At 40.4% G+C, this 43,853-nt stretch carries 38 protein-coding genes, 1 tRNA gene and 2 pseudogenes; 21 read left to right on the forward strand and 20 right to left on the reverse strand.

What is annotated here, in order from left to right; all coding sequences use genetic code 11:
- Positions 1–798 precede the first annotated feature (798 nt).
- Both BA1DRAFT_RS14415 and BA1DRAFT_RS14420 read left to right on the forward strand, forming a co-directional pair.
- Positions 799–3,546 (forward strand): RHS repeat protein, encoded by a 2,748-nt coding sequence (locus BA1DRAFT_RS14415; RefSeq protein WP_036780437.1) that lies wholly within the window; start codon positions 799–801, stop codon positions 3,544–3,546.
- Between the two features lie 317 nt (positions 3,547–3,863).
- Entirely contained in the window at positions 3,864–4,091 is a 228-nt protein-coding gene (locus tag BA1DRAFT_RS14420) for a type II toxin -antitoxin system TacA 1-like antitoxin (protein ID WP_051560802.1), read from the forward strand.
- A 67-nt stretch (positions 4,092–4,158) separates the two neighbouring features.
- Here the strand turns inward: BA1DRAFT_RS14420 and fbaA are convergent, their stop codons facing one another.
- The 3 genes from fbaA to epd form a co-directional block, all read right to left on the reverse strand.
- Positions 4,159–5,235 carry a class II fructose-bisphosphate aldolase gene (fbaA, locus tag BA1DRAFT_RS14425; protein WP_036780442.1) on the reverse strand — a complete coding sequence of 359 codons (1,077 nt, stop codon included), beginning with the start codon at positions 5,233–5,235 and terminating at the stop codon, positions 4,159–4,161.
- A gap of 69 nt (positions 5,236–5,304) precedes the next feature.
- The gene (pgk, locus tag BA1DRAFT_RS14430) at positions 5,305–6,468 is read right to left on the reverse strand and encodes a phosphoglycerate kinase (protein ID WP_036780444.1); all 1,164 of its coding nucleotides are present in this window, start codon (positions 6,466–6,468) and stop codon (positions 5,305–5,307) included.
- A gap of 82 nt (positions 6,469–6,550) precedes the next feature.
- Positions 6,551–7,570: an erythrose-4-phosphate dehydrogenase gene (epd, locus tag BA1DRAFT_RS14435; protein ID WP_036780447.1), complete on the reverse strand. Its 1,020-nt coding sequence runs from the start codon at positions 7,568–7,570 to the stop codon at positions 6,551–6,553.
- 387 nt (positions 7,571–7,957) lie between these two features.
- Here epd and BA1DRAFT_RS21335 point away from each other — a divergent pair, with 387 nt between their 5' ends.
- Positions 7,958–8,479, forward strand: a complete 522-nt coding sequence (locus BA1DRAFT_RS21335; RefSeq protein ID WP_051560803.1) for a MarR family winged helix-turn-helix transcriptional regulator — start codon at positions 7,958–7,960, stop codon at positions 8,477–8,479.
- Between the two features lie 157 nt (positions 8,480–8,636).
- Complete coding sequence (locus BA1DRAFT_RS14445) at positions 8,637–9,008, forward strand: antibiotic biosynthesis monooxygenase family protein (RefSeq protein WP_036780450.1); 372 nt, start codon at positions 8,637–8,639, stop codon at positions 9,006–9,008.
- 105 nt (positions 9,009–9,113) lie between these two features.
- On the opposite strand, the gene tkt is transcribed toward BA1DRAFT_RS14445, so the two are convergent.
- On the reverse strand, positions 9,114–11,108 hold the full coding sequence (gene tkt / locus BA1DRAFT_RS14450; protein ID WP_036780451.1) for a transketolase: 1,995 nt from the start codon (positions 11,106–11,108) through the stop codon (positions 9,114–9,116).
- Between the two features lie 640 nt (positions 11,109–11,748).
- On the opposite strand from tkt, the gene BA1DRAFT_RS14455 reads away from it, so the two are divergent.
- The 4 genes from BA1DRAFT_RS14455 to BA1DRAFT_RS14470 all read left to right on the forward strand — a co-directional run bounded on the left by BA1DRAFT_RS14455 (position 11,749) and on the right by BA1DRAFT_RS14470 (position 14,619).
- Positions 11,749–12,438: a PAS domain-containing protein gene (locus BA1DRAFT_RS14455; RefSeq protein ID WP_036780454.1), complete on the forward strand. Its 690-nt coding sequence runs from the start codon at positions 11,749–11,751 to the stop codon at positions 12,436–12,438.
- Between the two features lie 60 nt (positions 12,439–12,498).
- Positions 12,499–13,182 (forward strand): helix-turn-helix transcriptional regulator, encoded by a 684-nt coding sequence (locus BA1DRAFT_RS14460; protein WP_036780456.1) that lies wholly within the window; start codon positions 12,499–12,501, stop codon positions 13,180–13,182.
- 17 nt (positions 13,183–13,199) lie between these two features.
- Entirely contained in the window at positions 13,200–13,868 is a 669-nt protein-coding gene (locus BA1DRAFT_RS14465) for a helix-turn-helix transcriptional regulator (RefSeq protein ID WP_036780458.1), read from the forward strand.
- A gap of 484 nt (positions 13,869–14,352) precedes the next feature.
- Positions 14,353–14,619 (forward strand): helix-turn-helix domain-containing protein, encoded by a 267-nt coding sequence (locus BA1DRAFT_RS14470; RefSeq protein ID WP_036780460.1) that lies wholly within the window; start codon positions 14,353–14,355, stop codon positions 14,617–14,619.
- A gap of 142 nt (positions 14,620–14,761) precedes the next feature.
- Here the strand turns inward: BA1DRAFT_RS14470 and BA1DRAFT_RS14475 are convergent.
- Positions 14,762–14,838, reverse strand: a tRNA-Asp gene (locus BA1DRAFT_RS14475).
- Between the two features lie 129 nt (positions 14,839–14,967).
- Positions 14,968–15,714: a DNA polymerase III subunit epsilon gene (gene dnaQ, locus BA1DRAFT_RS14480; protein ID WP_036780462.1), complete on the reverse strand. Its 747-nt coding sequence runs from the start codon at positions 15,712–15,714 to the stop codon at positions 14,968–14,970.
- Between the two features lie 57 nt (positions 15,715–15,771).
- Here dnaQ and rnhA point away from each other — a divergent pair, with 57 nt between their 5' ends.
- On the forward strand, positions 15,772–16,242 hold the full coding sequence (gene rnhA, locus BA1DRAFT_RS14485) for a ribonuclease HI (RefSeq protein WP_036780463.1): 471 nt from the start codon (positions 15,772–15,774) through the stop codon (positions 16,240–16,242).
- Here rnhA and BA1DRAFT_RS14490 read toward each other — a convergent pair.
- The gene (locus BA1DRAFT_RS14490; RefSeq protein ID WP_036780464.1) at positions 16,239–16,955 is read right to left on the reverse strand and encodes a class I SAM-dependent methyltransferase; all 717 of its coding nucleotides are present in this window, start codon (positions 16,953–16,955) and stop codon (positions 16,239–16,241) included. The two genes, rnhA and BA1DRAFT_RS14490, sit on opposite strands and share 4 nt — an antisense overlap.
- A 40-nt stretch (positions 16,956–16,995) precedes the next feature.
- Between BA1DRAFT_RS14490 and gloB the strand changes: the two genes are divergently transcribed.
- The 3 genes from gloB to BA1DRAFT_RS14505 all read left to right on the forward strand — a co-directional run bounded on the left by gloB (position 16,996) and on the right by BA1DRAFT_RS14505 (position 20,831).
- Positions 16,996–17,748 carry a hydroxyacylglutathione hydrolase gene (gene gloB, locus BA1DRAFT_RS14495; RefSeq protein ID WP_036780465.1) on the forward strand — a complete coding sequence of 251 codons (753 nt, stop codon included), beginning with the start codon at positions 16,996–16,998 and terminating at the stop codon, positions 17,746–17,748.
- 71 nt (positions 17,749–17,819) lie between these two features.
- Positions 17,820–19,184 carry a murein transglycosylase D gene (mltD, locus tag BA1DRAFT_RS14500; protein ID WP_036780467.1) on the forward strand — a complete coding sequence of 455 codons (1,365 nt, stop codon included), beginning with the start codon at positions 17,820–17,822 and terminating at the stop codon, positions 19,182–19,184.
- A gap of 711 nt (positions 19,185–19,895) precedes the next feature.
- Entirely contained in the window at positions 19,896–20,831 is a 936-nt protein-coding gene (locus tag BA1DRAFT_RS14505) for a 2OG-Fe(II) oxygenase family protein (RefSeq protein WP_036780469.1), read from the forward strand.
- A 207-nt stretch (positions 20,832–21,038) separates the two neighbouring features.
- On the opposite strand, the gene BA1DRAFT_RS14510 is transcribed toward BA1DRAFT_RS14505, so the two are convergent.
- The 5 genes and pseudogenes from BA1DRAFT_RS14510 to BA1DRAFT_RS14530 all read right to left on the reverse strand — a co-directional run bounded on the left by BA1DRAFT_RS14510 (position 21,039) and on the right by BA1DRAFT_RS14530 (position 24,693).
- Complete coding sequence (locus BA1DRAFT_RS14510) at positions 21,039–22,220, reverse strand: MFS transporter (protein ID WP_036780471.1); 1,182 nt, start codon at positions 22,218–22,220, stop codon at positions 21,039–21,041.
- Positions 22,221–22,265: 45 nt separating this feature from the next.
- Positions 22,266–22,955: a dTMP kinase gene (locus BA1DRAFT_RS14515; protein WP_235201118.1), complete on the reverse strand. Its 690-nt coding sequence runs from the start codon at positions 22,953–22,955 to the stop codon at positions 22,266–22,268.
- Positions 22,933–23,412: pseudogene (locus BA1DRAFT_RS14520) on the reverse strand (radical SAM protein); the annotation flags it as partial. The pseudogene BA1DRAFT_RS14520 and the gene BA1DRAFT_RS14515, both read right to left, overlap by 23 nt.
- A gap of 716 nt (positions 23,413–24,128) precedes the next feature.
- Entirely contained in the window at positions 24,129–24,482 is a 354-nt protein-coding gene (locus BA1DRAFT_RS14525) for a PIN domain-containing protein (RefSeq protein WP_036780474.1), read from the reverse strand.
- On the reverse strand, positions 24,460–24,693 hold the full coding sequence (locus BA1DRAFT_RS14530; protein ID WP_036780475.1) for an AbrB/MazE/SpoVT family DNA-binding domain-containing protein: 234 nt from the start codon (positions 24,691–24,693) through the stop codon (positions 24,460–24,462). Before BA1DRAFT_RS14530 ends, BA1DRAFT_RS14525 begins: the two co-directional genes overlap by 23 nt.
- Before the next feature lie 504 nt (positions 24,694–25,197).
- Between BA1DRAFT_RS14530 and BA1DRAFT_RS14535 the strand changes: the two genes are divergently transcribed.
- Positions 25,198–26,283 (forward strand): MFS transporter, encoded by a 1,086-nt coding sequence (locus BA1DRAFT_RS14535; RefSeq protein WP_235201120.1) that lies wholly within the window; start codon positions 25,198–25,200, stop codon positions 26,281–26,283.
- A 91-nt stretch (positions 26,284–26,374) separates the two neighbouring features.
- Here the strand turns inward: BA1DRAFT_RS14535 and BA1DRAFT_RS14540 are convergent, their stop codons facing one another.
- The gene (locus tag BA1DRAFT_RS14540) at positions 26,375–27,760 is read right to left on the reverse strand and encodes a DASS family sodium-coupled anion symporter (protein WP_036780478.1); all 1,386 of its coding nucleotides are present in this window, start codon (positions 27,758–27,760) and stop codon (positions 26,375–26,377) included.
- A gap of 1,140 nt (positions 27,761–28,900) precedes the next feature.
- Between BA1DRAFT_RS14540 and BA1DRAFT_RS14545 the strand changes: the two genes are divergently transcribed.
- The 5 genes from BA1DRAFT_RS14545 (at position 28,901) to BA1DRAFT_RS14565 (ending at position 33,612) form a co-directional block, all read left to right on the forward strand.
- On the forward strand, positions 28,901–29,623 hold the full coding sequence (locus tag BA1DRAFT_RS14545; protein ID WP_036780479.1) for a helix-turn-helix transcriptional regulator: 723 nt from the start codon (positions 28,901–28,903) through the stop codon (positions 29,621–29,623).
- Positions 29,624–29,934: 311 nt separating this feature from the next.
- Positions 29,935–30,657 (forward strand): helix-turn-helix transcriptional regulator, encoded by a 723-nt coding sequence (locus tag BA1DRAFT_RS14550; protein ID WP_036780482.1) that lies wholly within the window; start codon positions 29,935–29,937, stop codon positions 30,655–30,657.
- Positions 30,658–30,966: 309 nt separating this feature from the next.
- Complete coding sequence (locus tag BA1DRAFT_RS14555) at positions 30,967–31,689, forward strand: helix-turn-helix transcriptional regulator (protein ID WP_036780483.1); 723 nt, start codon at positions 30,967–30,969, stop codon at positions 31,687–31,689.
- Between the two features lie 317 nt (positions 31,690–32,006).
- A complete protein-coding gene (locus BA1DRAFT_RS14560; protein WP_036780485.1) occupies positions 32,007–32,729 on the forward strand; it encodes a helix-turn-helix transcriptional regulator in 723 nt (240 codons plus the stop codon).
- Positions 32,730–32,889: 160 nt separating this feature from the next.
- Positions 32,890–33,612: a helix-turn-helix transcriptional regulator gene (locus tag BA1DRAFT_RS14565; RefSeq protein ID WP_036780488.1), complete on the forward strand. Its 723-nt coding sequence runs from the start codon at positions 32,890–32,892 to the stop codon at positions 33,610–33,612.
- A gap of 330 nt (positions 33,613–33,942) precedes the next feature.
- Here BA1DRAFT_RS14565 and BA1DRAFT_RS14570 read toward each other — a convergent pair whose 3' ends face one another.
- From BA1DRAFT_RS14570 to pyrG, 7 genes are all read right to left on the reverse strand, one after another.
- Complete coding sequence (locus BA1DRAFT_RS14570; protein WP_036780506.1) at positions 33,943–34,152, reverse strand: helix-turn-helix domain-containing protein; 210 nt, start codon at positions 34,150–34,152, stop codon at positions 33,943–33,945.
- Between the two features lie 556 nt (positions 34,153–34,708).
- A complete protein-coding gene (locus tag BA1DRAFT_RS14575) occupies positions 34,709–35,902 on the reverse strand; it encodes an MFS transporter (protein WP_036780491.1) in 1,194 nt (397 codons plus the stop codon).
- A gap of 22 nt (positions 35,903–35,924) precedes the next feature.
- Entirely contained in the window at positions 35,925–37,106 is a 1,182-nt protein-coding gene (locus tag BA1DRAFT_RS14580) for a cysteine desulfurase family protein (RefSeq protein WP_036780493.1), read from the reverse strand.
- Between the two features lie 59 nt (positions 37,107–37,165).
- Positions 37,166–37,873 carry a hypothetical protein gene (locus tag BA1DRAFT_RS14585; RefSeq protein ID WP_036780508.1) on the reverse strand — a complete coding sequence of 236 codons (708 nt, stop codon included), beginning with the start codon at positions 37,871–37,873 and terminating at the stop codon, positions 37,166–37,168.
- A gap of 827 nt (positions 37,874–38,700) precedes the next feature.
- Positions 38,701–38,856 carry a type II toxin-antitoxin system RelB/DinJ family antitoxin gene (locus BA1DRAFT_RS14590; protein ID WP_082303691.1) on the reverse strand — a complete coding sequence of 52 codons (156 nt, stop codon included), beginning with the start codon at positions 38,854–38,856 and terminating at the stop codon, positions 38,701–38,703.
- Positions 38,857–39,002: 146 nt separating this feature from the next.
- Positions 39,003–40,304, reverse strand: a complete 1,302-nt coding sequence (eno, locus tag BA1DRAFT_RS14595) for a phosphopyruvate hydratase (RefSeq protein WP_036780494.1) — start codon at positions 40,302–40,304, stop codon at positions 39,003–39,005.
- Positions 40,305–40,376: 72 nt separating this feature from the next.
- A complete protein-coding gene (gene pyrG, locus BA1DRAFT_RS14600) occupies positions 40,377–42,014 on the reverse strand; it encodes a glutamine hydrolyzing CTP synthase (protein ID WP_036780496.1) in 1,638 nt (545 codons plus the stop codon).
- A gap of 408 nt (positions 42,015–42,422) precedes the next feature.
- Here pyrG and BA1DRAFT_RS14605 point away from each other — a divergent pair, with 408 nt between their 5' ends.
- The 3 genes and pseudogenes from BA1DRAFT_RS14605 to BA1DRAFT_RS14615 all read left to right on the forward strand — a co-directional run.
- A complete protein-coding gene (locus tag BA1DRAFT_RS14605) occupies positions 42,423–42,770 on the forward strand; it encodes a hypothetical protein (RefSeq protein WP_036780498.1) in 348 nt (115 codons plus the stop codon).
- A gap of 1 nt (position 42,771) precedes the next feature.
- Positions 42,772–43,380 carry a restriction endonuclease fold toxin 5 domain-containing protein gene (locus BA1DRAFT_RS14610; protein WP_036780500.1) on the forward strand — a complete coding sequence of 203 codons (609 nt, stop codon included), beginning with the start codon at positions 42,772–42,774 and terminating at the stop codon, positions 43,378–43,380.
- Positions 43,381–43,392: 12 nt separating this feature from the next.
- Positions 43,393–43,853 (forward strand): annotated as a pseudogene (locus BA1DRAFT_RS14615) (hypothetical protein); the annotation flags it as partial.

Below are 43,853 nucleotides of genomic sequence, written 5' to 3' on the forward strand. Positions count from 1 at the left end.
AAGTTATGATTATTAAATCATCACCAAATAGCAAGAAAAAATTTCCACTTTTTTCATTTACAAAAAGTAAACTTTGTAACAAAGTGTTACAAATTCAATAATGATTAAGTTATTGTAAATATAATGGCGGATGCAATGACAAAAATAACTCATCCCCAAAATAGCAGTCTACGATGTATGAAACCATTTGGCCTTTACTGATTTTCCACTCAATGATCATGACTCTAAACATTCAACATATTAATTTTTAATTAAAAATACCTTTATTACCATTTATCAAGCGACCAATAACATCATCTATTTGAAGGATTAGCCTCATCTGTGTTACATCACAGCCCGTTAGGTGTCTTATACCCAACAGGTGCAGAACCATGATAGAAGCGGTATGTTCTTATTATCATCTCCTGACTTCGCTGTATCGAATGTAGAACTCATAACATCCTCTGTTTTTAAAGTATTGTTTTTAAAGCATTGTTTTTAAAGCATTGTTTTTAAAGTATTGTGACTATCGCGGTTTAATAAATTTCTTTTATCTTTAACTATGATATACAAGTGATTGGTTATTAAGCATCATCGATATATCAAATCTGCCAACCACTTGTTTTTCTGATGGTTGATCAATCACACTCACTATCTGAAACTTTAATTCCTATTTATACAATCTCAAAAATTACCAAAGCGTTTGCATTAATAACATCACGATAAATCGCTTTCCTTGCCTGTTTAGTGATAAGGTCTTTTGGTTGTTGCCATAACTTAAATTTTCTTAACGATTAACACCATCTAAGGAGTTAAAATATGAGCAGTTACAATTCTGCAATTGACCAAAAGACCCCCTCGATTAGGGTATTAGATAACAGGAAATTAAATGTACGTACTTTAGAATATCTACGCACTAAAGCTGACGAAAACAGTGATGAATTAATTACGTTCTATGAGTTCAATATTCCGGGATTTCAGGTAAAAAGCACCGATCCTCGTAAGAATAAAAACCAGAGCGGCCCGAATTTCATTCGCGTCTTTAATCTTGCGGGTCAGATTTTACGTGAAGAAAGTGTTGATGCCGGTCGGACTATTACCCTCAATGATATTGAAGGTCGCCCGGTGTTGATCATCAATGCAACCGGTGTCCGCCAAAACCACATCTATGAAGATAACACCCTACTCGGTCGCCTACTCGCTATCACCGAACAGACGCAGGCAGAAGAGAAAACGACCGAGCGTCTTATCTGGGCCGGTAATACGCCGCAAGAAAAAGAGTACAACCTCGCCGGTCAGTGTGTCCGTCATTACGATACCGCAGGACTCACTCAACTCAACAGCCTTTCTCTGGCTGGCGTCGTGCTATCACAATCTCAGCAACTACTCGTCGATGATCAAAATGCTGACTGGACAAGTGAAGACCAAAGCCTCTGGCAGCAAAAACTGAGCAGTGATGTCTATACCACCCAAAATAGCACTGATGCCACCGGTGCTTTACTTACCCAGACCGACGCCAAAGGCAACATCCAGCGTCTAGCCTACGACGTAGCCGGGCAGCTAAAAGGCTGTTGGTTGACACTCAAAGGTCAGGCCGAACAAGCGATTATCAAATCACTGACCTACTCCGCCGCCGGACAAAAATTACGTGAAGAGCACGGTAACGGGGTTATCACTGAATACAGCTATGAACCAGAAACCCAACGGCTTATCGGTATTGCCACCCGCCGTCCGTCAGACTCCAAAGTGTTGCAAGACTTACGCTATCAATATGACCCGGTAGGCAATGTCATCAATATCCGTAATGATGCGGAAGCCACCCGCTTTTGGCGCAATCAGAAAGTGGTCCCGGAGAATAGCTATACCTACGACTCCCTGTATCAGCTTATCAGTGCCACCGGGCGGGAAATGGCTAATATAGGTCAGCAAAATAACCAACTGCCCTCCCCTGCGCTACCTTCTGACAACAATACCTACACTAACTATACTCGCAGCTACAGCTATGATCACAGCGGTAATCTGACGCAAATTCGGCACAGCTCGCCAGCTACCCAGAACAACTACACCGTAGCTATCACCCTCTCAAACCGCAGCAATCGAGGTGTTCTCAGTACGCTAACCACCGATCCTAATCAAGTGGATACGTTGTTTGATGCCGGTGGGCGCCAAACCAGTTTATTACCCGGACAGACACTTATCTGGACACCACGAGGAGAGTTAAAGCAGGTTAATAATGGCCCGGGAAATGAGTGGTACCGCTACGACAGCAACGGCATGAGACAACTGAAAGTAAGTGAACAGCAAACCCAGAATACTACGCAGCAACAGCGGGTAATCTATTTGCCGGGGCTGGAGCTACGCACAACCCAGAACAACACCACAACAACAGAAGAGTTACACGTTATCACACTCGGTGAAGCAGGTCGCGCACAGGTACGGGTGTTGCACTGGGAGAGCGGTAAGCCAGAAGATGTCAACAATAATCAACTACGCTACAGTTACGATAATCTGATCGGCTCCAGCCAACTTGAACTGGACAATCAAGGGCAGATTATTAGTGAGGAAGAGTATTATCCATTTGGCGGGACAGCGCTGTGGGCAGCAAACAGCCAAACAGAAGCCAGCTATAAAACGATTCGCTATTCCGGCAAAGAACGGGATGCCACCGGGCTATATTATTACGGTTATCGTTATTACCAACCGTGGGCGGGCAGATGGTTAAGCGCGGACCCGGCAGGAACCATTGATGGGTTGAATCTATACCGAATGGTAAGAAATAATCCTGTGAGTTTACAGGATGAAAATGGATTAGCGCCAGAAAGAGGAAAATATACCAAAGAGGTGAATTTCTTTGATGAATTAAAATTTAAATTGGCCGCTAAAAATTCACATGTTGTTAAATGGAACGAGAAAGAGAGCAGTTATACAAAGAATAAATCATTGAAAGTGGTCCGTGTCGGTGATTCCAATCCATCGGGTTATTTGTTAAGCCATGAAGAGTTCCTAAAAGGTATAGAAAAAAGCCAAATAATATATAGCCGGCTTGAAGAAAATAGAGCCCTTTCAGAAAAATCAAAAACAAATCTTTCTTTAGGATCTGAAATATCCGGTTATATGGCAAGAACCATACAAGATACGATATCAGAGTATGCCGAAGAGCATAGATATAGAAGCAATCACCCTGATTTCTATTCAGAAACCAACTTTTTTGCTTTAATGGATAAAAGTGAAAAAAATGATTATTCCGGTGAAAGAAAAATTTATGCGGCAATGGAGGTTAAGATATATCATGATTTAAAAAATAAACAATCAGAATTACATGTCAACTATGCACTCGCTCACCCCTATACTCAATTGAGTAATGAAGAAAGAACGCAGCTACAAGCAACAGAACCCGATGTTGCAATCAATAGAGAATACAATTTCAAAGGCGTTGGCAAGTTCCTGACAATGAAAGCAATTAAAAAATCATTGAAAGGACAGAAGATTAATAAGATATCAACAGAGGCTATTAATATTCGCTCTGCGGCTATCGCTGAAAATTTAGGAATGCGGAGAGCTTCATAAATTTGGTCATAGAACTTTAAATAAAAACTAACTGTACTAGCTCAGACCCGAGCTAGTACAACTCTACATACTCGGATTCACTTGCGCTCGAATCTTGATGATTTTTGTTCTATTTAATTATAGTTTATTTAGTCTCACAATATGGCGTCGTTTTGGCACACACATTGAATTTTGTTAAAACAACGTTAAACTAATCAATGAAGCAAACTTAGTGTTTCACCAAACTAATATGTTCCGCTAACTCCAAATAAATAATGCAAACGAGTAGTGGATATCTATAGTGAACTAATAACCGCAATACGGTAGGAACAGGGCCTATGGCCATATTAGCAAATGAAAGAATCACCACAAGGGTGAGTTCAGAGACCAAAAGACTCATTGAACAAAATATGCGTATTCAATTGTGTCAAGAAGATGCATTGGCGTTTGTTCATGCATTGGAAAAACCAATCAAGGTAAACGAACGTTTCCTTCGTGCTGCTCGTAGACATAAAGAAACAATGGCTGCTGCAATAGAAATGATAAAAAAAGTAGATGCGATGTAACATCTCATTTACTGAATGCGGCTAACGTTCCCTCTGAATGAAAACTCAGAGGGAACGCTTTCACTAATTACAATACATCAATCGCGTTCAATTCTTTGAATGCCTGTTCCAGACGGGCAATCATAGAAACCTGACCGGCACGCAGCCATACCCGTGGATCGTAGAATTTCTTATTAGGTTTATCCGCGCCTTCTGGATTACCTAACTGACCTTGCAGATAGCCTTCGTTCTTTTTGTAATAATTCAGGATACCTTCCCAAGTCGCCCATTGGGTGTCAGTATCGATATTCATTTTAACAACGCCATAGCTGACTGCTTCTTTGATCTCTTCCGCGGTAGAACCAGAACCGCCGTGGAAAACAAAATCCAGGCTGTTATGCGGCAGATTGAATTTCTCAGAAACATAGTCTTGAGAGTTACGCAAAATTTTTGGCGTCAGTTTAACGTTACCCGGCTTATAAACACCATGAACATTACCGAAAGAAGCCGCAATAGTGAAACGTGGGCTGATAGCATTCAGTTTCTCATAAGCATAAGCCACATCTTCCGGTTGCGTGTACAACGCGGAGCTATCCATATGGCTGTTATCAACGCCATCTTCTTCCCCACCAGTACAGCCCAACTCGATTTCCAGCGTCATATCGATTTTTGCCATGCGAGCCAAATATTTGCCGCAAATCTCAATATTCTCTTCCAGAGACTCTTCTGACAGATCGATCATATGAGAAGAGAATAACGGTTTACCCGTCGCTGCGTAATGCTTTTCTCCCGCATCTAACAAGCCATCAATCCACGGCAGCAATTTACGTGCGCAGTGGTCAGTATGCAGGATCACAGGAACACCATAATGTTCAGCCATCTGATGAACATGGTGAGCACCAGAAATTGAACCCAGAATAGCCGCTTGTTGACCTTCAACTTTCAAACCTTTACCGGCAATAAAAGCAGCACCGCCGTTAGAGAACTGAATGATCACGGGAGAACGAACTTTAGCCGCGGTTTCCAGTACGGCATTGATTGAATCAGTACCTACACAGTTGACCGCCGGCAAAGCAAAGTTGTTTTCTTTGGCTATAGCGAACACTTTTTGAACATCATCACCAGTGATGACACCCGGTTTTACGAAATCAAAAATTTTAGACATGTTACGTGGGTCCTGTTTAGAGCGGGTAGCTAACCAATCAGCAATCAGCCGCTACCCGTCATGACTTAATTACTGTTTTGCACGTTCTTCCAACATCACAACCGCAGGCAGTTTTTTCCCTTCCACGAACTCGAGGAAAGCGCCACCACCCGTAGAGATATAAGAAATTTTGTCAGCAATACCGAACAGGTCGATCGCTGCCAGCGTATCGCCGCCGCCGGCGATAGAGAAGGCATCACTATCAGCAATGGCGCGCGCGACAATTTCAGTCCCTTGACGGAAATTAGGGAATTCAAATACACCAACCGGGCCATTCCATAGGATCGTTTTAGCGTTTTTCAGGATATCAGCCAGCCGTTGAGCGGATTCATCTCCCAAATCGAGGATCTGCTCATCATCTTTAATATCACTGGAGGATTTCAAGGTTGCTTCGGCCGTTTCAGAGAATTCTGTTGCTACACGAACATCGGTTGGCACCGGAATATCACAGCTTATCAGCAATTTTTTCGCTTCCGGGATCAAATCATCTTCATAGAGAGAACGGCCAACATTGTGACCTTCCGCGGCAACAAACGTATTCGCAATACCACCACCAACAATCAGTTGGTCGGCAATTTTAGACAGCGTATCCAGAACGGTCAGCTTGGTTGAAACTTTAGAACCACCGACAATAGCCACCATTGGGCGAGCCGGATTATCCAACGCTTTGCCTAATGCTTCTAATTCCGCAGACAGCAAAGGACCGGCACAAGCAACAGGAGCAAACTTAGCCACGCCGTGAGTCGAAGCCTGAGCACGATGAGCGGTACCGAATGCATCCATGACATAAATATCACACAGGGAAGCATATTTTTTAGCCAAGGTTTCGTCGTCTTTCTTTTCACCTTTATTAAAGCGAACGTTCTCCAGCACGACCAGTTCACCTTCTGATACTTCCACGCCTTCCAGATACTCTTTTTCCAGTCGAACGGAGGAGGATAATTTCTCTTTTAGATAGTCTACTACTGGTTTCAGCGAGAATTCTTCGTTGCATTCGCCTTCAATCGGGCGGCCAAGGTGAGAAGTGATCATGACCTTGGCACCCTGTTTCAATGCTGCTTCGATGGTTGGCAAGGAGGCACGGATACGCGCATCAGAGGTGACTTTGCCATCTTTTACCGGAACGTTCAGGTCTGCGCGGATCAAAACACGCTGACCCGCCAGATCTAAATCGGTCATCTTAATTACAGACATGGTGAATCCTCTTATTGATTCTCTAAATTATTTAATCTTGCGCCGTGTGCAAATCTATTATGGGCCGTCTATCAACAACAGATCATTTGAAACCCGTAGCAGCCATTGCTAACGTTGTATCTAACATTCGGTTAGCAAATCCCCACTCATTATCACACCAAACTAATGTCTTAATCAGGTGTTGCCCACTAACCCGCGTTTGTGTGCCATCAACAATCGCGCTGTGGGGATCGTGGTTAAAATCCGTTGAGACTAACGGCAATTCGGTATAATCAACTATACCACGAAATGAAGTAACTGCTGATTTTTGCATTAATTCGTTGATTTTTTTAACAGTTACTGAAGATTTTACCGTAACGCTCAAATCGATAGCCGTAACGTTGATCGTTGGTACGCGCACGGAGATAGCTTCAAAACGGTCACAGAACTTTGGAAAAATCCGGGTTATCCCTGCGGCCAACTTGGTATCCACCGGAATGATAGATTGACTGGCTGCCCGAGTACGCCGTAAATCTTTGTGATAAGCATCAATCACCGGTTGGTCATTCATTGAGGCGTGAATGGTTGTTACTGTGCCAGATTCAATCTCAAATTCATCATCCAATAATTTAATAATGGGAATAATGCAATTAGTGGTACAGGAAGCATTGGATACAATGCGATCTTCCGCTGTCAATAAATGCTGATTTACACCATAGACCACCGTCGCATCTAAATCATTGCCCCCCGGATGAGCAAACAGCACTTTCTTGGCGCCACTGGCAAGATGTGCCTCGCCATCAGCTCTGCTGCCATAAATCCCACTGCAATCAAGAACAATATCAACCCCCAGTTCTTGCCAGGGCAACGTCGATATATCGGGCTGATGAAATAAGCGAATATTATCATCACCAACCTGCAACAAATCATTATTCAGACGCACATCCCAGGCAAAACGGCCGTGACTTGAGTCATATTTCAGCAAGTGAGCAATTCCTTCGGCATCTGCCAGCTCATTAACAGCAATAACCGCAATTTCAGCCCGGCGCCCAGACTCATAAAGAGCACGTAAAATACTGCGCCCTATTCTGCCAAAGCCGTTTATTGCTACCTTGATTGTCATGTTACTCCCTGAATATAGTTATTACCACCCAACCGCTTAGAATAACCGACTCAATCACGGATGTACTGATTGCTTATCACAAAATTACCAAAACCGTGCATAGAAAACCGCTTTAGATAACAAAATGAAACGATTCAGCTACAAATAACGAGATTACGGGAAAAGGAGATTGATAGCAAGCAATAGTAAAAAGTGGTCAACCTTCGAATTAAAGACTGTTGCTCATATTCATCGACCCCAAGCAAGCAGAAAGAAACAATCCCACCGTTATTTACTCACAACTGCGACATGGATCATCAATACCATTTGTTGGAATATTGACATTTAATCTCAATAAATGGAAACTGGTTGTCGTTTTTTGAGGAGCTAAGGAAAAGGAAGTAAATCGTGTCAACCGAGGAAACTTCGGCGTTTGAAGTATTCACTGAGATCACATTGGCGGTATTTCGGCTCAATGCCCTACTGCTCTCTAAAGGCGATCAGCTCGTTGCTCCGTTGGGAATCACGAGTGCGAGATGGCAAGTACTCGGTGCGATTGCGCATTCGCCACATCCACCTACCGCGCCTCAGATTGCCGCCGCAATGGGTATCACGCGCCAAGGCGTGCAAAAGCAATTGAATCTCGGGCTAAGTTCAGGGATGGTGAGAACCCTCACTAATCCTCGCCATGAACGCTCACCACTCTATCAACTGACCGAGCTTGGTTGGCGTACTTTTGACGCGGCGATATCGCTGGAAGCTGAATGGGTCGAATCACTGATGCAATCCTCTGATCCTAACGAGCTAAAAGTGACATTAAACACCTTGATCAGCCTGGAGACGGAGCTGGGAGAGTCACCTGTGCCAAATACAAGACATAGCGCTCTGGATTCGTTCGTAAATAACGATAAAGAATTACCAAACAGTTAAACGAAATACAACGTGGAAACAGCATGTAATTGGTGGAACGCATTTGTCTCTACGTTGACATATTATTGCCGTCAAAAGCCGCGTAAATCACGCGACTCGCCTCGGCAGGATAGCAATACAAACATAAATATAAACACATAATTTTCAGGAGATAGAAATGGTCAAACTAGAAGAAATGGACACCCACGTAACCCTGCGGGAACAGTTATTTTCGAACACCGATGGCTCCATCGTGCTAGTGAACATATTTCATGTTGATCCTTCAATGGCTGACACCCTAATAGAAACTTGGAAGGAAGATGCAGAATATTTCCGGTCTAAGGTGGGCCTGATTTCAGCACAATTACATCGCGGAATCGCTGGCAGCGGCACATTCATGAACTATGCTGTTTGGGAGAGTCTGGAGCATTTCCGCGCCGCGTTCACAGATCCTGAATTCAAGGAAAAACTCGCCAAATATCCTGATGGGATTGTCGGTTCGCCTCACGTGTTCCAAAAAGTAGCCGTTCCCGGAATTTGCGTGGCATAAGCCGAGGAAAACTGTCACGATCCCTCTTCGATAACGATATCGTGCAGAACAAGAGCGCACCCGCTCAACGTTTACCTCAGGTGCGCTCATTTATGAAGTGACTAATTATTTCAGCAGCGCTTTAGCCTTAGCGACCACATTCTCTACAGTGAAACCAAACGCTTTAAACAGTTGATCAGCAGGAGCTGATTCACCAAATGTCTCCATACCAACAATAGCGCCATTCATACCAACATATTTAAACCAGTAATCGGCGATACCCGCTTCGATTGCAACACGGGCCGAAACCGCAGCAGGCAGCACCGCTTCTCGGTATGCAGCATCTTGCTTATCAAAAGCATCAGTAGACGGCATCGAGACTACGCGTACCTGGCGACCTTCCTCAGTCAATTGGTTGTAAGCACTCACCGCCAATTCAATTTCTGAACCGGTTGCGATCAGAATCAGTTCTGGCTGCCCCTGACAATCTTTCAGGATGTAAGCCCCTTTCTCAATATTAGCCAACTGCTCGGCAGTACGTTCTTGCTGTGCCAGATTCTGGCGAGAGAAAATCAGCGCTGATGGGCCTGTTTTACGTTCGATAGCATATTTCCACGCCACCGCAGACTCAACCTGGTCACATGGACGCCATGTACTCAGATTTGGCGTCACACGCAAACTGGCAAGCTGTTCTACCGGCTGATGAGTCGGGCCATCTTCACCCAAACCGATTGAGTCATGGGTGTAAACAAAGATGCTGCGAATTTTCATCAATGCCGCCATACGCACTGCATTACGGGCATATTCAACGAACATCAGGAAAGTTGCGCCATAAGGCACAAAACCACCATGCAGAGCGATACCGTTCATAATGGCTGACATGCCAAACTCACGAACGCCGTAATGGATGTAGTTACCAGCCTGATCTTCGTTCAATGGCTTAGAACCTGACCACATCGTAAGGTTACTTGGCGCCAAATCAGCAGATCCGCCCATAAATTCAGGCAACACCTTGCCAAACGCTTCCAAGGCATTCTGGGATGCTTTGCGGCTGGCAATATTGGCCGGATTTTTTTGCAACTGTTCGATAAATGCTTTGGATTCAGCTTCCCAGTCTGCCGGTAATTCGCCACTGGTACGACGTTTGAATTCAGCAGCTAATTCAGGATACGCTTTTTCATAGGCAGCGAATTTTTCATTCCAAGCGGCTTGTTTCACATTGCCAGCTTCTTTTGCATCCCACTCAGCATAGATGTCCGCTGGAATCTCAAATGCCGGATAATTCCAATCCAGTGCTTCACGAGTCGCGGCAATTTCCGCATCACCCAATGGCGCGCCATGAGAATCATGGGTACCCGCTTTGGTTGGCGCACCAAAACCGATAACTGTTTTGCACATTAACAGAGAAGGTTTATCAGCAACTTTACGTGCTTCTTCAATAGCAGCTTTAACTGAAGCTGCATTATGGCCATCAATACCGCGAATCACATGCCAACCATAAGCTTCAAAACGGCTTGCCGTATCATCCGTAAACCAGCCTTCAACATGACCATCAATGGAAATGCCATTGTCATCATAGAAAGCAATCAATTTGCCTAGCTTTAAAGTACCCGCCAGAGAGCAAACTTCATGAGAAATGCCCTCCATCATACAACCATCACCCATAAAGGCATAAGTATTATGGTTAACGATCTCATGACCAGGACGGTTAAATTGCGCGGCCAGAGTGCGTTCAGCAATCGCAAAACCTACTGCGTTGGCAATTCCCTGCCCTAAAGGACCTGTCGTAGTTTCTACGCCTGGAGTATAACCATACTCAGGATGGCCTGGGGTTTTAGAGTGTAACTGACGGAAATTTTTCAGATCATCAACGGAAACATCATAACCGGTGAGATGCAACAGGCTATAAATCAGCATAGAACCATGACCGTTAGATAATACAAAGCGGTCACGATCAACCCAATGTGGATCAGTTGGGTTATGATTCAAATAATCACGCCATAAAACTTCAGCGATATCAGCCATTCCCATAGGCGCACCAGGGTGCCCTGATTTTGCTTTCTGCACAGCATCCATGCTCAGGAAGCGAATAGCATTAGCAAGGGTTTTACGAGTGGTCATTTTCTACTCCAAGTGGGATAAAAACGTTTAGGGGGATAATTTTCTCAGCACAGCGTACAAACCGCAATCTTTAAAGCCAAATACCAGGAAACTATCTTAATTTCATCTGAACGACAATTCTTTGATTTACCTTATGGCTCTATATAAATTTCAGCATCATCAGAGTAATAAACAAACTCATTGCGCATATAAATGGGTAAATGAATTAAACACAGCTATTAGTTGCCAATCAAGAGATAAAATAACCCATTAAACAGAGACATATTCTTGATTTATGGCAATTTTCAGCGACTAGATTGATTGTTTATATTTATCCTAATTATATTCTAATGATCTCTTAATAATTTGATTATCAATAGTGAATAGATAGAAAAAACATCAATCAAAAATCAATGTTATTTCAACATCAATAACCAAATAAATAGTTTAAAACAAAATAATACTTATAGTTATATTTTCTTATATGATGATATTTTTACCTAAAATAATAAGTAATTTGATTAACATATATAGATAAAATAAAAAATATTATTTTTTGACGAATTAATTATTGCAATCCATTATATAATCGGGTTATTTTAAATAGAACATATAAAATAGACACGCAGATGACTACTTAATTAACAACTAGGACATTCTCATGTCAAATATCAAAAACAGACCAAGTAATATCACTCCGCAATTAATTTACATGTGGGAAAAAAGTAATGAGCCTTGGGGCGCAAAAGATCGCCAATCAAGATTTATATATGCAAATCCTGCTTTTTACCAACTGCTCAATCTGCCCGAAGATTTCGAGATTACAGGGCTTTCAACCGGGGAATTGCCCTCACCTATTGCAGAGTATACAGAAGAGTATTGTCGTCAAGATCAAAAAGTGATGCAAACCATGAAAACAGTCACTTCACTTGAGACTCATCTATTTGGGAAAAATAAAGTCAAGCAAACCTATCGCTGTAGTAAATATCCGCTTTGTGATGAAAATGGGGACTGTATCGGTATCACTTTTCATATGTCCAAAGTTCAAAATTTTTCCATTGCTTACTATCATGAAAAAGTATCTCCAGCAGCTCTGGAATTTACCCCCCCTAACGACATATTGACTCAAACTGAATGGGAAGTTCTTTTTTTGGCTCTTCGCTCACTGGACGAAGAGAGTATCAGCGAAACATTAATGATAAGTACAGAAGAAGCCATTAACCATATTCAGTCAATTTACCGAAAATTTGATCTACCGCTGCATATAGAATTAGACGATTTCTGCAAAGCAAATAAGTTTGATCTATATATTCCAGAAAGGTTCGTCGCTACTGGCAGCCAAGAGTTATAGCTCCCCATTAATTAAAATCTAAGTTCCAGATATTTCTCCAATAACAATAGGAATTATGTTGTGAGTTATAAAAAATTAACCGTATCGCCTCAAATTATCAATCTAATGGAAACCAGTCATGAACCCTGGGGCATAAAAGATCAAAACTCCCGTTTTGTCTATGAAAACAAGGCGATGGCTATGCTGCGCGATCTTCCCCGTGGTTTTAATGTAGAAGGACGTCTAGACAATGACCTGCCTTGGGAAGGTGCCGCTTTTGCAGAACAATTTCAGATCCATGACAGAGCAGTAATGCAAGCAGAACAAAGAATATGCTCATTAGAAACCCATTTATATGGTAAAGAAAAATTACTTTCCTCCTATTTCTTCGAAAAGTTTCCATTTTATAATGAAGATAATCAATGTGTCGGCGTTATTTTCCATGCCTGGAAAGCCGAAGCCTATTCTCTGACACGCTTTTTTTATGGTAAGCTCCCCGCTTCTATTATGTTCCAGCCTCCTTCTGAGCTATTTACTCAACGGGAATGGGATGTCATTTTTCTATTTCTACAGAAACATACCAGTAAACAGATCGGGCGAATACTGAATATTTCTTATCGCACGGTAGAAACGCATATATTACGGATATACAAGAAAATTGGTATTAATTCAGGTCAACAATTGGATGAATACTGCCGCCTTAACGATTTTGATCTCTATGTTCCTGAGAGATTTTTAAAACCTGGTAGTAAAATGTTTATATAATATGGTAAATAAAACAGATGAAAACAACGAACAATATATCAGCACAGGTAATAAATACCATAAAACATAGCCATGATCCTTGGGGCATTAAAGATAAAAGCACTTGCTTTATTTATGAAAATAAAGCAATGGCTATGCTACAAGATATTCCGCTTAATTTGAACGTCGAAGGGCGTTTTGATTGTGAATTACCTTGGGCAGGAGCAATATTTGAAGAGCAATTTCAACGACATGACAGAACCGTCATGCGCTTGGAAAAAAGTATATGCTCATTAGAAACACATAGATTTGGCAAAGAAAAACATCTTTGTTCCTATTTCTTCGAGAAATCTCCATTTTATAGTGAAGATAATGAATGTATTGGCATTATTTTTCATGGGCGGAAAGCGGAAGCGCTTTCTTTGAAGGAGTTTTTCAATGGAAAGCTGCCACCTTCCATTATGTTTTGCTCTCCCTCAGAACAATTTTCCCAACAAGAGTGGGAAATTATTTTTCTATTTCTGGCAAAATATAGCAGAAAGGAGATCAGTGAGAGGCTTAATATTTCTTACCAATCGGTGAAAGATCAGATAGAAAAAACATACCAGAAACTAAAAGTGAGCTCTGACTCTCAATTTGAGGAGTATTGCCGTATCAATAATTTTAACCTTTATATACCAGAGCGATTTTTATTTCCTTATTTATAAATCTCACCTTTATATCCAAGTTATTATAAAAGGAAGCAATATTATAAAAACAAAATATAAAACTATTAAACTAATTCTACCACAACTCAACCAGATGATATATGGAATAAAATCCCAGAGTCGTGGTTTGCAAAAAATAGGGAATTTATCTGCATATATGTAAATGTAATAATCATTACCGTTAATAAATTGTCTGAAAAATAGCAAAAAAGTATTCATAAGAAACTATTAGTTATTTCGGTTATTAAACTAAGAATATTTTTCACAGATAATAATAATGCTATTTACATTAAGAAAAAACACCTGCAATATATAGGGAATACTTTGCCATAAAACAATCGATACTATTATTCAGTATTCTCTCCGATAGCCAATTCAATTAACCTTGATTGATAATCTGTGCCTAATTACTACCAATCAGCAAAACATTGATAATTTATCTATTATCAATGTTTTTCTCACAATTAAAACTTGGAGATTATTTATGGATATTCGAGACTGGCATCCAGCAGATATTATTGCAGCACTGAGAAAACAAGGAACAAATCTTTCAGCCGTTTCTCGCAAAGCTGGTTTAGCATCATCGACACTGAGTAATGCATTACATCGCCCGTGGCCAAAAGGAGAAGCATTAATCGCTACTGAATTAGGTTTACATCCATCGGATATTTGGCCATCACGCTATAGACCTGGTAAAGAGAACAAATTCTTAATAAAAGTTGCAGAAACAAGCTGTGTAGAAATCTGGTAGCACCTGTATGTCTTATGTTAATGCAATTTCATTATCATTTATATTGTCTGTCGAGAGATTACAACATGGTATAAGTACAAACAAAAAAGATATAGATACGAACGAAAAAGCCCCGGGCAACTACCCAGGGCTTCGAAATCTTTGGCGGTGCGGACGGGACTCGAACCCGCGACCCCCGGCGTGACAGGCCGGTATTCTAACCGACTGAACTACCGCACCGCGCAGCGTTCTGGTTGAGAACGAGGTGAATATTACGAATCCAAGATCATTCCGTCAATATTTTTTATAACAAAGTGACGAGTTTGATCAACTTTTCACCCCAAAAGGTGATTTATTCGCAATTTTATGTTAACTCTGTTCAGAACTTATACGCCATAAACAGCTCCCGCCCTTCTTCTCAACTAAATCCAATCTGGATTCGTGAGCCGCGAGTTCTTCATCCGTTGCATAAACAACTTTCAATGCCGTTTGAGACCGGGTAACACGCTGTATTTCAGCAGCATTCGCACCACCAGCAATTTCCCCTTCCATTGAAAAAGCAAGGGAAGTCTGACCGCCTGTCATTATCAAATAGACATCAGCCAATATCTCGGCATCGAGTAACGCGCCATGCAAGGTTCGTTTAGAATTGTCTATATCATAACGATCACATAGCGCATCAAGGTTATTTCTTTTCCCCGGAAATAACCCTCTTGCAAGTTGTAAGCTATCAGTAATCTTGCAGAAATCCGCAGTTGGCGGAATATCACGATCCAGCTTGCCAAACTCATAATCGATAAAGCCGATATCGAAGGGAGCGTTATGGATGATCAATTCAGCGCCGCGAATAAATTCAACAAACTCATCTGCAACATCAGCAAACAGCGGTTTATCCTGCAAAAATTCATCACTGATCCCATGCACTTCAAATGCTTCAGGATCGACCAATCTATCCGGCTGAATATAGACATGAAAATGGCGGCCGGTTAAACGACGGTTAACAACCTCCACAGCCCCAATTTCAATAATTTTGTGCCCTTCATAGTGAACACCTAATTTATTCATACCGGTAGTTTCGGTATCAAGAACAACTTGTCGTGTAATTGCCGTGCTCATAATGCCTTTTTATGTCAGACTTAGGGTTTTGAATTGAATAAGCAGAGTCTACCAGATATGGGCAAGCAGGTAGAAATTTTCACCGATGGATCTTGTCTCGGCAATCCGGGGCCTGGGGGCTACGGTGTGTTATTACGCTATCAACAACACGAAAAAACCCTTAGCGAAGGTTTTTATCGTACAACAAACAACAGAATGGAACTCATGGCGGCAATTATTGGCCTGGAAACGCTGACTCGCCCTTGTAAAATTGTCTTAACCACCGACAGCCAATATGTGCGTCAAGGCATTACACAATGGATTCATAACTGGAAAAAACGCGGCTGGCGTAAAGCAGATAAATCTCCGGTCAGTAATGTCGATTTATGGCAACGGCTTGATCAAGCCATTAGCCGCCATGACATTGATTGGCAATGGGTCAAAGGCCACTCCGGGCATAATGAAAATGAACATTGTGATGAATTAGCCCGTGCCGCAGCAAACTCACCAACAGAAACCGACACTGGATATCTTGAGAATAGAGATTAACTGCGCTTTCGGTAACATTTTGTTACGCCAACAGCACTGCCCAATTTAGGTTTTAATAACGTCACTTTCATCTGGTTTAACGTTAATGGCAGTGTGCGTTTGCGGGCAATAATCAGACTGACACAACCCAATACAGACAGGCGCCGATTAACAAAACCCGTTTCATTTCGCCAAGGCAATATTTGAAAACTATCACGGTACATCACTTCATAATTAAGCAAGCTCAACCAATCAAGTTGGCGCATCAGGGAAAACATCCGACTGCAATAGGGCTGATGACGCCATAATCCCGGCACTAATTTTCCCAAACCAAGCAAACTCAATGAATTAAAACCACTGATAATGAGCCAACCATCATCAATCATCACTCGATCAACTTCCCGTAAAAGACGATGGGGATCAGCGCTGTAAGCCAGCATATGACTCAGTAAACAAGCATCAACGGACTTTTCTTCAAACGGTAGATGGTAAGGATCAGTAATCACCTGCATATTCTTGCCTTCCTTACCCACATTAATCTGATTAAAAATCGGACACTCCTTGCTGTCAATTTCGGCACTCAAATTACCGACTTTCAACAGATGGAAACCAAATATTTTCGGCCACCAAGGTTGTAATTGACGCTCCAAAGCGGCACGGTAATACTCCCCCCAAGGTAAATCAGCCCAAGAAGCCGGGGGATTTATATTCTGTATTGTATGTGCAGATTTCATGGCTTCTTCCTTATAACCCGCTGTTAATAAGAGGTATACAATGGAGCTTATCAGCATTCCGGTCCTTTCGGATAATTACATTTGGTTACTTTGTGATGAAAACAGACATGTTGTCATCGTTGATCCGACAGAATCACAGCCTGTTCTTGATACCTTAAAATCCCACGGCTGGATACCCGATGCAATTCTACTTACCCATCATCATCACGATCATGTTGGCGGCGTCCCTGGAATTATTGATCGATTCCCTGAGCTACCAGTATACGGCCCAAAAGAAACCGAGAGCAAAGGTGCGACGATGATAGTCTGTGGCGGTGATAGCATCCATTTCGGTCATTTTTCTTTCCAGATCATCGACGTTCCCGGCCATACTCTGGGGCATATCGCTTTTTATCAAGCGCCTTACCTCTTTTGTGGGGATACTTTGTTCTCTGGCGGTTGCGGACGCCTCTTTGAAGGAACCGCTGAACAGATGTATGCATCTCTAAGTAAAATAGCTGAACTGCCCGATGACACACTGATCTGTTGCGCCCATGAATATACCGTTTCTAATATGAAATTTGCTCATGCTGTTTTACCCAATCAGACTATCAGCGAATATCAGCAAAAAGTAACCCAAATGAGGGAAAGCAATCAACCAACAGTACCAACCACATTACAAACCGAGAAAAAAATTAATATTTTCTTAAAATGTGATGATGTTGATTTACAAAGAAATATTGGAATTGTCCCCAACTCTCAACCACTTTCCGCCGTTTTCTGTCAACTAAGAAGACGAAAAGATCAATTCTGATTGAGAGAGTTGCTATATCGAGCCAAGATAAGTATTATTGGTCGTCTTTTAAGCAACCATAAAAATTAATTATGAAGACAAAAGCGATTCTGTTCGCATCTGTCTTGCTGGTTGGCTGTCAATCTGGACCAGATTGGTCGACGACAGCCGGACAACGGGCACAGAATTCGTCTTCAACGAGTCTAAAGACAGGCAAGATAGCAGCAACTAATGATACCGATCAGCTTGCTGCCTACTGGGGAGAGGATGGTTCTGGCGCTCAGCGTGAGCTGTGGGGATACATCCGAGATGAGTTGAAGATGAAAATCCCTGATAATTACAGGGTTCGTGAACAACGAAATTATTACCTGAAAAACAAGAGCTATCTCCACGATGTAACTTTACGGGCTGAACCGTATATGTACTGGATAGTCAGGCAGATCAAGCAACGCGATATGCCAATGGAACTGGTACTGGTACCCATAGTGGAGAGTGCTTTTAACCCGCATGCTACCTCACGCGCCAAGGCCGCGGGTCTGTGGCAGATTGTCCCGGATACGGGCCGCAATTACGGTCTTACTCAGGATAAATGGTACGACGCACGCCGGGACGTCGCCGCATCAACAACTGCCGCCCTGAATCTGTTACAACGCCTGAATAAAATGTTCAATGGTGACTGGTTATTGACTATTGCTGCTTATAACAGCGGCGAAGGCCGTGTTATGCGCGCAATAAAAGAAAACCAGATAAAAGGTAAGCCAACAGATTTCTGGTCATTATCACTACCACGGGAGACTACGCTCTATGTGCCTAAAGTTCTGGCGCTCAGTGATGTCATCCGTAACAGCGATAAATATGGCATTACGCTGCCAAAATCCAATAACCAGCGGGCGCTTGCTCAAGTTGATGTTGGCCAACAAATCACGCTGTCTCAGGCCGCAGAACTGGCTGGCATGTCCCTGACATCGATTAAAGCCTATAACCCCGGATATAAGCGAGGAGTAACATCGCCTAACGGTCCACATTACATCATGTTGCCAAAGGCAAAAGTTGATCAATTTAAACACTCGCTGGCAAATAAAACCGTTTTAAGCAATATTCGTCAGGAAGTTGCTAACAACAACCGCCGATTGAGTAAACAAAGTCAATATAAAGTTCGTTCAGGTGATACATTATCCGCTATTGCAAAGCGGTTTAACGTTTCCACCCGCGAATTACAACGCATGAATAATCTGAAAACCGCCAAATTGTTAAAAATTGGACAAGTATTAAGGGTAAATAATGACAATGCCATTATTTACCGTGTACGCCAAGGCGATTCAATTGCCAGTATTGCTAAACGTCACGGTATCAACATTAAGGATTTAATGAACTGGAACGATGGCATAAAAACAACAGATATCAAACCAGGAATTGAGTTAACGCTCTATGTCGATGAATTCTCTGATGAAGCTTAAAATCTTTTCCAGTAGGTATTTTATTGTTGAAGGAAGATAATAGATGGCCCTCTCTTAGGGCCATTTCTTCATATTTAGTGAAATAAAATTTAGCTTATTCTCTTCGAAATCAAACGAATTAATAAACAATGCAAGGAAATTATATAATCAATTGATAACTACAACACTCAATCATTAAAATCAGACTAATTATCAACATATTAATGTGTTAAATATGCTATTTAAGAAATCGCATTTAAATAACATAACAATATAATCAAGATAAAACATTAATTACTAAACTTAATGGAAATCATAAAAATATCATTAATAAACTATCACATTTAACAATAAATAATAAAAAAATAAAACATCACCAAGTAATTTATAAAACATTCATATTAACAACAAATTAAAAAAAATATAACTCTACTGTCGCCATTTATATTTCTATTATTTTTCATATATAAACCATCAAATTCTTGTAATATTCAAAAAGTCAGCTAGGATAGTTAGCAATCAATATTAATTACGTTGCTGAATAGTTACTTGGCGTTTTAACAAATAAACTTGTTAATATAATTATCCAAGCGTTAATATAACGAAAAAAAGATTAATACACTATAAGAGAACAATATAAGAATAAGCACCACATGTAATATTGGCAACATACATTTCCGAGATAAAAAAGAATAAGCAAAAGTTCTTTTACCACATCTAAGGACTATCACTATGACAACATCATCAACAATGCGAACTCCAGTCAAACTACCACCAATGCCATCGGAAAGCGAAGCCTCAAAAACATATAAATCAGCAGATATGGCACGCTCCTATTTAGAGGGAGACGATCTTGTTTTTACTGACAGCAACGGCTTTGATCAGGCTCTCAGAGAGGGTTTTTTCCTCCTGAAAGCCCCATCCTACATGGATTTTGAACACGGCGATCGATTTGCATACCACTTCTTTGAACCCGCCACAGAAGGGGACCTTCGCCCCTATACGGGATTCAAGTCATGTACTTTTTCCAATAGTTACGAAGGTTATTTCGACAGAGAGCATGATCAATGGGAACATTTCCGCCTCGAACGGGAACATTGGCACCTTATGCCATCAGAGGTTGCGACACTGGGTCATCATATGGCACACATCGGTATATGCGTACTACGTTCCGTGTTAACTTATATTGGCATTCCTCGTCGTGACTGGGAACTCATTACTAATGGTATTTCAGAAGGGCTAAGAAACCAGATGTTATCGTTTAACCACTTCCGATCAGAGAAAGCCGTCCGAGGTTCTAAATTTCATCGGGATTCAGGATGGGTGACAGTTTTAAGATCAACTGAACGTGGCCTTCTTGCCTATATAAATGATGAGCTTTTAGCTATTGATCCTGTTCCAGGACACCTAATCATTAACTTTGGTAGTTCGATCGAAGTGCTGACAGAGAATTTAACCCCAAATGTTCGGGCCAATATACATGGCGTTGCTCGCACAGAAAGAAATGGGCAGCGCGATAGAATGTCATATGTCATGTTTTTAGTTAGCAATCTGGCTGGTAATGTCTACAAATATGGCCCCAACGGCCCTATCAAAGTTCAATCCGTTAAAGAATTTACTATCCAGGAAGCGAGTCGAACATACGATGATGATAATGACGCTTTATAGATATTTTCTGCACAATAAATCGGGGTTATAACGCAGACTTGAGCTGACAGATACTTTATTATCAGTATCTGTCATATCGATTCAAAGCTAATTCAGATAAAATTTTTTGAAATAATTTAATAATAATTGCTATTGCCGGAATTAAACTTTCTAAAATTGTGTTTTTTGTTCACTGGGTTCCTACAATAATAAAAGGGTAAAACTGTATCATGACGTGGATTTACGATTTATTAAAATAACCACAATTATAGTTGAAAAAACACCTATAAATGTTGTAAAAAAAACGATGCTTATGGAAAAAAGATAAGATATTGTGGAACCTATCAAAGGGCCAATAAACATGGAAAAACCAACAGAAATTGACGTTAAGCCAAATATTTTAGCCGAGTTATCATTAGTTGCGAATTTCTGCATATAAATGGTAACAATAATATTATTCATCGACGATCCTATTCCTATTATTGCCATTGCTAAAAATATAAAAAATAAATTGATTTTATCAGGAAATAAATCGTTAAATTGATTTGTTATTCCTATTAAAAGATACCCCGTTCCCCACAAAAAGAATGAAAATAACATAATATTTAAAGATATGTTAATCCTATACTTTCCAAATACTAAACCAATTAAAACACCTGAAACACCAGAAAGACACATAGCAAAACTATAATGGCTGCCATTTAATCCCTGCTCCATAAAGCTAAGAGCTATTAAGCTATCTGATAGATAACCAAAACACGTTAAAGTGGAAATAACAATAAATGAAAACAATATTTTATTATCTTTCATTATATTAAAGTAATTAATTAGTGATATCTTGTTTTTTTTGCGATTAACATTGATCAACGGTTCTGAAACAAAAATATATAAGACTGCTGAAATAAAATAAAGGATTGATATTAAAATAAGAATCTGTTTTGTCGAGTAATAAATGAGAATAAAACCTAAAAATAACGGGGCCAACATTTTATATATTTGAAATAAAACCTGCCAATAACTAAAGTTTTTTTCAAATTGATTGGTTGATATGTTTTTTAATATTTTAAAATTAGAAGGTCCTAAAAATAAACGAAGGATGTTTTTAATAAAAGAATAAAGAATATATATATTAATGTCATCTATATTGTATTGAAAAGTGGTAATAACACCGCAAAGTACCGAAATGATAATAATGTACTTTTTGGGTTTTATATTTTCATCTACAAATGACGAAACATAGGGCGTTAGAAATAGTAATGATGCAGCATATGAAATTGTATATAACGATGAGTATATTGCTCCACCATTCCAATGATATGTAATTAGCGTGAATGATATTATCATCTCCAAATACAAGGTGAAAGAATTCCCTGAGGAAGCTAATATTAATTTTCGAAATTCTTTATCCATTATTTCCCTCCAACTAAAATAGCCTCAGCAAATACATCATTTGTATTAATTACATTTTTTCAGTATTTCAACCCGAATAATATCCACTATTGATTTAATTACTGCATCTTTAGTTAAAGTGTCAGTATCAATAATTTTCCAAGTATCATCATAAAACGTCTGGTATTGATTAAGAACGTGTTTTTGATATTCTATAAAATCATATTTTTCATTTATCTCTAATTTCCCAGACTCACTAGGTTTTAATATTTTTTTCCTTTTTTCAGCAATATTTGGAGGAACATCAAGATATATCACCATGTCTGGTTTTGTATTTATTGATAGAACCGATTTACTTAATTTTGCTAATTCCGTGGATTTAAGTAAGAATCTTGCTAAATATTTATAATACCAACTATCACATATAATAATTTTACCTTGTAATAAACAAGGTTGAATAATTAAACTATCTAAAACAGAAAACCACGATGCTATCAATAGAATCCAATGCCGGTCACCAAGTTCACCCAATGGAGCTGAAATGTCATAATCCCAAAGGAGATCTCGTATTTTTCCCATGTGATACATACTATACCCAGATGGCAGTAAAGGATAATTCTTATCTAAAAAAACAATATTATTATAATCTAGAGACAAAATATCATAAACTTCGCGTGAAATTGTTGATTTACCGGCACCATCATTTCCTTCAAAAGCTATAAATAAACCGCGTCTAATCATTTCTTTTTTCCCCATAGTACGCTTCAGTATCAAGTGAATTTCTACCACTACCGATAATAAATGGTTTAAATCCATATTTTTGATATAATTTGTGCATCTCAACATATGTTTTATAAATATCTTCAAAAATAGGTCTAGGGTGATTTTGATATTCAGAACCATGATCGGGATGAAAGATTGCTACTGCTGGAACTATGCCATTTTTTGAAAAAAATTCCATTCCTTGTACTAAATCATTTAAAGGTTCTAATCCCGCTACAAACCCAACATAAACATTGCCTTCACCTAACTCTGAAACAGCAGCCAAGTATGCTTCTAATAGATTATTTCTCCCATAGTCCTGAGATTTACCAGGACATATCTGATCAAATAATTTAGGATTAAATATTTCTAAACTAATAGCCCAGCTATCAACAAACTCAGAAATTCCCTTTATTTTATTTAGATCTTTAGGGGGCATTGATATTAAATGACTGTTAAGGTTGTTTTTTTACAAAATTGTACCATCTCCTAAAATAACTTCTTAAGGTACAGTATGCGTTGTTTCTAATTTAGAGCTATCACTTGTTCCATACGCCCTTCTTTTAGGAAGAAAATTTCGTCATTAGTCAGTGACCTAAATGCTTGTGCTGTTATCACATCCATTTTATGCTCCTCTAGGATTTTTTTGACAAATAAATTGGATTAAAATTTAATTCAGCATACTAATAATAACAGTTTTTTTAATTCAGCTATGTGATAGTTAATGTATTTGTGGGTACCATCACAACTAAAAATATAACCCATTGAAAAAGCTGTAAATTATTTGTTGCTTTTTGTGATAAAGTTTGTATCAAGCTTGGTATGCTTTCCAAGAGGTTCATTTGACGTAATTATTTGAATTTATTGTTATTATTCTTTCGGTTATGTATTCAATGCAGTGTTCATCATGTAAAATTCTGTCATTTATTAAAAAATTCTTGATGACCAAAATACACGTTTTTATTTATCTTTCTGTCACCGTATTCTTCGTTGGCGCAACCGAATTCATGTTGTCATCCATGCTTCCCTCTTGTAGTCGCTTTCGAGACAACAGCATTTGCTACTCAGGAACTTGAGCGGATATACAATAATAATAACGCTTTGTAGATATTTTCTACGCAATAAATCGACAGGTGAACCCCGATCTCTCTCAGGCTCACCAAATCGTCAGGCATATGAGAATGGATTTTTAATCACCAAGATGTCTTCCAACATCTGCCCGTGATTCATGTCTTCACTATAGAGCGCCCGACAACCTTCGATAACCGCAGTCGCCACAATACAAGAATCGTAGAATGACAAGTGATAACGCTCTGCAATAAACCTAGCTCGGTCATAAACTTCAACTGTAAGAGGTACGATTTTGCAAAAACTACGTACAATATCGAGGAACTCCGCTATCTCTTCCCAACTCATCTTAAGTTTACGCACACACACGTGCGCCACATCTTGGGACAGCAGGTACAGCACCACATTGCTGTCGATGAAACCGCAAGACTTAGCCCCAGGTATTCGCTTCATCTCTACTGAACTTGAAATCTGTCGGCAACTTACCGCGGAATGTCCGAAGACGCTCCAACAACACCTCAGAGCCAGGCTTCTTGCATATCGAGAAGGTACGCGGATCATCCGCTACAATCTCAATATTATCACCTTCACTCAATTCCAGAATTTCAACTAAGCTAGCCGACAGACGTATAGCAAGACTATTACCCCATTTTGTTACTTGCATGACATTACCTCCTCTAGATATACACTTTTATTGTGTATTCACTCTTGCAAAATACAAGCTTAACCAAGTGCATCTCGCCCGAATACGGGGAAGATTTTTACCAAGTTTCCTGTAGCTGAAAAATGTATACAAGGAATAAACTCCGTTCTTATATCAGGTATCCGGCATACCTAATCCGATAAATTAATTCCTTGTTCACTTTCTTTCTCGGGTATATTACTAACGCTTCCCCTTTTTCCTTTGTAATATTTTCACATCTGCCTAATCTGGTCTGGCATCGTCTCCCCCTTACGTACTTCACAATAGCTTTTCTACGTCATTGACTCATCACGCTTTATTGCAAGAAATATACGAACATCTATTTATATATGGAGTTAAATCGATCTTATGAACAAAAAAACACAATATTTATCCACTCTGGAACAGAGTACAAAATGCACGTTTTTATTTATCCTTTCAGTCACCGTATTCTTCGTTGGTGCAACCGAATTCATGTTGTCATCCATGCTTACCCCTCTTGCAGTCGCCTTCGGGACAACGGCGATCGGAGCATCCTGGCTGGTATCTAGCTATGCATTTTCCTACGCTCTGGCAGCACCTATATTTGGGTATTTTTCAGATCGTATTAACAGAAGCAGATTACTTCTGATTTCTCTGCTGTTTTTCGCCGCAGATGGTCTCGCTATCATTCTTGCCCCCACTCTTAATATCGCAATCACGCTGCGAATTTTTGGCGGCATAGCATCAGCAGTAATCATCCCCACCGTATTTGCCTTGATCGCCGATATCATTCCCTATAATCGCCAAGCCGGAGCGATGGGCGTCGTTATGCTCGGTATGACTTTTGGCATTGCATTCGGTCCAGCTTTAGCCGGGATATTGACAGATTTAATAAATTGGCAGGCACCGTTTTTATTTAGTTCACTCGGCTGTGTCGTTACATTCATCATCGGGATCTACTGCCTTCCATCAAAAACTGCGCCTCTACAGCCAACAAACCAGCGCTTAGTCTGGTTTCGGCAATGGTCGGTTGTCAGGCCGCTCATTGCAAAAGGGGCGTGGAATGGCGCCGGCGTCTCTGCTTTTCTTTTGTCTGGAGAAGTCTTACGTCAACGGTACGGATTTGGCCCCACTGAAATCGGTCTGACCGTTGCAACCTTTGGTGTTGGCTTAGGGTTAGGTAATCTGTCCGCTGGTTGGCTTCGTAAGCTTTGCGGTCGAGAAGAAGTGACTTTAGTTTTGGTCAGTTTGCTACTGACTGGTGTGATCTCAGTTTTTATGCTGGTTCCGCTTACGCTCCTAGGTTCTCTAGGATGTTTAATATTCTGGGGTGCCGCGCTGGGCGTTGGAGCGCCTGCAAGTACCGTCGTTTTGGCAACACGAGCAGGCGCTAACAAAGGTATGGTTCTGGCCTTTGCTGAAACATTCAATAATCTGGGGATTTTGTGCTTAGTGCCATTAGCCACTATTGGGTTAGTCGCAGGAGGTTCAAGCACAGCAATGGCCGTGCTATTCGTCGGGTTGGTCATCGGCCTTACATTGACAATATTAGATTTCTGGCTGATGCGCTCGGCAAATCCTTCTCTATGAATCTTCTCCCTCTGGCTTTATTTCCCCACCGTATATTTGATGGGGACATTGAATAGTTATTGTGTCCAGAAGGACATGAGCAAATTTTCAGTTACAACCAAAATAACCAAGCAAACAGAGAGATGATCGCGATACAGGCAATATTCAGTACCATACCCACTCTGACCATTTCAGTCTGTTTAATATGACCGGAGCTGAAAACAATCGCATTAGGTGGTGTGGCAACCGGCAACATAAAAGCACAGGATGCCCCAAATCCGATAATGAGTGTCAGCGTCATTATCGGCATCCCCAACGCTTCCGCAACGGTTGCGAATATCGGTACTAGCAACGCGGCGCTGGCTGTATTACTGGTAAATTCAGTCAGGAAGATAATAAATGCTGCTACCGCAACAATTATCACAAACCAGTGGCTTGCACCGAAAGTAGCGGCCATACCATTCGCCATGATTTCACTAGCGCCTGAGTTTTTCAAAATAGCGCTTAAAGTCAGACCACCGCCAAACAGTATCAACACACCCCACTCGGTGTTATTTTGAATCTGGGACCAACTCGCTACCCCCGTTATACCAATCAGAACAGCAGCACTGACAGCAATAATGGTATCCAGATCTTTCACACCCCCTAAGGCAGAACTGATAACCGTACTAAAGATCCAGCAAAATACGGTTAATAGGAAGATCAGCATGGTCATCAGACGCTTACCAGTCCAATCCAGTTTTTCCAGTTTCATGTCGAATTTATGATTCAAATTCGGGCGCAGCATCAAATACATAATACCAACCATCATTGGCAGCAAAATAACCACCAACGGAACCCCAAACTTCATCCAATTGAAGAAATCGATCCCCAGTTGAGCCGCAGCAATCGCGTTTGGCGGGCTACCGACTAGTGTACCTAAACCACCGATACTTGCACTATAAGCCACCCCTAACAGCACAAATACAAACGTATGACGTTCAGAACGTGCATCCAGATTGGACAAAATACCTAATACTAATGGCAGCATCATCGCGGCAGTCGCTGTGTTACTGATCCACATGGAAAGGCCAGCCGTCACACCAAACAACAACATCACCGCTACAGACAAACGTCCACGGGCAATCATCAGCAGACGATTAGCAATCAGTCTGTCTAATCCTTGAATGTGAAGTGCAGTTGCTAAGGCAAAGCCGCCAAAAAACAGGAAGATAATGGGATTAGCAAAAGATTTCAGTGCATCTCCCGTATTCATCAATCCCATACCAACCGCCAGAATTGGAATACATAATGCAGTAATAGTGACGTGAATAGCTTCGGTAAGCCACAACACACCAACAAATACCATCAGTGCTAAACCCGCATTAGCTTTTTCACCAAACGGCAATGTATTAAGTAGAATAAATAGTAATACAACATCAGCAGCCAGAATAATTAAGCCTTTTTTATTCGAAAAATTTAGCTTCATGGCTGGTGTTAAAGATTCAGAAGCATCCATTGGTAACTCCATTAGCGCCGGTGATATCTGATCCACCATTGCTACAATTGTTAAAAAAATACAAGGCGTGTGAATATAAGGAGTCTTCTCTAGGAAGCAAATGCAGTTCTTTGAATTTTGGGATCTAAAGCGCAAGAACCAATCAATTAAATCATAATAGACGGTGTTTTATACAAATTTTCGTTGTTACATCACATTATTACACCTTTATAGGTATAGGAAACCGTTACGTTTTATGCAGTTTTTTTGGGCACAAAAGCAGGTGAGTTTTACTTCTCCTCAAGTTGATAATAAACCCATTTAAAAAATGAGAGAGCGTTTTAGCATCAACGGTGGTTAAAAATCTGGCGAATTAATTTACCAGAAAGGTTATAGGTTGGACGGGTATTTAAACATTAACAAGACCATTTTTTTCGTTTTTCACTGATAGCTTTATGATGGTAGGTTTTAAACTGTTATTAAAAACCACTATTTAAATTTCTGGTTTTAATCGGTACAAAGTTTTAATAATTTTTCATGTGATTAAATAAACTCTTTTATTCCTTTTTTCGCGGCTAATCGGGTTAATCCTGTTATTAGATTAATTCTGTCTATTTTGGCACTCTATTAATCAAATTAAAACCTGTTTTTTAACAATACGCTTGTCTTTTTTCCAGATCTTAAAACCATTTTAACAGATAAAAAACGGCTTTTCTTAACCCTATTTAATCACTTGCAGATAAAGCATAGCTAATCTTACTTAAATAAGTGAAAGTTTCTATAATCCTTTGCTTTCAAATGGCACGAAAAACGATAATCCACATAATTTAACTTGAGTGAATAGGGCCATAAGCTATAAAATTATTTTTTTATTTAATTATAAACAAGAGCGAAAATCAATACACACGTCACATTTCCACACTTAATTAAATCGATTACATAAACAACTAACTTTTTTCCACATTCCATCCAGCACACTTCATATTGTGATTCTTCATTAAAAACATAATTATTCATTGTGCCGTAAAAGTGATAACCTTAACATGGAAGTTTTTACAGTTTTATTGTTTTATTGTTTTATTGTTTTATTGTTTTATTGTTTTATTGTTTTATTGTTTTATTGTTTTATTGTTTTATTGTTCAATCATGATAGGTGAAATTATGAAAGATAAGACTATGAATTTCTCTGTAAACAAAGATCTGGATGTTCATTCAAAAAGCTTCGACGCCTTTATTTCATACATGGAGAACTGTAATGAGTTCTGGTATATAAAAGATAAAGAATCGAGATTTATCTATATGAATGATTATGGACTTCATCATAGCGGACTACCCAAAGGGTTTAATGTTGAAGGTAAACTGGATAGTGAATGTCCGGTTTATTGGTCTGAGGTTGCTGACATTATTCAATCTAATGATCGTAGAGTGATGGAGGAAAAAAAAGTCATTCCTACTTTGATTACATTTATGTATGGCGGTAGGGATAAAATTATTCAACCATTTATGGCGGATGTCACGCCTTTGATAAAAGATGGAGAGTCGATTGGCGTAGTAGGCAGAGCTAGGAAGCTAGAGGTTTTTTCAATGTATCATATGGAAATTAATAAACCTCCTGAATCATTATCATTTGGCAACCCAACTGAAATTTTTACAGATAGAGAGTTCGATATAGTGTTTTTTGCGTTGCAATCACTAAGCGCTAAAGATATAGCTAAAAAATTAGGTATTTCATACAGAACGGTCCAAAGTAGGTTGCAATTTATTTACCAAAAAATAGGGATAAATTCATTAAACCAGTTAAAAGAATATTGCAGGGGTAAGGGATATGATAATTACGCTCCCACCCGATTTATTAACCCGAATCCCTATATACCTCTAATATAACAATGAACCGCACCGTTATCGTCATTACTCAATTAGGGTTCTGCCTGGCAGAGCCTTACACCTTGGTTTCTCTCACATTCCATCCAGCATATTTCATTTTGTAATTATTTATTAAAAAAATGATTAATAATAAAAATTTTACACAACATAGAATATTAGCATATGGAAGATAATTACAGGAAACTGCTCCTCTGTAAAATCATCCGCACCAAATAGGTACCCAAAAACTCATAAATATAATTATCCATTGTGTCGCAAAAGTGATAATTTTACATGGGAGTTTTTACAGTTTAATCATGATAGGTGAAATTATGAAAGATGACACTATGAGTTTCTCTGTAAACAAAGATCTGGATGTTCATTCAAAAAGCTTTGATGCTTTCATCTCATATATGGAAAATAGTAACGATTTTTGGATCATAAAAGATAGCGAATCCCGATTTGTCTATGCAAATGACATTATGCTTTATTACAGTGGCCTTCCCAAGGGTTTCAACATAAAAGGTAGGCTTGATAGTGAATGTCCAGCTCCGTGGTCTGAATTTGAAGATGTTATACAAGCTAATGATAAAAACGTAATGACGAGTCAAAAAACCATTCCGGTACTAAATACCTTCATTTATGGCGAAAGAGAAAAAATAATCCAACCATTCCTAGTCGATATTATACCTCTAATGAAGGATGGAAAATGCATTGGAGTTGTTGGTCACGGTAAAAAACTTGAAATTTATTCCATGTACCATTTCGAAAACAATAGGCATCCTGACTCATTAACTTTTGGCACACCAACTGATTTATTTACTGATAGAGAGTTCGATATAGTGTTTTTTGCGTTGCAATCACTAAGCGCTAAAGATATAGCTAAAAAATTAGGTATTTCATATAGAACAGTACAAAGCAGGCTACATATCATTTATCAGAAAATAGGGATAAATTCATTAAGCCAGTTAAAAGAATATTGTAGAGGTAAAGGGTATGATAACTATGCTCCTACCCGATGTATTAACCCCAATCCCTATATACCTCTAGTATAACAATAAATCACACCGTTATCGTCACTATGCTATTAGGGTTCTGCCTGGCAGAACCTTACACCTTGTTTCTCTCGCATTCCATCCAGCATATTTCATACTGCAATTATTCATTAAAAACATAATTAATAATAAAAATTTTACACAATATATAATATTAGCATATTGAAGGTGATTACAGGAAACTGCTCCTCTGTAAAATCATCCGCACCAAATAGGTGCCCCAAAACTCATAAATATAATTATCCATTGTGTTGTAAAAGTGATAATTTTACATGGGAGTTTTTACCGTTTAATCATATAGGTGAAATTATGAAAGATAACACGATGAGTTTCTCTGTAAACAAGGATCTGGATGTTCATTCAAAAAGCTTTGACGCCTTTATATCATATATGGAAAACAGCAATGATATTTGGGCTATAAAAGACAATGAACATCGATTCATCTATGGCAACGATGCAATGATTTATTACAGCGGTCTTCCTAAAGGTTTTAATATAGAAGGGAGGCTTGATGGTGAGTGTCCAGCACCGTGGTCTGAGTTTGAAAGTATTATACAAGCTAGTTGTGATGTTGTAATGACGAGTCAAAAAAACATCCCAGTATTAAACACCTTGACTTATGGTGGGAAACAAAAAATGATCCAACCATTTATGCTCAATGTTACCCCCCTAATGAAGGATGGGAAATGCATTGGGGTTGTTGGTCACGGTACAAAACTTGAAATTTATTCCATGTATCATTTTGAAAACAACATTCAGCCTGACTCATTAACTTTTGGCAAACCAACTGATTTATTTACTGATAGAGAGTTCGATATAGTATTTTTTGCATTACAATCGCTAAGCGCTAAAGATATAGCGAGAAAATTAGATATCACCTATAGAACGGTACAAAGCAGGCTACATATCATTTACCAAAAAATAGGGATAAATTCATTAAGCCAGTTAAAAGAATATTGCAGGGGTAAGGGATATGATAACTATGCTCCTACCCGATTTATTAACACGAATCCCTATATACCTCTAGTATAACAATGAATCACACCGTTATCGTCATTATTCTATTAGGGTTCTGCTTGGCAGAACCTTAAGCCTTGTTTCTCTCACATTCCATCCAGCATATTTCATATTGCAATTACTCATTAAAAACATAATTACTAATAAAAATTTTACACAATATAGAATATTAGCATATTGAAGGTGATTACAGGAAACTGCTCCTCTGTAAAATCATCCGCACCAAATAGGTGCCCAAAAACTCATAAATATAATTATCCATTGTGTCGCAAAAGTGATAACCTTACATGGAAATTATTCCAGTTTTACCGTTTAATCATATAGGTGAAATTATGAAAGATAACACTATGAGTTTCTCTGTAAATAAAGATCTGGATGTTCATTCAAAAAGCTTTGATGCTTTCATATCATATATGGAAAACAGCAACGATTTTTGGATCATAAAAGATAGCGAATCTCGATTCGTGTATGCTAATGATGCTACACTTTATTACAGTGGTCTCCCAAAGGGGTTCAATATAGAAGGAAGACTTGATATTGAATGTCCAGGACCGTGGGTTGATTTTGTAGATGTTATACAAGCTAATGATAAAAACGTAATGACGAGTCAAAAAACCATTCCAGTACTAAACACCTTCACTTACGGCGGGAGAGAAAAAATAATCCAACCATTTTTGGTCAATGTTACACCACTAATGAAGGACGGAGAATGTATTGGGGTTGTGGGGCACGGTAAAAAACTTGAAATTTATTCCATGTATCATTTTGAGAACAACAGGCATCCTGAATCATTATCATTTGGCAACCCAACTGAGATTTTTACAGATAGAGAGTTCGATATAGTATTTTTTGCTTTGCAATCATTAAGCGCCAAAGATATAGCCAAAAAATTAGGCATCACCTATAGAACGGTACAAAGCAGGCTACATATCATTTATCAGAAAATAGGGATAAATTCATTAAGCCAGTTAAAAGAATATTGCAGGGGTAAGGGATATGATAACTACGCTCCTACCCGATTTATTAACCCTAATCCCTATATACCTCTGGCATAACAATGCACAGCATTGCTGTCGTTACTATACCATTAGGATTCTGTCTAAACAGAATCCTATGCGCCGACCAAAACTCGCTTAACAACGCGAAAAGAGTTTTGTGGGATACCTCACATGAACGTTATCACGGTCTTACAGTTCAATCATGATAGGTGAAATTATGAATGATAAAACTATGAGTTTCTCTGTAAACAAAGATCTGGATATTCATTCAGAAAACTTTGATGCTTTCATATCGTACATGAAAAACAGCAATGATGTTTGGGTTATAAAAGACAAGGAACATAGATTCATCTATGCCAATGATACTATGATTCATTACAGCGGTCTTCCTAAAGGTTTTAATATAGAAGGGAGGCGTGATGGTGAATGTCCAGCACCGTGGTCTGAGTTTGAAAATATTATACAAACTAATGATAAAAATGTAATGACGAGTCAAAAGACCATTCCGGTACTGCACACCTTCACTTATGTCGGAAAAGAAAAAATAATCCAACCATTTCTGGTCAATGTTACACCGCTAATGAAGGATGGAGAATGCATTGGGATTGTGTCGCACGGTAAAAAACTTGAAATTTATTCCATGTATCATTTTGAAAATAACATTCATCCAGAATCATTAACTTTTGGCAAACCAACTGATTTATTTACCGACAGAGAGTTCGATATAATATTTTTTGCATTGCAATCGCTAAGCGCTAAAGACATAGCTAGAAAATTAGGCATCACCTATAGAACGGTACAAAGCAGGTTACAATTTATTTATCAAAAAATAGGAATAAATTCATTAAGCCAATTAAAAGAATATTGCAGGGGTAAGGGGTATGATAATTATGCTCCTACCCGATTTATTAACCCGAGTCCCTATATAACTCTAACATAACAATGAACCACCCGTTATCGTCACTATGCCATTAGGGTTCTGTCAAACAGAATCCTACTCCCCTCCCAAAAAGTTTTGTTTCACCCGCTTTTGTAATACTACTCCTATCTGGCGATCCGTGAAATCAACAGAGATATAAAGAGGAATGTCAGCAGAGTAAAATATTAAATAATTGATGCAGAAAAATTAATTATGACAAACATCAAGGCGTGACGTTAATAACTCTATTTTAATCTTATGATCATACCTGAAACTTTCCACAAAACACCATGAAAGTTTCAGGTATTTAATCTCTTCTCATTGAATTTTTTTCGAGAAGTTTATTTTAGTTCACTTTGAATATCTGCTTGGCCATATTTCGAAAGGCTCACAATTTAAAGCGGTAGCAATGAGCTGCTCACCTTTAGGCCACGGACGGTGCAAAGCATTTGATAAAGTGGATGATGCAAGCCCCGCTTCTCTTGAAATAGCAGATAACGACGTTCCCCGCTTTTTAAGCCCTGCAATAATATCAGCCGGGTGCCAGTCGTTTTTCACAATCATTCCTTATTCTCCTTTCAGTTTGGTTATTCAAGGTGCTATATTCATACTCTCTTTAGATTAATATTTTTATACCCGTCATCTTTCAAGTTGCCTCTTTGTTGGCTGCACTCGCTCACCCCGGTCACATAGTTTGCTATGCTCCCGGGGATTCGCTCCCTTGCCGCCGCGATACATCTTGAAATCCATAGGGTATATATTGTTACAGCTTTTTCCCTGAGTCCGCACTGGTGCGGAATATAAAAAACAACTGTACTAAAACGTTAAACTCCGCTAAGTACAGCCAAATATTCTCCGAATAGGAACATTTATATCTAACAACTAAAAGGTCATAAATGAACGTTAATTGTTAAGAAATGTTCTTTTATGGATACTAGAATGTTTAAAAAGTTTAGTTATTTTGGGAAATGTTGGAAGCGCATTAAATACATTAGCGAACATCCTAAAAAAGCGCTTCAATGACGAGGAATAACACCAATTAATACTTTATGACCATAGAAAAATTGCCTGCGCAACAGCAAAGCCAGTCGATAATTATCGACTGGCTGAATGACTGTTAACGTGCTTCATTCTGTGCCGTTAACCTGCCCTTAATGCGATAAAACCATCTTCCTCCCAATATTGCCACCATAAGTTCAAGAGACGCTATTGCGGCTAAAGTTAGGATAAATAAGGTCTTGCCCGCGCCAACTAATATCCATCCTCCTATCGCTGGAAATCCAAATATCCCCACAAAGTAAGCGACAACGAACCAAGTAAGGGCCGCATGACGGTTCTCAAGCGCAGAGTCGTTTACTGCCCATGTTTGAATAACGGGATACACCAATCCATAACCTATCCCCGTTAACATGGCCGCCACAATCTGAAACATAGGGTGAACCGGTATGCCTAGCAAAGCCAGAATGCCCATGATTAAGAATAACATCAGCACGATGACTAACGGGATACGGGGCATCGTCGATAAACGGCGGGCTAACAAAAGCCGCGCTACAACCACAGTCGCTGCATGTACAGCAAAGAATGTACTTGCATTTGCTTGAGTCCCTTCAACCAACGAGCTCTGGAACGACATCATCCCAGAGAATACGCCGCCTCCCAGACCCACCATCACAATAGGACGGATCGCACTACTGGCAGCAATCTTGGTTATTTTTTTCACCCAAGGTCTCAGTGATAACTCCCGTTGACCATGCGGCTCCTTGATCCCAAAGGTCGCCAGAAGTAGTGAGGCGAGGATGCCAATAACGCCAACAAAGAGAAATGTTATTCGGATGGGCACTCCTGCCTGTTCAACCGCCGCAGCGAGAAGGATGGGACTACCGCAAATCCCAGCCATTTGAAATGCGCTGAAACGAGTAAACCAGTGACCCCTGTCAGCGTCAGTGACACGCTCCGACAATGCCATAGGCCCACTGATATAGAACATTCCCCAACCAAGTCCAATCAAGAACGCCGCGATACGCGGGATGTAACTCAGTTCACCGCTGAAACCGCCTAAAAGAAAATAACCACAAGACATCGCTAACGCCGCGAGGGCTGCAAGACGCGATGCTTCCAATTGACCGGCAAACCATCCGACCAAAGGAACACCAATCAGGGTACCAACCAAAGCCACGCTAAGGGTCGTCCCAGTGTCAATGTCACTCCCCCCTTGTGACCGAAAATACGCGGAAATAAGAAAGGTGGCGCCATATCCCCCCGCAGTGAACAGGGTTCCGAACAGGAGAAAAAGTGCCGACATTGTTCGCATGAGTCTAACTCCATCTTAATTATTACAGGACGCCGAATGGCTTTGGCGCCATCGATCTCAGTTTATTCACCGCTTTTTGTAGACGGAGACAAACATACCGTATCTCGTCCTCGTTATTAAATCTGCCCAGACCAAAACGCACACTGGCTTGAGCCTGAGCATCACTGAGCCCTATTGCTTTCAGAACATGTGACGGCGCTCGGTTAGCAGATGTGCATGCAGATCCAGAGGACAACGCAACCTCGGAAAGCTCCAGCAAAAGCGAGTCAGCATCCACACCGTTAAAGGAGACATTTAACAGACCAGGAAGGCACTCTGTGAGATGGCCGTTTATCCGAACGTCAGCTACATTCTCGATAATATACGACCGAAGTAAATCCCGTAAATAACGTAACCTCATCGACTCATCAGGCAAGTTTTTAACAGACAGCTCGACGGCACGCCCGAAGCCTACTATACCCGGGACGTTAAGGGTTCCAGAGCGTAAGCCTCGCTCATGTCCTCCGCCAACAATGAGAGGCGCGAGTGCTATATTCTTATTGCGTGAATCGATATAAAGTGCGCCGACCCCCTTTGGCCCATATATTTTGTGCGCGGAAAATGAAGCAAGGCTTATATTCATGCGCTGTACATCAAATTTTATTTTGCCAAGCGCTTGCGTGGCATCTGTATGAAAAGGAATGTCACGTTCCTTACAGATCGCGCCTATCTCCTCAATTTTTTGTATTGAACCAATCTCATTGTTAGCGGCCATAATCGAAACGAGATAGGTATCATCTCTTATTGCACGAGCTATTAAGTCTGGGGATACAATGCCGTCGCTTTGCGGCGGTAAATAGGTCACCTCCGTTCCCATTGATTCGAGCCTACTGCAACAATCAAGAACAGCCTTATGCTCAATTGTCGATGTGATGACATGCCCCTTTTTGCCCCGATGTTGAAAGCCCGCGATTGCAAGATTGTTCGACTCGGTGGAGCCAGACGTGAATATAATATCGGAATGACTCGTCGCATTTATCGATGTTGATATCACTTTTCTTGCATTATCAACAGCCTCCATCGCTTTCCACCCAAATGCATGGTTATTGCTGGCAGCATTCCCATAAGCGCAGGTGAAATAGGGCATCATAGTTTGAAGCACATCGGGATCTAATGGCGTTGTAGCATTGTTATCCAAATATATCGGCCGAGTTAAGTTGTACATAATGTTCCCCCTTAACAAACAAAGATGAAATTATTTTTTTATTATCTTGACTATATTTACTAAGCAGTAACTACATCTCCTTGACTCACCTCCCCCTCTTCATTAACAAGATTAAGACGAATGGCAGTTGAAACTCCGAGCATGTGGCTGAGTTGCAGCCCACGCACATATGCCAAAGCTCTCGACCAAGCGCAGTCCTCAAAGAATACCTCCAGAATAGCGTCTGAGCCTTTGTGATCACCTGCGGCTTTCTCAAAATATTCCTTCGTAATTGCCGCACAGGTGAGTTTCTGAGTTGGCTCTTCGTAAGAAGTATCTGATGTCGACGGTTTGCCGTCAGCAAGGTTTTTGGACACCATCCGTCGAGTGATAATTTCGGGTATTTCCCCAGAGGCTAGGATGTGGACAAGGTGTTGCCTGGCTGAATCTTCGTGGATCACACGTATTTCACTGAGCGGAATCTGATATTTTTCTGCTACAGGTAAGAAGATATTCCTGATCGAGGCGTGGAGATGACTCAGGCGGGGGTTCCGTTTTTGAGAATTAGTCAAGTTCTCTATCAGGAACTGGAGGCGAAATATCCCATGATGATCGAACGCCACGGATATCCTCGGTAATTGGCCGCATTCATCTTGGCTTCGCTTGGCGAATATCAGAGCAGCCTCAAAAGCTTTCAACTGAGCTTCGATAACTATTTTACTATCCTCATTAAGATAAACTCGTGAATTCCCTGCCAGTATGCTTACGTTAGTTTCTCGCTGATTCATTTTCATCAATATCCTTTTCCAAGATGGATCGTATATATAAAAGATGACCACAAAGATTCATTAATTTTTGGATCAAGGGACTTTCTTAAAGAGTGGTTGATATAACGCATGGAAAATAAGGTGATCTTTAATAATTTCACATACGCTAAATACCGTTCTCTCTTACGGCCCCTGTTATAAAATAAGTATGTTTGATATCAGGCAAGGGTATAATTCCCATAAAAGAAGTTGGGTAAAGATTAACGTGTCTTTTTTATTAAAAAATAGATCTTCGTCTTGTTTGAATGTTTTTTCTTTTTAACCTTGCAACCGTGGTTCTAAGCCCGACCATCGGACATCATCTAGCTCTCAGCTTATCGGGTAATTCTGTCACACCAATACAAGGCTCTAATTGCCAAGTATGGATATATCCGAACTATTGTTGAGACAGCTAACTAAAATCCGTTATATCAAGGTAAATCTTCTCAGCAACATTAAGGAGGGGATTCTCGCTATTAATCCATCGGCGAAAAGTTTCACATGTGAAAATATGGCCGCACCGACTGCCTCAGGAAAACTCAAAAGTTGATGTTGTAGAAGTTATCGGGTTATTACCCTTATGAAGGAGGTTTTATCCCCCCTGTCAGACCACCGGCACAATACAGTATCGCAGCTAAAGCTGGCGGCTTTAGCCTTTCATTTGGAAGAATAAAATTATTTCAGGTTTGTCATGCTCAAACATCAACCTATTACAGCTCAACTTAATTCTTTCTCTTCGAATCACCGTTGGCTCTCCGATCAACAAACATATTTAAATCGGCTCCGATAAACGAAAATCAGCACTGTTATTACCAACCTAAATCACTCTTTAATTCATCAAGTGTGTTGGCACGGTGAACACCTATCCCGTGCTCTAGATCATGAATTGCCTGTAACGTCTCGCTATTCGGTTGCAGCAACCCATCCGGCAGCCGACCTTCTGCGGCTAATCGATTAATAACCATACTTCACTTTTATATAGTCGTTGTTCCACTACCGGCAAAAGGATCAGAAACGCTCAACACATCAAAACTGCCAAGCAAATCAGTTCTTGCCTCTGTATTCTTTGAAAGGAGGGTTTTACCCCTCCTGTTTAACTAATACTTACTGATCAAGCCTGACCTTTTACTTCTTTCAGACCATAGAAAGGAGCACGGTTACCTAAAGCTTCTTCAATCCGGATCAATTGATTGTATTTAGCAACGCGATCAGAACGGCTCATAGAACCGGTTTTGATTTGGCCTGCCGCGGTCCCTACCGCCAGATCAGCAATCGTCGCATCTTCCGTTTCACCAGAACGATGAGAAATTACCGCCGTGTAACCTGCGTCTTTTGCCATTTTAATCGCTGCCAGTGTTTCTGTCAGAGAACCAATCTGGTTGAATTTAATCAGAATAGAGTTAGCAATGCCTTTCTCAATACCTTCTTTCAGGATATTGGTATTGGTCACAAACAGGTCGTCGCCAACCAACTGGATTTTTTCGCCCAGTACTTTTGTCTGGTAAGCAAAGCCTTCCCAGTCAGATTCATTCAATCCATCTTCGATAGAAACAATCGGGTACTTTCTGGTCAAATCTTCCAGGTAATGAGTGAATTCTTGAGAAGTGAAAGTTTTGCCTTCACCTTTCAGTTCGTAGTTACCGGTTTCTGAGTTGTAGAATTCAGAAGCGGCGCAATCCATAGCCAAAGTGACATCTTTACCCAAAACATAACCGGCTTGTTCTACCGCTTCTTTAATAGCAGCCAGTGCAGCCGCGTTAGATTCCAGGTTAGGCGCATAGCCCCCTTCGTCACCAACCGCAGTGCTCATACCTTTCGCTTTCAGAACCTTAGCCAAGCTATGGAAAACTTCAGAACCGATACGCACCGCCTCTTTCAACGTTTTTGCACCAATCGGCTGAATCATAAATTCCTGGATATCAACGTTGTTATCCGCGTGCTCACCACCATTGATGATGTTCATCATCGGCAACGGCATAGAGAATTTACCCGGAGTGCCATTCAATTCAGCAATGTGCTCGTACAACGGCATGCCTTTCGCTGCTGCTGCCGCTTTAGCGTTAGCCAGAGAAACCGCCAGAATCGCGTTAGCACCGAATTTGGATTTATTTTCAGTACCATCCAAGTTGATCATGATTCTGTCGATGTTAGTCTGATCTTTAGCATCCTGACCGATAACTGCCTGTGCAATCGGGCCATTTACTGCATCAACAGCTTTCAATACACCTTTACCCATAAAACGGGATTTGTCACCGTCACGCAGTTCCAACGCTTCGCGGGAACCGGTAGATGCACCAGAGGGCGCAGCCGCTAAACCCACAAAACCCCCTTCCAGATGCACTTCTGCTTCTACGGTTGGGTTACCACGGGAGTCAATGATTTCACGACCGATCACTTTAACGATTTTGGACATTAGGTTTTCCTCAGTACAAGTTACATTTCAGGTAAGTGACGGCATACTTCATACCGCCACTCACTGCACATCTTATTTGATCTGGCCTTTCTGATATTTACCGGCGGCTTTAACAAAACCAGTAAACAATGGATGGCCATCACGAGGAGTGGAAGTAAATTCTGGGTGGAACTGACAAGCCACGAACCAAGGATGGTCTGGGATCTCAATAATTTCGACTAATTTATTGTCTACTGAACGACCCGCTACCCGAAGACCAGCATCTTCAATACGTTTCAGCAGTAAATTATTCACTTCATAACGATGACGATGACGCTCAACAATCGTATCTGCCCCATACAAGGCGCGCACTAAGCTATCTTTTGTCAGGTGACATGGCTGACCACCCACACGCATCGTTCCACCAAGATCACTCTCTTCGCTACGCACTTCTAAATTACCGTCTTCATCACGCCATTCGGTGATCAGGCCAACAACCGGGTACCGGCAATCTGGCTCAAATTCTGTTGAGCTGGCTTTTTCCAAACCCGCAACATGGCGAGAAAACTCAATCAATGCCACCTGCATGCCGAGGCAGATCCCCAGATAAGGAATTTTGTTCTCACGCGCATAACGGGCTGTCATGATTTTGCCTTCCACACCACGACCACCGAAGCCGCCAGGAACCAGAATCGCATCCAGTCCCTTCAATAATTCAACACCACGAGTTTCAACATCCTGAGAATCAAGCAGCTTGATATTCACCGTCAGACGATTCTTCAATCCACCGTGCTTCAATGCCTCAATCACGGATTTGTACGCATCAGGCAGTTCAACGTATTTACCCACCATCCCAATAGTGACTTCACCAGAAGGATTAGCTTCTTCGTAAATGACCTGCTCCCATTCGGACAAATTTGCTTCCGGGCAATCAAGGCTGAATCGTTTACAAATATAATCATCTAAGCCTTGAGATTTCAATAGCCCTGGGATTTTATAAATGGAATCAACGTCTTTTAGGGAGATAACCGCTTTCTCCGGCACATTACAGAAAAGCGCAATTTTTGCCCGTTCATTAGCAGGGATAACGCGATCTGAACGACAAATCAGAATATCCGGTTGAATACCGATAGAAAGCAGTTCTTTTACTGAGTGCTGAGTCGGTTTAGTTTTGACTTCGCCAGCCGCTGCCAGATAAGGCACCAGTGTCAGATGCAGATATAAAGTGTGTTCACGGCCAACTTCGACTGCCATTTGGCGAATTGCTTCAAGGAATGGCAACGATTCGATATCACCGACAGTACCGCCAACTTCCACCAGCACCACATCATGACCTTCACCACCACTGATGATGCGATCTTTGATCTCATTGGTGATGTGAGGAATAACTTGAACGGTCGCCCCTAAATAGTCGCCACGGCGCTCTTTGCGCAGCACTTCGGAATAAACCCGCCCCGTCGTAAAGTTATTGCGGCGAGTCATTTTAGTGCGGATGAAACGCTCATAGTGACCTAAATCGAGATCAGTTTCAGCACCATCTTCGGTAACGAAAACCTCCCCATGTTGAATTGGACTCATCGTACCTGGATCGACATTGATGTACGGGTCCAGTTTCATAATCGTGACATTGAGTCCACGGGCTTCGAGTATAGCCGCCAAAGAGGCTGCGGCAATGCCTTTACCCAGAGAGGATACGACCCCGCCGGTCACAAAAATATAATTAGTTTTCATGCTGAACCTGAAAGTTTAGGTTTAAAGATGATGGATATAACCAGGACGGGAAAGCAGTATACCCGAACCTTAAATTTGCCACAAATAATCTGAACGCAAATAAGGTACTTTTCCCGCATTTTGTTGTCCCACATTAACCCCATCTCTGCTTAAGCATAGCCGGTTCATTCGTTGTACATGGATAACAGCCCCTTCATAGCATTGTCAATGTCAACATGAGCACAGACACAAACTTTATTTTCCATGAAGTCAATCGTGCCTGTTTATTCTCAATGTCGGACGATTTTATTGCTTTAATTGATTAAAAAACAGTAATATTGCTTCTATGGTGATCATTTCACCTAAATCACACTCAACCCAAAGGCCCCATTATAGGTAACAATCGCTTATGATTTAAGGAGCGGTGCCATGATTATACTGACTCAGGAACAATTCGATAAAATTATTGATGCAGAGGACAATACTTATATTGAAAAAATCAGGCAATGCATTTTGTCAGAACATGCCGACTTGGTTGTGCATGAGGATGAGAAAAATTTGCATAAGCGGCTTAAAGAAGCCTATCGGTATTTAATCGAAGACCTGGGCTTTAAAGATAAAAAGCTGATTAAATCATACCTTTATTTAACGGCATTTAACCTTAATTTCCACGGTGTACCAGAAATCAAAAATGCCCTTGAAGCAGGAGAAAACCCGGAACAACAATACAAAGATATCTTGAGAATAATAGATAAATTGTTGAAAAGGAGCAATTAACATGCCTTTACCTCTGTTAGTCCCGGCAGCCCTGACTGCTGCCGAATATGCGGCATCAGCCCTTGCGGGCATATTGGTTGGCGTTGGTGTGGGCCTCGGCGTTACGGAAATGACAAAAGACAAGGATGATGAAAAAGAGCAAGAGGAAGCCCGAACGGATGTGATCAGTACAACAAGGGAAGAATGCAAGGCTTGCCCCGCCATTGAGAAAGTGAGTCCCAGTTGGGAAAGCACCAGTTCATATTCACAGGTTACCCTTGATTATCAACTCCAGATAGCCAAAACCGTTTACAAACCGGACGTAAAACTCATACAGGTATGGGAATGTCTGGGGGTCAGTTTTGATGGCTGGCGACCAAAAGCATGCCTGTTTCTGGAATCCAAAGCGAAATATGATCAGTTTTTTAGGAAGGGAAAGCCAATGGAGTGGTGGACGGGAGATCAATCTATGATAAAGCAAGCTAGTAGACAACAAGAAGTATGTACTTCATTGAATGGCATTCCACGCGCCCACTGGCATTTTATGGAACCTATGAGTGCAACTTACTATTCGAAAGAATTCTCTGGGCATCCCAACGTTAAAGTATTTCTCACCCCTTTAATTAAATAGACGAGGTAATAAATGGCTATTTTATCACTAGAAATAGAACTGTATTTTGACTGGAAAGAATCGTTGACTCCACAAATGGCACTCACTGATTTGTATAAGATAACGCAACAGATTGATCTATTCTTTGGATATCACAAGACTTGGTTTCTTCCCGGACACTCCCGTAAACAGGCATTAGAACACACCGCCTTTGATGAACAAGGGGCAACGAAAAAGGTAATAGAGGCATTTGAGAAGGATTATAAGGAAATACCACCTTTTATTGTCCAAAAAATCTGGGATGGTGAAGATGATGACCTTGCCTGTTCTATATCCTACAGAAACTACCGTAGTGACAGGTTAGGACAAACCAAAATAAGAATAGATCTCAACATTGATGAAAAAGAGTTTCAATTTTCACGGTTAATTGATTTTATTACCTTTTTGGTTTTCAGCCGTAATACCCCCTACATTATGGTGGAAACTAACGGCTA

It is taken from the genome of Photorhabdus aegyptia (assembly GCF_000612035.1).
GTDB classification, from domain to species: Bacteria; Pseudomonadota; Gammaproteobacteria; order Enterobacterales; family Enterobacteriaceae; genus Photorhabdus; species Photorhabdus akhurstii.

Coding starts and splice junctions, on each gene's coding strand:
- BA1DRAFT_RS14415 (WP_036780437.1), top strand. CDS start 799: ATGAGCAGTTACAATTCTGCAATTGACCAAAAGACCCCCTCGATTAGG.
- BA1DRAFT_RS14420 (WP_051560802.1), top strand. CDS start 3,864: ATGGCCATATTAGCAAATGAAAGAATCACCACAAGGGTGAGTTCAGAG.
- fbaA (WP_036780442.1), bottom strand. CDS start 5,235: ATGTCTAAAATTTTTGATTTCGTAAAACCGGGTGTCATCACTGGTGAT.
- pgk (WP_036780444.1), bottom strand. CDS start 6,468: ATGTCTGTAATTAAGATGACCGATTTAGATCTGGCGGGTCAGCGTGTT.
- epd (WP_036780447.1), bottom strand. CDS start 7,570: ATGACAATCAAGGTAGCAATAAACGGCTTTGGCAGAATAGGGCGCAGT.
- BA1DRAFT_RS14445 (WP_036780450.1), top strand. CDS start 8,637: ATGGTCAAACTAGAAGAAATGGACACCCACGTAACCCTGCGGGAACAG.
- tkt (WP_036780451.1), bottom strand. CDS start 11,108: ATGACCACTCGTAAAACCCTTGCTAATGCTATTCGCTTCCTGAGCATG.
- BA1DRAFT_RS14455 (WP_036780454.1), top strand. CDS start 11,749: ATGTCAAATATCAAAAACAGACCAAGTAATATCACTCCGCAATTAATT.
- BA1DRAFT_RS14465 (WP_036780458.1), top strand. CDS start 13,200: ATGAAAACAACGAACAATATATCAGCACAGGTAATAAATACCATAAAA.
- BA1DRAFT_RS14470 (WP_036780460.1), top strand. CDS start 14,353: ATGGATATTCGAGACTGGCATCCAGCAGATATTATTGCAGCACTGAGA.
- dnaQ (WP_036780462.1), bottom strand. CDS start 15,714: ATGAGCACGGCAATTACACGACAAGTTGTTCTTGATACCGAAACTACC.
- rnhA (WP_036780463.1), top strand. CDS start 15,772: ATGGGCAAGCAGGTAGAAATTTTCACCGATGGATCTTGTCTCGGCAAT.
- BA1DRAFT_RS14490 (WP_036780464.1), bottom strand. CDS start 16,955: ATGAAATCTGCACATACAATACAGAATATAAATCCCCCGGCTTCTTGG.
- gloB (WP_036780465.1), top strand. CDS start 16,996: ATGGAGCTTATCAGCATTCCGGTCCTTTCGGATAATTACATTTGGTTA.
- mltD (WP_036780467.1), top strand. CDS start 17,820: ATGAAGACAAAAGCGATTCTGTTCGCATCTGTCTTGCTGGTTGGCTGT.
- BA1DRAFT_RS14505 (WP_036780469.1), top strand. CDS start 19,896: ATGACAACATCATCAACAATGCGAACTCCAGTCAAACTACCACCAATG.
- BA1DRAFT_RS14510 (WP_036780471.1), bottom strand. CDS start 22,220: ATGGATAAAGAATTTCGAAAATTAATATTAGCTTCCTCAGGGAATTCT.
- BA1DRAFT_RS14515 (WP_235201118.1), bottom strand. CDS start 22,955: ATGGGGAAAAAAGAAATGATTAGACGCGGTTTATTTATAGCTTTTGAA.
- BA1DRAFT_RS14525 (WP_036780474.1), bottom strand. CDS start 24,482: ATGAAGCGAATACCTGGGGCTAAGTCTTGCGGTTTCATCGACAGCAAT.
- BA1DRAFT_RS14530 (WP_036780475.1), bottom strand. CDS start 24,693: ATGCAAGTAACAAAATGGGGTAATAGTCTTGCTATACGTCTGTCGGCT.
- BA1DRAFT_RS14535 (WP_235201120.1), top strand. CDS start 25,198: ATGCTTACCCCTCTTGCAGTCGCCTTCGGGACAACGGCGATCGGAGCA.
- BA1DRAFT_RS14540 (WP_036780478.1), bottom strand. CDS start 27,760: ATGGATGCTTCTGAATCTTTAACACCAGCCATGAAGCTAAATTTTTCG.
- BA1DRAFT_RS14545 (WP_036780479.1), top strand. CDS start 28,901: ATGAAAGATAAGACTATGAATTTCTCTGTAAACAAAGATCTGGATGTT.
- BA1DRAFT_RS14550 (WP_036780482.1), top strand. CDS start 29,935: ATGAAAGATGACACTATGAGTTTCTCTGTAAACAAAGATCTGGATGTT.
- BA1DRAFT_RS14555 (WP_036780483.1), top strand. CDS start 30,967: ATGAAAGATAACACGATGAGTTTCTCTGTAAACAAGGATCTGGATGTT.
- BA1DRAFT_RS14560 (WP_036780485.1), top strand. CDS start 32,007: ATGAAAGATAACACTATGAGTTTCTCTGTAAATAAAGATCTGGATGTT.
- BA1DRAFT_RS14565 (WP_036780488.1), top strand. CDS start 32,890: ATGAATGATAAAACTATGAGTTTCTCTGTAAACAAAGATCTGGATATT.
- BA1DRAFT_RS14575 (WP_036780491.1), bottom strand. CDS start 35,902: ATGCGAACAATGTCGGCACTTTTTCTCCTGTTCGGAACCCTGTTCACT.
- BA1DRAFT_RS14580 (WP_036780493.1), bottom strand. CDS start 37,106: ATGTACAACTTAACTCGGCCGATATATTTGGATAACAATGCTACAACG.
- BA1DRAFT_RS14585 (WP_036780508.1), bottom strand. CDS start 37,873: ATGAATCAGCGAGAAACTAACGTAAGCATACTGGCAGGGAATTCACGA.
- BA1DRAFT_RS14590 (WP_082303691.1), bottom strand. CDS start 38,856: ATGGTTATTAATCGATTAGCCGCAGAAGGTCGGCTGCCGGATGGGTTG.
- eno (WP_036780494.1), bottom strand. CDS start 40,304: ATGTCCAAAATCGTTAAAGTGATCGGTCGTGAAATCATTGACTCCCGT.
- pyrG (WP_036780496.1), bottom strand. CDS start 42,014: ATGAAAACTAATTATATTTTTGTGACCGGCGGGGTCGTATCCTCTCTG.
- BA1DRAFT_RS14605 (WP_036780498.1), top strand. CDS start 42,423: ATGATTATACTGACTCAGGAACAATTCGATAAAATTATTGATGCAGAG.
- BA1DRAFT_RS14610 (WP_036780500.1), top strand. CDS start 42,772: ATGCCTTTACCTCTGTTAGTCCCGGCAGCCCTGACTGCTGCCGAATAT.